Below are 49499 nucleotides of genomic sequence, written 5' to 3'. Positions count from 1 at the left end.
CCTGCCCGTCGCTGAACGTGGTCGACTTGATGGTGTTCTGCCTGCGCTTGCCGGACACGAAGGCCCGGCGTCCGGGGCGTGACGCCTGCGGGCGCCGTACTTGGGTCTCGGCGCCGTCGAGCCTCAGCTCGACGCCCTCGGCTTCGGCGTAGGCGAACACGTCCTCCAGTGTCTTCAGCCGCACCCCGGGCCGGTCGGGCACGGCGAAGCCACGGGCTGCAAGCAATGGCCGTACTTGCCGAACGGCCTGGGAGACAGTGGAGCGGTCCACCTCGAACAACTCGGCGAGGACCTCGTGCGGCAGTTGGTGGCGCAGGATCACCAGGGTGATCAGCAGCCGGTCGAGGAAGACCAGCTTCGGCTTGCGTCCGGCCCCGGCCGCCCGTCGGCGTTGGCCACCGCGTGCCGTCCACAGTGCGGACTGCCGTGCGGCCTCCCACGGGCCGGCGAGCTCGGCAAACAACTCGCCGAAGTGTGCGCGGCAGACCCCGGACAGGGCAGGATGGGAGCAGGCCGTGCGGGCCCAGGTCAGCTTCACAACTCACCTAACCCGCACGGCCCTTCCCATGTCACGGCCGACCACCCCAGCCCGTATTTCCCCCGAGCTCGTTAGCGAGCGCGGCCTGGAAGGCGAACGCCGTCTCGTCATCGGCGGCAGCCACCTCCACCACGACCAGCCCCGGCTCTGCCACATGCGCGTCATTGATCGGCTCCATGCCAGGCAGTACGTACCAGCGCCCGCAGGGTTCTGCGATCGCGGGCGGGTTCACCCGACCGAGTTGACAGACCCGGGCCAAGTGAGGTGGGGGTGAGGCGACGGGCGCTCCACCGCTGTGCGCAGCTGACCCCGGCTGGCCCGGCCACCGCAACCCCGGTGCAGGAGCAGCCGGCTGCCGCGCAGGAGGGCTGGACGATGCGCCTGGCGGCCGAATGGGAGTGCGCGGTGCTGCTACCGGACCGCGACGGCGACTGGACCGCCGCGGTCGAGCACAGCCAGGCCGGGTCCGTCACCACGGGGGGAGTGACAGACCCGGCCTGCAACTACGCTGCCACACCTCTGGAATGCCACGCAGTGTCTTCTTGAAGGAGCCCTGGACGGCAGCAGTTTCGCCCTGGGCTGGTCAGGCAGGACCAGACCCCAACAGCTTGCCGACCAGTGCTCGCTCGCGGCAGTCGGCCCGGGTCAGGAGCAGACAGTGCGCTCTTCTCCGTGCCGGTGGTGTTCAAGCGAAGGTGTACTTCACGTGGGTGTAGTCCTTGGCGTAGGTGCGCCAGAACGCGGTATTCGAGGGCTTCCAGGCGTCGGGGCCGGAGTCGCCTTTGCTGCTGTTGGAGGACGAGGAGGCGATGACGAGCTGAGGGTCTTTGAGGTCGTTACCGAAGGCTTTGCGCCGGGTGGCAGTCCAGGTGTCGGCTCCGGAACGCCAGGCGTTGGCCAGAGGGACGACGTGGTCGATCGTCGCCTGGGAGACGACGGTGACGTTGGTGTTGTGTAGGCCGAGTACCAGCGGCCCGAGGTGGGCTGGCAGCCGAAGTCTCGTCCTACGTCGGGTTCGTGACGAGCTTGAGGAGGAGGGCAGTGTCGGTCAGGTCGTCGAGGACGACATCGGCGCCCGCCTCACGCAACTCGGCTGCGGAGGTCCGGCCAGTCGCGACAGCGATGACGCGTACGCCGTTCTCGCGCCCGCCTTCGACGTCCGCAGCAGTGTCACCGATCAGCACCGTCTGAGCCGCCACATGTGATGAGCGGGTGAGGGCGAGGTCGACGAGGGCGGGGCGGAGGTCCGCCTCCTCTCCGTATGCACCGGCGTTCCAGTCGATGTGCGTGTCGAGGCCGAAGACGTTGAGTTTGATCTCAGCGACCTTGCGGACGTTGCCCGTCACTACGGTCTGTCGCACGCCTGCTGTGGCGAGGGCGTCTAGGGCCACTGCCGCGCCGGGGAGCGCGGACCCGCGTTCCCTCAGCTCCCGAGCGTGTTGGACGTGCTGCTCGGCGAGGGCCTGGGCGAATCGCCCGAAGTCGGCTCGGCTCGTCGTGAGGCCGTGGAGCTTCGCGGTCTCCCGGAAGATGACGGCCTCTGTGATGCCATCGATCTTCGCTTGATCCCGCATGCGCTGACCAGTCACCTGCTCGAAGGCCGCCGCGGATAGTTCGCGCCCGACGCCGCGCGACTCGATGAGTGTGTGGTCGATGTCCCACAGAACCAGACGAGGCATACGTGCCGTCCCTCCCCGGGGTTTGATCACAACGTGTCCCCCGATAGTGGCGGAAGGTCCCGGCGGCGGGGCGGTTTCCCCTACGCTCGCGATACAGGAGGGCGCATGGTGGAACCGAAGCTGCCCATCGGGGCACGAATCAGGCACTACCGGAAGAAGCACGGTAACCGATCTCTGGCGGCCGTCGCGGGCTTGTGTGAGGTTTCCGAGCGGTACTTCTCGATGATCGAGAACGGGAAGCGCACGCCCTCACCCAAGCTCCTGACACGGATCGCCGCCGAGCTTGACGTCCCAGTTGGGGCGCTTTTATCCGACGAACCGCCCAGGAAGGCTCCGCCCTCGCTGACAACCGCACCGAAGGTCACTCGGGCGCTCATGGGGTACGGCTCGACTCGCAAAGACGCGGCTGCGGGCCCGACGGAGCTCCGGGAGCGCGTTGAAGCGGCGTGGCGAACCTGGCAGACCAGCGAGGAGCGGTTCACCGAAATCGAGACCGTGCTCCCGGCCCTCATCGAGGACGTAGAGCACTCCATCCGAGCGCACCGCACATCGAGCGACGCAACGGCACGGCGCGATGTCCTCCGTGCAGCGGCCGACCTGTACGGCCTGCTGCGCTCCTACTGCCGCCGATCGGGCCGCCTCGACCTCTCCCTCATGGTCGCCGACCGGGCCCGCCGCGCGGCGGAGGAGGCGGACGATCCGATCCGGCTCGCTGCGGCGCACTGGAACATAGGGCACTGCCTCCTCTCTCAGGACGACGGCGCGCAGGAAGCAGCGGAGGTCGCCCGCACCGCGATCGACGAACTCGGCACCGTGCCGGCGAGTACAGACACTGCGGCAATGCAAGGGGCGCTGGAACTCGTCCGCGTCGTAGCGGAAGCGCAGAACAAGAAGTGGTGGGAGGCCCGCGAGCGCCTCCTCCAGAAGGCAACTCCGCTCGGCAAGCGAGCTGGCGACTCCAACGTCATGTGGACCGTCTTCGGCCCGGTCAACATCCACCTGCACGCCCTCAGCATCGAAATGCTCGCCGGTCAGAGCGCAGAAGGGCTACGCCTGGCCGACGAGGTCGATATCTCCCGACTCCCCAGCCGTGAACGGCAGTTCACATTCACGCTCAACCTCGCACGCTGCTACGACCTCCGGCGAGACGACGCGGCTCTCCTCGTGCACCTCCTGGACCTGGAGAAGCTGAGTCTCGAGGACATGACACGCAGTTCCCTCGCGCTCGACATGGTGACGGGTCTCCTCCACCGTGTACGCCCGACCTACCGGCGGCAGGCGTCCAACCTCGCTGAACGCCTCGGCATCACGTGAACCCGAACTAGGAGTTCCCCCGAACTCTCAGTTCGGGTCGTTGGTCTGAATGCGGCATAGCTTCCTGCTCACCGCAGTCACCGACGAGATGAGACTCAGGTGTTGACAGAGCCGCTGCCCGTCTTCGCACGCTCGAAAGACGCCATAGCGCGCCAGGGGGGGGAGGCAATCAGGGTCGGCAGGTACTACGGCCTCCAGGCGCTCACTCAGCTGAATCCGCCTGGAACCGTCGCCGTGGATCCGGAAGGGCCCACACGCGCCGTCTACTTCTTTGTCGAGACGGGTGCGACCGCCGGCTGGCCCCCGATCCCGGCCGATGGACCGCTGGTTGTCACGAGGGACCTCAACCTTCCGCCCGCGAACCGTCGCAGGCCGCCTGGCGCGTACTGGCTTGTGCCTCCGCGGCGGGGAACGATCCAGCTCACGGACGCAGACACACTGCACCAGGCGCTGGCTGCCCTCCTCCCCGAGTGGACAAGAGGGCTGGAATGACCAAGACGCCCCTGCCAAGGACAGTGCACGGGTCCGCGGTGACGACCAGGCTCGAACGGCAGATGGCCTCCGGGCACTGGCTGTTGTCGTCGGCGCCATCGCTCCCGCAGGCGAAGACAGAGTGGGAAGAGAGAGGGGCGGCCTGGCTGCGGCCCGGCGTCCTGTTCTCCGCCGCAGCGATCCCGGCCGGCATCCTCCACGCGGCCGTGGGCCTCGACACTCCCCAGGAGTGCGCCGGCCCGCTCGCCGAAGCGCTGGAGTTCGGGCCACTGTTCTACAGCCCCTACGGCTTCAAGCACCAGGGCTCGTACACCGCGCTGCTCCCGGCCCGCGTTGCCCGACTGAGCAAGCCTCTGCCGTGGGTCGCGACGCTCCATCGGCGCGCCCTGTTCCTGGTCCCTTCGCCGGACATCACCGCACCCGTCGATGACGGCGGGCCATGGTGGGTGTCGCCACTCGACGGCCCCGGCCTCCTGTGCCCGCCGGAGCGTGTCGTCGCTCTGGCGGCCCTCGGCCGAGATGTCCTCGCCCGCTCGAAGGGTCGCCAGGATGCGTGAGACCACCGTCCGTATCCCGGCCGCCGCCCCGGTGCCGGCTCCCTCGGGGGCGGCTGAACGAAGCCCGATTGGTTCGCTCTTCATGGTCGAGACCGGAACGGGCACGCTGCCCGCTTACACCGAGACGCTGCCGAGAGTCCCGGAGTCCGCGCGCCATGCCCGGCGCCTGGTGGGCCTGGCGTTGGACGTCTGGGGCATGAGTGGTGTCCGGGACGTCGCCGAGGTCCTCGTCAGCGAGCTGCTGACGAATGCGGTGAAGCACGCGCGGCGCGACTCGGTCCGGGTGACCGTGACGCGACTGAGCCGCGAGCGGGTCCGGGTCGCCGTGGTGGACCTGTCGCGGAGACACCCGCGGCCCCGGGCCGCCAGCGCAAACGAGGAGTCCGGGCGGGGCCTGGAGATCGTGAAGGCGCTTAGCCGCGGGTGGTGGGGAGTCGACACTCTTTCGTTCGGGAAGCGCGTGTGGGCCGACGTGGCTCCCGAGGAGGAGACGGCCGGTGACTGAGCGCACCCGCCAAATCCTCTACGTGGTGACCCTCGCCGCGCTGCTCTGCGTCCTGGTCCTCGGCATCAGCAACGGATAGGGCGACGCCCCCGTTCTACTGCAGCCAGCCGTGCATCTGGCGTCTCAAAGCGCTGGTGAAAGCACACAACCGCCGTGGCGTCACCTCGGCCTGACGAACCCCGCTACACCCCTTCCCTTGATCCGGAAAGGATCGCCATGGACGCCCCCCAGCAGAGCAGCCCGCCCGTCCAGTACGTGTCCGTATCCCTGCGTGCCTTCGGGCTGCGCGCGCAGGCCGACGGACGTACCGGGCTGGCCGCCTGGCGGATCATCCGCAAGCGGCACCCGCTGCTCACGTGGCTGGCCGGGGCGTACGACGTGCTCCTCGTGGGCCTGGCCGTCGCCCTGGTGGTCCACCTCGTGCCCTGATCTATCCAGGTCCCTGTCTCCGGCCGGTCGTGGCACGACTGGCTCCCCGCTCACCGCCCGACGCTGCAACCTGGCGCAGCGTCCCGGCCGGAGGCAGGTAACACTTCCCGGGCAGTCCGTCGTGGGGGCCGATGGCCGCCCGGGACTCGAGGGCCCCGGCCCACCCCATGCTGCCGCCTGCCGGGGCCCTCGCCCCTCTCCCCGCTCGCAACGCCCCCACCGGGAGACTCCCTTGACTTCTCGACTGCTCAGCGTGGCCGTACGGCGACGCGTCAGTGTGCCCGTGGAAGTACGCCCGGCCGACTGGCGCGACGAGTGGGAAGCGTCCTGGCACCGGGCGCGGCTGGCCGCTCCAACGCTCATCACCGCCGGGCCCGTGGTCGTCGTGGACAGCATCGGCTACCTGGCCGTGCCGGTCGGCGGCCAGCGGCGCGGCGGGTACATCAGCGCCGACAACCGGACCACCACGCACCTCGTGCGTAACGCGCTCGCCGGACACCCCGGCTTCCCACGGGTCCGGGTGCACTGGTCGACACACCGCAGCGCGTGCCACGTCATCGAGTGGGGCGAGGACGTCCCGCCCGGTGACGACGACACGGTCCGGGGCCAGTTCTACGGCTACACCGCAGAGGCGATCGCCCGCTTCGCGGAGGAGATGGCCGCCCGGTGCCACCGGACGGCCCAAGACCCCTTCCAGCTCACATCACGCGCCGCCCTGGGCCGTACTGACGGCCGACACGCGGCGCTCCGACACAGTGGAGGAACGTTGACCGCCCGCACCCTCATCACGTCCGACCAGGCCACCTCGTGTTACTTCCGCACCTCCGTCGACCACCCGCACCGCAAGGCCCTCGTGCAGATCTGTGAACCCTGCAACGAGAGCTGCAAGCACTGCTTCGTCTCCGCGACGAAGCGCGGGGACTACATGCCCCTCGACCAGGTGCGGGAGCGGCTGGTGCCCCAGATGGCGGAAGCCCGCGTCAACCGCGTCACGCTCACCGGCGGCGAGCCGTTCATGCACGAGGACCTGGTCGAGGTAGCCGCCGCCTTCCATGACGCCGGCATGGGCGTCGGCATCTGCACGAACGCCACGATGGTCACGGACGAGCAGATCGCCGCCTTCGCCGCGATGGGCGCCCACATGAACGGGCGGCCGGCGGCGCCGCTCACCGTGACCGCCCCCGACCGGGCCGCCGATCTGGCGCCGGCACTGTTTTGACGATCGAGGAGGACCCTCATGGGAGACCGCACCTGGGAGCAGGTTGGCCGCCTGCGGAAGTGGCTGGACGACGAGGCCGAGCAGGCGGGGTCGGCCGATGTGCGGCTGCTTCGCGTGCTGAAGATTGGGGAGGAGTTCGGGGAGGTTGCCGAGGCCGTACATGGGGCGATGGGAGCCAACCCGAGGAAAGGTCACTCGCACGACTGGGCAGACGTACAGAAGGAGCTGTGCGACGTCATCGTGACCGCCATGGTCGCCCTGGACACCATCGCGCCGGACGCCCGTCGCGCCCTGGAAGAACGCCTCGATGCCCTGGTCGTTCGCGTGCTTCCCGAGCCGCAGGGGACCTGATCACGTCACGGACGGTGGTGGAGCATCGCGGCCACGCCCTCGCCGCTCGCCGTGTAGGCGATGCCGCGTAGGACGGCGACCGGAGCGCCACGGCCGCGCTGCCCGAGGATGATCCCGGCCGCCGCGGCGATCAGGTCGGTGAAGGTCTCCTCCTGCCGCTTGCCGCCGTGCTCGGTGGTCCGCAGCGGGGAGATTCCGGCGGCTCCCATAGAGATGACGGTGGCTCCGCGCCGGTCGGCGCGGCCGTCGGAATCTGCAATGACCACGGCCACGGTTGCGCCGGTGCAGGCGATCAGCGCGTCACGCAGCGCGCGGGCGGAGGCATCCGGGTCCTCCGGGAGGAGCCACGCACCCTCGCTGCCAGCGCGGTCGATCCCGGCGGAGGTGAACTGGTAGCCCAGGGTGTGCCGGGCGATGATCGGGCCGCGCTCCGTCGCCAGGAAGTGCGAGGTGGAATTGTCCAAGATGAGCTGCACGATCTCGGCGGGCTTGCCCGTCTTGGCGGACAGCTCCACGGCCTCGGGGCCAGGGGCGACGCTGGTCAGATCGACGTGCCGCTTCTCCGCATTGGAAACCACATCGAGGCGGCCACCACGACGTCGCCGTCCTTCAGCTCGAGGCCGGTACGAGTGAGGACGCTGGCGATGGTGCCTGCCAGGTCGTCGCCCATCTTCAGCTCAGGGAATGGTTCCAGAGCGAAAGCGGAGAAGCCGGAGGTCGGGGCAGCGGTCATTAGCGGGCTCCTGTGGAGGTGAGGACGGCGGTGTGCGCGGCGGCGAGCTGATCGGCTCGCTGTCCGCTGGGGAGCCAGGCTCGTTCTGGTAGCGGCCTCTGGGCGGATGAGAGGGAACGGGCATGCTGGAAGACGGTGTCGAGTCGTTGTACGGTCCCTGGAACGCTACGCTCGCCCCGGAGTCGACGCCGTCGCCCGACACGTTGCTGAGCACGACCCCGCCGCCCGCCGTCGGGGTTGATCACAGCGGCCTACGGCACGTTTCCGGCGTATTCCGGCTGTCCTCCTAGAAATCGTCAGATGTGGGGTCGAGCTAGCCTCTACCCTGATGCAGTGAGCGAGTATTCGATGTCAGCCAAGGATGTAGTCGTGCTTGTGGAGCGGCTCGACGCCCACGGCGTAGATGCGTGTGTTGGCGGCGGGTGGGGCGTGGATGCGCTGCTCGGGGAGCAGACGCGACCACATTCCGACCTCGATGTATGGGCGCCGGCCGCACATCTTGAGCGGTTGTTCCGCGCGTTCGCAGAGGTTGGTGTCGACCGGATCTTCCCGTGGCCGAACGACAGGCCGTGGAATTTCGTCCTGCACGACGGCAATCGGTTGCGAGTGGACTTGCACCTATATGAGCCCCTCGCCGACGGATCACTGCACTACGGATCCGTAGTGGATGGTGGCCCTTTCCCGGCTGAAGCACTTGCCGGACATGGATCGATCGCCGGCACGGCGGTGCGGTGCGAGTCGGCTGAGTGGGCTGTGCGTTGGCACACAGGATACGAGGCTCGTGATGTCGATCGCCACGATGTGCCCCGTCTGTGCCAGCGGTTCGGGATCCCGCTGCCTGAGGGCTTCGAGCCGCTCGAAGAGCCTCTACCGAGCGGTCCAAAGGCGTAGCTACGAGGCGACCTGTCGGTGTCTCCTCATATTCGACGCGGGATGCTCAGCCTCCTGAGCATCCCGCAGCAGCGGGTGGCATCACACCTCGTGCAGCGCGTCGAGGAAGGGCAGCCAGGTACAGGTCGCGCACCGTTGCCGGACCAGCGCAGGGGCTGCCCATCCAGCAGGCCCGCACTCCGAGTCCGGGGGTGGTTCCACCGGCGGACCGGCGTGTTCAGTCCGCGCGGTGAACATCAGCGCGTACGACACCGGGAACGGGTAGGGGTAGCTGGCAGGTGGCCTTTCGCGCAGCGTGAAGCGCTGCCACCCGAGCAGCATCAGTGCCTCGGCCGGTACGAGGAACCCGGTCTCTTCTGCGATCTCCCTCGCCGCGGCCTGCCGGGCGTCCTCGCCCGGGTCGGTGTGTCCACCAGGCACGTCCCAGCAGCGTCCGGGCAGGTTGACGTGCGTCAGCAACAGGTGGCCTCGGGCATCGGACACGAGGCCGAACGCCGCGGTGGTCAGGTACTCCGGCGGGTAGGAGTCCGCGCGAACCAGCTCCATCAGATGCGGCACCGGGATCCACGGGGCGCTGCCGGTGGCGATAACGGTCTCGGTCATTGGGACGCTCGCAGGGCGTCGACCAGTCCGGTCGTGGAGTACGACGTGATCCGGTCGATCGCGTGCACGTGTGCCGCGACCTCTTCGGAGGCCGCCACTTCGCTCGGGTACGCGGAGAGGCTTGCGCGCGCGGTGGCGAAGACCTGCGGACGCAGGAAGCGGATCTGACGGTCGGCGGTGGGCTCGTCGTAGAGGAACACCCGGTCGACGCACTTCAGAGCGCCCACGAGGGCGGCACGTTCGCGTTCGCCGACGAAGGGCCTGCTCGGGCCCTTGAGGCCCCGTACCGACAGGTCGCTGTTCACGCCGACGACCAGGAGGTCACCCAGTCGTCTCGCCTGCTCCAGGAAGGACAGGTGCCCCGCGTGCAGGAGGTCGAAGCAGCCGGTGGCGAGCACGGATCGGGCGGTGGGCCTGCAGCTGAGCCAGTCCCGGATTTCCTCGAGTGTCGCCGGGGCGGCGCTGTCGCCGGTCGGTGTCGTCATCGTCCGGCGCCCATGAGCAGGTCCCGTGCCGGCGTCAGGTCGACCCACCGGCCGTCGTCGGCCGCGGAGGCGTAGGCCGCATCGATCACCAGGGAGGTGGTCAGTGTCTCGGCCAGCAGCGCAGCCGCCTGCTCCGGATGCCGTGTCTTGATCAGGAAGTCGGCGAACATCGCGGCGAACCAATCGCTGTGCCGCGGGTCGTCGAAGTTGGACGGCAGGGCCGTACGGTGCGGCTTGCCGTTCAGGCTGTACTGGACGTCATCGTTCTCCACGGTGGCCCAGCCGCCGCTGCCGATGATCGAGTAGTAGCTGTTGCGGTAGCCGGCCGACCATGTCACATCCAGTTCGATCTGGACGTCGCCGTCGCACCGGATCATCAGCTTCGCGGTGTCCTCCGTGCCGGTGTGCCCGTCGTGGCGCATGGAACCGATCAGGCAGGACACGGCCAGCGGCGTGCGTCCGGTCAGGTGGGTCGCCAGGTACACGCTGTGCGGGCCGTGGTCGCGGAGAATCCCGCCGCCGGCGATGACCGGATCGCGCCGCCAGTGCGGGTTCCACTCGGGGACGCCGATGGCGTGGCCGCGGCGCAGGGTGCGGAAGCGGGCGCTCAGGACGTCGCCGAAGCCGGGGCTCTGCACGACCCGTTCCATCTCCGTCAAGATGGGCGCGAACTTGTAGTTGTGGCAGGGGTAGAAGACCTTGTCCGAGGCCGCGATCTGGTCGAGCACGCGGTCGTAGCGACCCTCGTGCGGCATCAGCACCGGCTTTTCGCACAGCACGTGCAGACCGTCGCGCAGCCCGAGTTCGATGTACTGGGCGTGGCTGGCGGGCGGTGTGCAGATGTCGACGAAGTCGACAGTCTCGTGGTCGATCATCTCCGCGTAGGTGGCGTATGCGCGCAGTCCGGCGCTGCGGGCGGCCTCTGCGCGGGCCGGGGTGGGGTCGACGACGGCGATCACGTCGATGCCCGCGGTGTTGCGGTATCCGATGGCGTGGCCGGTCGCGATGGTGCCGTAGCCGATGAGGGCGCCCCTCATGATGTACCTCCGTCAGAGAGCAGGTGCAGAAGCTGGTCGCGGTGTGCGGTGAGCTGGACGTCCGAGCGCACGCGGTAGGTGGGGCAGGTGTTGACGGCCGTGTGTAGCTGCGCGCGCATCCGTCCGTACTGCGCGGCGAAGGCGCGGTAGTCGCCGCCGCACAGGTCCAGCAGGTCCTCTTCGAGCCGGTAGACGTTGAGCCCGAAGGCGAACTGTTCGGCGACGCTGACCGCCTCGTCGGGGGTCAGCTGTTGCACGTCATGTTCGCCAGGGGCGCGGAAGTCGGCGATCCACACGGCGCGCAGCGGCACCGCGGCGCCCGCGTGGCGGGGGAAGGCGTCGTACGGGTCGACGAGGCGCTCGCTCGGGTCGAGGGCCGCAGCACTCGCCGTGCCGACCTGGTCCAGCCAGGGGCCGGGCCGCATCCGCATGGTGCTCGCGACTCCCTGGACGGCGCCGCCTGCGAGGATCACGTGTGAGTTGGTGATGAACGTCGCGTCGCCGTTTTGGCACAGCCCGGAGACCAGGACGGACTTGCCGGCGCCACCGCGGCCGACGATCAGCGTCGCCCCGTCGCCGACGGCGAGGGCGGCTGCTTTGAGGAAGAGTCCACCGGCGGTGACGGTGTGCCGCAGGAGCAGGTACTTCACGACGTACGGCCAGACCAGCCGCTCCAGGTGGTCGCCCACGAGCACGATCCGGTTGCCTGAGCTGGACATGTGCACCGGTGGACCGAAATGGTCGGTCACGTAGTAGCAGGAGGCGAAGTTGCGTGCGCGTGCCGTGGTATCGGCGGGCAGCCCGGGAACGGCGTCCGACAGGCACCACAGTTCCACGTCCGGCGCGGTGCCGTCGGGCATCCGGGCGGCTCGGCTGAAGTAGTGCAACGCAGGGAAGTCCGGCCGGTCACTGGCGATCCGCAGGGTGAGCGGGCCGATGCGGACGACCTGATCCGTGCAGACGGACACGGATGCAGGCAAGAGAGGTTGCGTCATCGGCCTGCCTTTCGCAGAGTCGTGCAGGTTGATCGGAAGCGGCCGGGATCCTGCCGGGCGGTGTCGAGGACGTCGATGCGATCCACCAGCGCGCGGATCGCCGCGTGCGGCGCGGTCACGGGCCCGGTGTCGTTGCCTGCGAGGAGCTCGGCGACCTCGGCGACGACGAATTGCCGTTCCGCCTCGTCCACCGCGTCGGCGAGGGCCTGGACCGCATCGTCGAAGCAGCCGTACCGGCGCCCTGAGATCAGGATCTCGGTGGTCTTGCGGTCGTAGTCGTCCGCGTCGCTGCGACCGGCACAGCTCAGGTAGTGCTCGACGCGGAAGTTGACCAGGCCCGGATAGCGGGGCTGCCCGGTGGTGGGGTCAAGGTCTGGCGATCGGACCTCCCAGATCTGCTGGTCGGCTCGGTTGTAGGTACCGAGGTCCGGGGCGGTGATGCCACGTCCGGCGAGAACCGCCGTCACCTCCGGGCGCGGCGGGAACGGCACCGGGCCGGGCGCGTCGACGTCCCATGTGTCGGGGTCCAGGTAGCCGTGCAGGCACGCGCGGACCTGCGCTTCCTCGCACAGGACCCCGAGTTCCTCGACTCCGACCTGACCGCGGCAGTAGGCGCCCCGATCCGCGTGCGGAACGGGGATGTCCTCGTTGGGGAGCTGTGTCTTCTCGAAGTCGACGAGATGGTGCACCCGGCCGTGCACGAGGACGTTGCGGGGACTCAGGTCGCCCCAGAGGATGCCGCGGTCGAGCAGGGCGTCCATCAAATCCCGGTAGTCGCGCAGCAGCGACGTGTGCTCGCCCGGCGCCAGCAGCATCGACTCGGCGGTCTCACCCGGAACCCACTGCCAGACGGCGTAGATATGCCCGGATGCGCCGTCCCGGACGGTCGCGAGCAGGGGCGCGAGCCGAAGGCGCCGGGCCCGGCCAAAGGTGATTGGGCCGGCGAGCCGGGAAGCGATGGCGCGGTAGGCGAACTGTTCCTGGGCGAACCGGCCAGGCTTGGCCGGGTTGGCACGTTTACTGACCACACGGGTGCCGTCGGGCAGACACCACGACTTGACGATGCCCTGACGCAGGCGCGCGTTCGGTCCGGGCACCTCGTGCTGGCTCTCCACGAAATCCGAGAAACCCGCGCCGAAGTCGTCCAGCAGGGCACCGACCATGCCCCGACGCTCGGGATCAGGTACGTAGGCCCGGGTGCGGTGGTCGGCCGCCGTCAGCACCTGCTCCAGGTCGCCCGTCAGGCTGACCTCCGCCGTGCCGGGGCGGGCGAACCGGCACCGCCCGATCTCGTGTTGCAGCCGGCCGCGCTCCTGACCGTTCTCAGTGGACGCCAGGCGTTCACACAGCCGGACGACGGCATCGGGCGAGTCCGGCCGCAGGTAGACCGCGACGAGGCGGCAGTCCCCAGTGACCTCGCGCAGCCGCGCTGCCACCGTGGCGGCGCCCGGCGGCAGCGCCGCCAGCCGCTCACCGATCAGGGCTTGGACGCCGGCCTCCACCCGGCCGGTCGGGTCCCAGGAGTATCCGGGAAGCTGAGTCGCGCTGATCATCGGCCACCCACCGGATCCGCCGACCGCCAGGTAGCGGGACGCAGCACGGCCGACAGCAGCGCTCCAGAGGCGTCCTGCTCGGCCACGCCGACCAGCACCTTGCCCCCCGCACGGGCGACGCGGTAGCGCAGCCGGACGCGCCGCCCGGAGAGCAGCTCACACGTGTCATGGCCGCCGACAGCGCTCAACTGCCCGTCGGACAGGACCCACTCCGTCCCGCTCGCTCCGAAGTCGACCCGCCCGCGCTCGGCCGCCGCACCGGTGCGCTCCGGCAGGCCGACCGTGACCGTCACCCGGTCGCCGTCGCAGCGGACCTCGACCGTCCAGGGCGGCGCCGGGCGGCCGGTGTCCAGCTCGATCCGGCTCCCGAGCACGGGGGCCACGGCGGCAAGGTCGAACCAGCCGGGCAGGAGCAGCGCCTCCTCATCGACCGGAAGCCGCGCCCAGAAGTCCCACCACAGGCAGCGGGGAAACGGGCCGGTGCCAGCCGGCACCGGCAGCGGATTCCTCCCGAGGAGCACGGTCGACGCCCAGCCCGCCCAGCGCACCGCGTCCCACGCGTCCAGGTCTGCGACCAGCGCGAGGAACCGCTGCGTATCGAAGGCCTCGTGCCGGACCAGGGCGCGAAGGTCGGCCAGCTCGGCCAGCTTCACGTAGGGCTTGGCGCGATGCGACAGCGACCACATGTTGGTGAAGTTCAAGAACGCGTGGGCGCACAGCACGATCGCCAGCAGGCAGGGGTCGGGCACCGCCACCCGACCCACCGTGACGGTGCCGCCCTCCACCAGCCGGCGGTGCCGGATCGCGTGCATCGAGGGAACACGGCGCGGCCGGTACCAGGGCGTCGCGTGCTCTGGGGGCGTGAGGTCCGCGTCGCGCACCGCGCCGTACCCAGGTACCGGCAGGTAGGCGTGCACGTCGATCTCGACGCCCTCACGGGTGAACTCGCCGAGTTCGTGGAGGAATGGTGCCCGGGTCCGCTCGTAGCCGAGCCGGGTCAACGTCTCGATCAGCGGCCCGCCGTCGGCACAGACCAGGTCGATGTCCCCGCAGCGCAGCAGATGCTTGTCACCGGTGAGCAGCCCGGTCGCGATCCCCTTCACCACAACCGGCGGCGGCTGCTCGCCGAGCGCTGCCACGATGCGGGCGACCGCACGCATGTGAGCCTCGGCAAGCGCCACGGTGTCGGCATGCATCACCACGACGGGCCCACCGAGTCGACGGCGTAGCCATTCCGGCCCCGTGGAAAGGCGACGCTCCAGACGGCCGCTGAGCGCGTGCTGCCCGACCAGATCGAGCAGCACACGATCGTCGAAGTCCTCGTCCTCCGGGATGGTGTCCGCACCGGCAGCCCACCGCAGGACCTGCGTGACGGCGCCCATCACAGCACCACGAACGCGGGGTACGGCGACTGAGGAAACCGCTGGACGCGGTGGCCGGCGAGGTCGACGGCGCCCTTCAGCGCGACGGTCTCACCGGGGAAGTCCGGGTGCGTCAGCTCGTCGAAGGCCAGGACACTGCCCGCAGGCATGTGCGGGCGCAGCAGCTCCAGGCACGCGCGCGTCGGATCGTGCAGGTCCATGTCGAAGTAGGCGAGCGCCACGATCGTCTGCGGGTTGCGCTCCAGGTAGGCGGCCAGTTGCTCCGGAGCGTCGCCCTTGCACAACTCGAACCGCTGGATGTGCGCCATCGGCGCCTCGGCCTCGTGCAGGCGCAAGACCTGCTCCAGGTAACTCTCGTAGCCGGGCGTCACGGCCATGCTCCCCGGGAAGACCCGGTCCGAGTCGCCGTCCTGGGGGGCCGGGTCGAGGAAACCGGTGAAGGTGTCGAACCCGACGATCTTCCTGAACATGTTGGTCGGCTCGTGGCGGGCCCGCAGCGCGCTGAACACGGACAGGTGGCGGCCCCAGCGGACACTGAACTCGACGATGATCCCGTGGACGCCGAGGATGTGCTGATAGAGCTGTTCGAGGGTGAGGATCTCGTTGATCCGCTGCGGCCGCATGAAGACTTCGAGGTGGTCGAGCAGCGCGTCATCGGGGATCGGTCGCTCGGCGAACAGCTCCATGAGCCGCTTTCTGGTCGCCTGCTCCGTGTCCGAGGGCGCGATCAGTCGGGGTGTCGTCACTCGTGGTCTCCTCAATGCTTCGGCCGATCTCGTCGGCGAGCTGGGAAGGGATCTGAGCCGCCGCCGACGGGCAACCGCCGGTGGGCAGGCGCGCGCCACGACGATGGCGCCGTGGCGCGAGCCCCAAGGGGAGGGGCCTGGCGTGTGGATCAGGCGGCTTGCGTCGCGAGCACGGCCAGCGCCTGGTCGCAGCCGTGCAGTGCGAACTCGATGTCCTCGCGGGTGTGTGCGGCGGACAGGAACCACTGGTGGCCCGGATGCAGCAGCACCCCGTGCTGCGCCGCCTCGGCGGCGAACGCCGTGCTCATCCCCTCGCGAACGACCGGATCGGGGTGGGTGAACTGCAAGAACGGCATCGGCGCGTACCCGACCACCCGAGCCGGCACACCATGCCGGTCGACGAGCGCCGACAGACCGGCCTGGAAGGCGGAACCGGCCTCCCAGATCCGCTCGGACGCGGAGGTCTCCCGCAGGATCCGGATCGTGGCGAGCGCCGCGGCCATCGGTGCCGGGTCCGCGTAGAACGTCGACGAGATCCGGGTCCGCGCCAGGCAGGACAGCACGTCGGCCCGCCCGACGACGGCGGAGATCGGATGCCCGTTCGCCATGGCCTTGCTGAACGTGCTGACGTCCGCCTGGACACCCAGGAGCCCCTGAGCACCGGACAGACCCAGCCGGAACCCTGAGCGCATCTCGTCGAGGACGAACAGCGCCCCGTGCTCGTGCGCGATGTCGCGGATCGTCTGCAAGTGGCCCTCGGGAGCCGTCTCGTCGCCGAACGGCATCATCAGCACACACGCCACCTGCCCGGGGTTACGGGCGAACGTCTCACGCAGCGAACTGAGATCGCTGTAGTCGAACATCAGCGTGTCGGCGCGGGTCGCCTCCGGAATGCCCGCCGGGATACCCGCCGCCCAGTCGTGCCAGCCGTTGTATCCCCAGCGGATCACCTTGTCGCGCCCGGTGAAGATCCGGGACAGCCGCACCGCCGTACTCGTCGCGTCGGACCCGGTCTTGAGCAGGTACGCCATCTCCGCGCCGGGCACCACCGAGGTCAGCAGGTCAGTGAGCTCGCCCTGGCGGCGGCTCCACAGCGGAGCGATGCAGTGGCCATTGCGCAGTTCAGCGAGCACCGCCTCGGTCACCCGCTCATCGGCGTGCCCGAGGACGACGGGCCCGTACCCGAGGTTGAAGTCGACGTACCGCCGCCCGTCCAGATCCCACAGGTAAGGCCCGGCAGCGCGACTGAAGTAGCGCGGGTAACGGGTCCGTCCGCTCGCGCACGGTCCGACCACGTCACCTCTGGTGGCCGCCCGCGCATCCGTACGAACACTCAGCGCGTGCCACCGAGCGTCGAGCACCAAGCCCCCGCCCGTGGCGGTCAACCTCCGCCCAGATCCGGGAGGGGAACCGTCCATCGGCGGGGTCTGCGCCGGGGGTGAAGAGGCCACGGCCTCGTAGGCGGCAGTCATCTCGTTTCCTCTCGGGGTGAAGCGCCGGGTCAGCGATGCCGCTGACCCGGCCAGATCGGCGGTACAGAACAGGGCGCGGGCAGGCTCATGGCGTGAGCGCCGGTGCCGGTATGGCGGGGGCTCCAGGAAGAGGTCGAGCGCAGCAGCGCACGCTGTCAGAGCACTCGGCGAGGTCTGAACGAACAACGTGATGTCGCGGGACGACGTGAGGAGTAGCTCGCTCTAAGTGCAGAGCGAGGCGCCGGATTTGCAGCCCGGCGGCGAGCGCCTCCCAGGACGCGTACAAGGGCGGGCCGGGTGGGGAGAGAGACACGCAAGTTGACCCCTTTCAAGCGCGTCACGGCTGCGGGCCGCGCAGAACGACGCACGTCACACTCCCGTCGTGGCAAAGCCGGTAGCGGTTCACGGCGCGGAAGCCGTCACCGAGGCGGTCCACGACGCCTTCGGGTAGCCCGCGAAACCTGGTGGACGGGGGCGTCTTCTCCCGCACTCGGGTCGTGATGTGCAGGACGCCTTCGGGCTTGAGCCAGCGGCGCACATCGACGAGGAAGAGTTCGCGGTCGAGGAACTCCAGCGTCAGCCTGCATGCCACCAGGTCCACGGAGCCGGGCTGAAGCGCCGGGTGAGTCGCAGAGTTGAAGTCGTGCTCGACGAACGCCAGGTGCTCCAGCCCACCGTGGAAGCGCCTGGCGTCCGCGATCGCGACGGGGGAAAGGTCGAAGCCGGTGACGTCCAGGCCCCAGACCGACATGTAGGCGGCCAGAGTGCCTCGGCCGCATCCATCGACCGCCCGCCAGCCGCACTTGGGGCTGACGAATGCGCGGAACATCTGTCGTTCGAACGGCGTCACCTCATCGAAGGCGCGTTTGTGCCGGTGCTCCGCGTCCCAGAACTCCGGGGTGCTGGTCTCGTACAGTGCCCTGGTCACCTGCGTTCCTTTCAGGGGGCTGATCCGTAGATCAGGAGCGAGACGACGAAGGCGCTCACGCACACGACGTAGAGGATCTGGGCGGTGATCTGCCGCCAGCCGATCTGCCGTTCGTCGAGCCATCGCAGTGGTGTTCTCACGTGGTGGCTTCGTGTCGGGCGAGGAGCAGCAGCGCGGGACGATGGCCGATCCAGTGGACCTGGTCCTCGTACTCGCTGTCGCAGGCGCTGATCGCGTCGCGGCTGATCACGGCGATGCCGTCGGCGAAGCCGGCCTGTAGCAGGCGCCGCGCTTCACGCCAGCCAAGCCGGTCCTTGAGAGCGTGCGGGCCCTGGCTGTCGCGCAGTTCGTGCCCGACGCAATGGCCGTGCCGTTTGACCATGCGGCTCACGAGGTCCAGTTCCTCGTCTACGTCGATGCCGGGCCGGGCCGACGCGTACGCGATGATGCGCCGCTGCCGCTCGTCTTTCGTCGGCGTGGCCAGAACGGCACGGTTGTACTCGTCGCGTAGCCGCTTCAGCCACTGCCCGGGATGGGGTTGCCGGCGCACCGTGTCCGGATCCAGCCGGAAGGACCGCGCATTGTCGGCGTCCATCCACGCTGTTCTGCGGTCCCAGTCGTTCACCGGGCTTCACCGCCCTGCGCGAGCGGGCCCGCAGTGAAGCAGACCCGTACACCGCGGTTCTTGAGCCACTGGAGCTCGTGGCGCCGCAACTCGGGGACGGTGTCCGGCGAGAGGTCTTCCGGCCCTCGCATGATCACCGTGCAGGCCAGTTCCTCCAGCACCAGTTGGCGGACCTGGCGCCAGCATCCACGGACGAGCGGCTCCGGATGCGAGGACGAGTCGACGATGGTCTCCAGGAGCAGCAGGCCCCACGTTTCCGCGAAGGCCCGCCCCTCCTTCTCTGCGTCCTGAGGAGGCTCTTGCGGCTGTGGCCGCACGTAGAGAATCGCGGCGGTGGCCGACTGTGCGGGCTTGATGCGCCGCCGGAGGGCCATCCACCCCTCGCCCCCACCCTCGGGGGAGAGTTCGTACATGGCGGTGCCCGTGTCCTCCGGTAACGCGATCACAACCCCGGGGAGTTGGCGACCGACGTCGAAGGCGAGATCACCGCGCCTGGGCGACCACGTGCGCACTTCCGTCATGTCACAGACGGTAGGGAGGCGACTACCGTCGAATATGAATCAGGCGAATAGCTCCTGGTCATCGAGGTGAAAACGACCGGACATGGCGCGCAACTTCTCCCGCACTGCCGCCCGTTCGGCATACACGATCTGGCGGAGCGTGGAGCGGCCGATGGGGTGGTTGCGTACCAGCTGGGGCGCCAGCTTCTCTGCTTCCCGGAGTTCGTTGAGTGCCTTGTCCCGATTGCCGTCCCACAGGTAGGCGCGCGCGAGGTCCATGCGGTGGTGTCCCTGACGGGAGTTGGGCAGGGAGGTGATCTGCTCCCGGTTGACCTGCTCGTTCAGCTGGAGCGCCTTCGTCTGGAGGCTCATCTCCAGGGCGACGCTGATGCCGTGGATGGTGACGTTGCCGGGGGAGAACGTCAGGGAGTGCCGGTCCTCGACCGGCTCGCCGTCCTCTGTCTCGGTGCGGTCGGATGCCTGGCGGGCGAGCGCGATCCGGTGCTCGGTCTCGGCCTCGTTGCCCGCGCGGGCGGCAGAGACAGCGGCGCGCAGCTGCAGGCTGCCCCACGCGCGCACGGCGAGGGGATCGCCGCTCTCGTACAGCGCCTCGATGCTGTGAAGTGCCTTGTCAGACAGGGCGATCGCATCGTCCCAGCCGGCGGTCGCCCACATGTCCCACACGCGCATCCAGTCCGCAACCGCGGGCAGGACCGGGTCTCCGGACAGGCAGGCCGCCCACGACGCCCGCTCGCAGGCAGTAGCGATCAGCTCGGGGTGTCCGAGGGTGTGAGCGGCGGTGTGGGCGAACTTGCAGCACACCGCGTAGAGCCCGAACGCCTCCTCCTGCTCGTGGCCCGTCGAACGGTCCGCGAGAGCGTGAACCTCGCGCAGTAGGTCGGGCAGGCTGCGCACGATCGCCGTGTTCGCCGCCGCGTCTCGCAGCCGGTGCAGCCGCTTCATGTCCTCCCACAGCTCTGTCGAGGACCGCGGTGTGCCATCGAATACGGGCGTGAGGTCGTAGCGGCGCAGCTCCCGCAGGATCGACGCGGCAGCCGCCTGCCACTGATTGTCCGGGGCAGCACCCACGTAGGGGCGGCCGATCAGGTCGTTGGGGTGGCAGTGCAGCGCGCCAGCGATGCTGTTGATCAGTGCGGCGCGGTCTAGCTCGATGCGGCCTTTCTCGACCCTCGACACCCAGCCCTGGGTTTTGTGGACAGCGGCTGCCAGATCCGCCTGTGTCATTCCGAGGCTGAGGCGACGTCGCTTGATCCGGCGTCCGATGGCCTCTTGTTCATCCAGCTCGTGCGGCATACTCGGTACGTCCTGTTCCGTGGAATTGAGCCTCCATCGGAACGGTACCCACGGCGTCCGTGCCGCGAGAGTGCAACGGCCTGCAAATGCACAGGCGCAGGCCGTTGCACTCTCGGCGTGAAGGGGGCGTCAGGTAGCGGCGAGGCATGCTGGCTGGCCCGCCTGATCCAGACGCTCGTGCCGTTCGGACGGCCCTGACGGGTGGGAGGGGCCCCTGCCGTGCCCGCCCGGCATAGGGGAGCCGGAGGAGGGGCAGCTTTCCGCCAACATGGCGGCTGATACGAGATCCTGGACTCTGGGGGCGGGTTTCCGCAGGCAGGAGCGGCAATGCGGTGGCGTTCCCTCGCGGTGTTCCCACGGGAACACGGAGGCGGGCCGAGAAGGCTTGAGGCGGGCTGAACCGGGCTGAGACGGTCCGAACCGGCGGGAGTCCGTGCAGGTCGGAGAGAAACCGCAGGTCGGAGCGCTGCGTGAAACGGTGTCGCGACCATATCCCGGCTATGCCGTGTGCATGCATGATGACCTGGGGAAGTCTTCAATCTGTGGCTGATTCACGCGAGTTAGTACTGCAACGAAACTCCGTGACTCGATGTGGTCGCCGTCGTTGATCGTTTCGTGGTGGACGAGATAGCTGATGGTTGGTCAGGTCTGTTCGGTGACTTCGTGGCGCGGTTCGCGGGACGGTTCGGGCGGGTGGAGCCGAGGCGGCGGATGGTGTCCTACCTGCGGGGACTACTCAGCGAGGCGGAACGGAAGAACGGCTGGACCCTGGCCGAGGCCGCTGGCGACGACGGCCCCCAGGGGATGCAGCGGCTGCTGAACCACTACCGGTGGGACGCCGATGCCCTGCGGGACGATGTCCGCGACGCGGTCGTGGAGCAGATTGGCGATCCCGACCGGGGAATTCTGATCCTCGACGAGACGGGTTTCCTGAAGAAGGGCATCAAGTCGGCGGGGGTGGCCCGGCAGTACTCAGGGACGGCCGGCCGGGTCGAGAATTCTCAGATCGGAGTGTTCCTGGCCTACGGATCCGACCGGGGGCGGGCGCTGATCGACCGTGAGCTGTATCTCCCGAAGGGCTGGGTGTCGGACCGCGAACGGTGCCGGGCTGCCGGCATCGGCGACGATATCGAGTTCGCCACCAAGCCGGACATGGGCCTGCGCATGCTGAAACGCGCCGTGGAATCGGGGATCCCGTTTGGGTGGGTGACCGCCGATGAGGTCTACAGCCAGACGAGCCGGATCCGGCTGTGGCTGGAAGAACACGACATCCCCCATGTCCTCGCGGTCCCGAAATCGCAGGTGTCGTTGCAGTACTAAGTGGCCGTCGCTGCCAGGAACGCGTGGGCGGGTATGGTGAGGGCGATGTGTGTGTATAGCGGCGGACCTTGTACTGGTCCAAGTCGCACTCATTCTTCGCTCTGGCTCCGGCTGTTACAGCGTGGGCAGTGGACTGGGCTGGTCGTTGATGCCGAGGAGGAGTACGTGGTGGCCGACGGTCTCTGTGGTGCCGTCGGTGACTTTCTCGATGTCGAGGCGTAGCCGGATGCGTCCGATGCCTTCGCCGTTGGCCGCGAGGTCGTGTTCCAGCTGGTCGTCGATTGCGTCGAGGGCGGCTTCGGCCGCGGCGTAGTCGGGCAGGTCGGCCGTGAGGAGCTGGCGGGTGGTGGTGTCGCGGACCTGGTAGCTGGGCATCGGGTTGGTCCTTCGGCTGGTGGGGTGGTCAGCTGGTGGGGTCGGTGAGCCGGGTGCGTGCTGCGTTGACCGCGCGGGACCAGACGTCGGGGCTGCCTGCGTGTTCGCGGGCGAGCATGGCGGCGAGGCCGCGGATGTCGCCGTGCTCGCGCAGGGCGGCTAGTGCGATGTCTGTGCGCTGTTGGGCGGCTTGTGAGCGGGGCGGTGTGGGTGCGGGGTGGTTGTTGCGGGCGTTGCGTACGGCGTACTCCCAGGACCTTTGCGGCCCGCCGTACTGGATGCTGAGCTGTGCGGCCAGGCCCGGGTGGTAGCCGTCGCGGTCGATCGCCTTGGCGGCGTACTGCTCGGCGAGCTGCGTGGCCGTGAGCGGCTCATCGCCGGCGTGGGCGCTCAGCTCGGCCGCGAGGGCCTCCTCGAGGGCGGAGGGCCGGCCGACGGCCGCGTCGGCCTGGGGCCCAGGACGGCGGCCGGCCTTGCCGAGCTTGTCCCCGGTGCGCTTGCGGTCGAAGTCCTGCAGGTCGCCGACGCGGAAACCAGGGATCATGCGGCCGGTCGGGCCCTCGACCGGCTCAGCGAGAGGCTTCGGGAAGTAGTCGGGGTTGTCCTTCAGGTACTTGCGGATGGCCGAGGACCCGTTGAAACCCAGCCACTTGGCGGCCGTGTTGATGGAGACGACGTTCTCCGGGTCGGTCTGGTACAGCTCGGGGTCGGCCTTGAGGACCTTGCTCGCCTTGTCCTGCTGGAACCAGGTGTAGAAGTCGCGGAACTGCTGCTCGTCGTAGAAGTCGGTCCCGTCGATGCGCTCCTTCTCTGGATGACGGTGCTCCTCCGGCTGCTCGAGGCGCACCTTGTACCAGCGGGCCGCGGTGCCGACGCTGGCGCCGGTGAACTCGCGGATCCAGTCGCGGTTGACCACGGCGCGGTCGCCGACGACGCGACGCTGCGGGTTCAGGGCCTTGGACATTGCACTCTCCGGTTCGGATCGCGGCCCTATACTGAGGGCCTGCTCCTCTTTGTTCCTCCGGCGCTCACGCGCTGGCGGGCGAGTCGAGTTGGTGAAGGTGGTCGGCGGGACGTTCGGTCGGGGTTGCCGCCCTGGGTCGACACCCTCGTGAGAGGGTGCCTTCCGCCGCCCACCGCTTTTGCCGCTAGGTTCGCGTAATCAATATGACGCTCTTGGTGGGTGGCTGTCAATCTCGCCGGCACCCAGAGCACGTCAGGGCCGGCTGCAGCGATGCGCGGCCCACTCCCGTTCGAAGTGCGGCACCTTCTTGTCCCGGACCTGGAACGGGGCGGTGACCATCAGCTCTTCCACGGTCGGAAGGGCCGGCCCGCGCTGTTGGACCCACGCCCGCACCCGCCCGTAGCGCTCGTCGACGTCGACTGGGACGCTGTGCCGCTCCGAGACGCTCTGCAGCCTCCGGCCGAGAGCGGATGCCCGACCCACGTCGACCCGCTCCACCGAGCGCATCGCCCGCCCGCGCCGAGTCGGGTCCGCCTTCGCGACGGGCAGGATCCGCCGCACGTGGTACAGCGCCCATGGGCAGGCGAGCTCCTCCTCGAACGCGGCGAGCACGGGCCGGTCGACGGCCCGGCCAGGGTCGAACTGCTCCAGCAGACTGCGCCGGCCGAACAGCCTCGCCTGCGGGTTGAGGCTGACCGAGGTGTACTCCAGGCGCAGCACCCGTCCCGCGATGTCCGGATGGGCGCGCATCCGGTCCAGGTTCGCGTCCATGGCCCCCATCGACACCGGGAAACAACAGAAGCTGCAGTAACTCTTCTCCCACCGCACCCCGAACCGCTCGTACAGGAACGCTTCGCACCGCTCGCGCCCCCACCCCCAGACGATCAATGGATACACGCCCTGACGCAGCGGGTTCTTGCTTGCGGCCGCGTCCCGGCGACTGCGGCTGACCTCGTCGGCGTTGAACCCCATCACCTGCCTAAGCGGCCGGTCGCCGATCTCCTGGGCGATCAGCGCGTCACCGACCTCGCCTTTGGCATGCAAGCTGCAGAGCCGAATACCGCCCTGCTGGGGAACGGTGCCGTTGGACTCGTACTCGTCCGACAGCGCCCAGGGCCCGCGCTCGATGATCCGCTCGGGCTGGCGGGAGTCGTCCATGACCGCGATCTCCAACGAGCGGCTGGCCCGGGCGACTTGAACGATCCGGACCCGGTGCTCGCGCAGGAGCGGCAGCACGTAATGAGAGGCGTGGGCGCGGGTGGCCGGCCACTCGTCCCCGGTGAGCTCGTGCAGCACCATGGTGCGGGCCAGATCGACTCCGTGGGCGGACAGGTCCTCCAGCACCTTCACCAAGTACGCGGTCGAGTCGACGCCCAGGCCTCTGTCACCTATTCGGCACTGTTGCATCGACACCGTCCGCTGCCCCGGGCAGGGTGCCAAGACGTCAGAGTCGACGTGATGGTCCGCCCTCGGGGTTGTCAGCATGCTGGCAGGATGGAGCTTGGTCGCGTATGACGTGGATGAGGGGCGTGGATGGCAGCGGAGAGCATCACCGAGACCGTCCTGGCGATCATGGGCGACAAGCCGCGCGAGCGGACTGCATTCTCGGCGCTCATCACGGCCTTGCGCGATGAGGGACACCAAGCCGACCTGCTGGGCAGTCCCGAGCGTCAAAGCGATCTCTACCCGTTCGTTCCACCGATTCCGGTCGATGCGGAGATAGCCATCGCCGGTGTCGCTGGCTTTGTTGATCACACAGTGCTCCCGGCACCACAGGAGAACAAGCAGCGGGTGGCGACGCAGGATGCGGTGGCGCATGGCCTCATTGAGCGGTTGACGGGTCTCGCGGCCAGAGCGCCCGGCGGCGGTCTCATCGTGTCTGTCGGCGCTGGCCCATGGATGGGCGCGAAGCCGAAAGAGCGCGACCGGCTGTATGCCCGAGTAGTGGCCATGGCCACCAAGGCAGTAGAGCGGGGGAAGCCGTTCGTCGATATGCGACAGCTGCCGCGTGGGCCGTTCCCCGTTCCCACGATCGGCTTCTGGGACTGTCCCGACGAGCGCCGCGTGATCGTTTCCTTTGACGACATCACCGTTGGTTGGTCCGGACACTGGGCACCAGATGGCCGGTGGCGTGTGACGCTCCGTGAGATGCGAGGCAGTGTGGGACGCGCGATCGAGGGGAAACTTACGAAGCAGCTCGCGGGTGTGCGTGCAGTGGCGCAGAGCAAGCCGATTGGGTTGCTCATCGACAGCAGGCCGATGCTCAGTCCTGGGAAAGGGAAACCGGAGCCTGTAATGGACTTCCCACCAGACGTCGTCCGCGCACTGGTGAGTGAGATCGCGGCGGACTGGCCAGGGGTGCTGACGAAGGCGTGGCTCCTTTCGCCAACCTATGGTGTGGTCGCTGTTTATGGTGATGGGGTCGGCTGCGGCTGGTGAGCTGCTAGGGCAGTCTTCGGACGTTCGAGGGCAGCGACCGCGAGCCGCGAAGGTCGGCGAGCTCGGTCGTGAGAGCGTGGATGACTTGGGCATAGATCTCATTTCGCTTTGGTGAGTTCGTTGACTTGCTGGCGTAGCCGTTGGTTGGCGGATTCGAGTTCGTCGGCTCTGGCCTGGGTGCTTTGGAATGCAGCGGGAATTCCGTTCACGGCTTCCCGTGCGTCTTCGAATTCCTTGCGGAGGTCAGGGTGTTTGTGGGTGAGGACCCAGCGTTTGACTCCGGCCTCGGCGGCGAGCTGGACGACGGTGAGGGCTCCGGTGGAGCGGGTTGGTGTGCCGGCGAGGAGACGCCGTGCTGCTGTTCGGATGGCGTCGCGTTCGGCTGTGCGGTCGGTGCTCACGGTCGGTGCTCCTGGTGGTTGGCGATGATCCGCTGGAGTCGGGTGAGTTCGTGTTGTTCGCGTGCGTGGCGCATGGGCGGGGCGAGCGGGTCGTCGACGAGGGCCTGCAGGTCATTGGCGTGCGTGCGGAGGAACTCGATGTCGCGGTCGGTGCGCGCGATGTTCACGCACGAGGGTTTGCAGTCGTCGAGGTCGGGGGTGCGGCGGTTGCTGCGTTCGTCGGTGCCCAGCCGGCAGGCAGCGCGGGCTGGGTCGAGGACACAGGTCATGCCCTTGGCGGGGAAGATCTGCAGGTCGGGGTTGGTGAGCAGGGTGTGGGCCTCGCGGGTGGTGCGCAGGATGCGGCCGGCGAACTTGGCGGAGGCGGCGACGCGGTGACGGTAGGTGTCGGCGGCGGGGCCGCTGACGTGTTCGCCGTCCTGGAGGCGTTCGTGGGCGTCGGCGAGGTCTTCGAGGCGGGCGAGCCATTCCTCGAAGGCCAGGTCGTCGGGGAAACCGGAGGCGTAGTTGCCTAATGGTGGAGTCGGGTATTGGAACCCTCGGAATGCCCCGGTCACGATCTTCCTCTCCGGCTGACTGCTCTGCACTTCACCCGGAAGAGTTGTGCGAGCCGGTGTGAAGGCCGGTGCTGGGCGAAAAGAAGGTGCACTGGACAAGGCGGTGTCGGCAGGATGCCTGGCGTGACTGAGCTGCCGAGCAACGCCGTTCCCGCCCCAGCCGTCCTCGATGCCTTCGGTGTGAAGGGCACTCCTGTCCCACTGGTTGGCGGGCAAGGACGAAGCGTTCTCGTCGGTGGGTTTGTGTTCAAGCCTGCGGAGGGACCTGCGGATGAGGTCGAGTGGGCTGCTTCCCTGTTCGAGACGCTGGCGCCGAGCAGTGGCTTCCGCGTTCCGCTGCCGCTCCGGGCTGCCGATGGACGGAGCGTCGTGGACGGCTGGACGGCCAGCGAGTTCCTGACCGGTGAGCCTGGTCCGCAAGGGCACTGGACTGGTGTGCTCGGTGCTGGCCGTGCCTTCCATGCTGCCCTGCGACAGCTCCCCCGGCCTGACTTCCTTGATCAGCGTACCCATCCCTGGGCTGTGGGCGACCGGGTCGCGTGGGGCGAAGAGGACATCGACGTGGTCCAGGACCTCGCCGCGCCGTTCTCGGCTCTGCTGGAGCTGAGGCGCCCGGTGAAGCAGGACGGGGCTCAGCTCATTCACGGCGATCTCACCGGCAATGTGCTCTTTGCTGCGGACGAAGCACCTGCTGTGATCGACTTTTCGCCGTTTTGGCGGCCTCCGGTGTTCGCCGAGGCCATCGTGGTCGCAGATGGTCTGCTGTGGTTCGATCTTCCGTCCGACCTGCTGACGAGTGGCAGCGATCATCCTGACTGGCAGCAGATGCTGATTCGTGCACTGATCTTCAGGCTCGTCGCACACAGCGAGAGCGCAGGACCGTTGGGGCGGGCTCAGTCTGGTGAGCCAGAGCGGTATGTAAGGGCAACCGACGTTGTGGTAAAGAAGTTGACATCGCTTCAGAGTTAGTCCTCTCGGGGTGGTTTCCAGCTGAACGAGCTCGGAGGATCGGAACCCTCGGAAGGCCTCGGTCATGGTCTTCGTCTCTGGCTGACGTCGGCGGCGTAGGCGGCCCAGTCGCCGCCGGATGCCTTCTGCCATTGGACGGCGACTTGGATGTGGACGCCGAGCATCCGGGCGAGGATGGCGGCGGGCAGTTCGGCGGCGAGGGTGAACAGGGCGGTGGATCGGTCTTGTTGGGGTCGAATGCCGATCTTGTGCAGCCGTAGACCGACCTGGCTGTCGCTAAGTGGACGCCCTGGTTGTCCTCCGGGGAAGAGCCACGGGACGTCGTTCGGAGTACCGATCTTGGCTTTGCCGCGTCGGGTCGCGATGAGCTCTCGGACCAGGGCGCCCAGCGGCATCGGGAGGATGACAGGTGAGGTTCCGAAGGTGATCGCGACGGTCTCGCCGGTGATGTCGACTTCCTCGACGGTGAGTTGGCTGATGGTGGAGATCTTCTGCGCATAGAGGATCAACAGCAGTCCAGCGACTCGGTCCGCGGTGGGTAGCGTTTCGTCGTTGAGAAGGCGGCGTGCGTCGGCCCAGCGTTTCTCGCTGTCGATGGTGCCCTGCGGGCCCGTCCAGCGGACGGCGCCGCAGGTGAGGCCGTGCGCATGGCGATGCTGTACGGACCAGCGGACGAAGTGGCCTGTCTCGTCGCGGTAGCGGAAGGCGCGATCGGTCATCCAGCGTTCCAGGTCGGCTTGTGTGCAGGCGCCCAGGGTGAGACCTTCGCCGGCGAGCCAGGTGAGGAAGTTGTACGCCGCGGTGACGTGGCAGCGCACGTTCATGTCCTGCAGTTGAGTGGTGTGCTGTTCGCCGACTCGGCGGCGGAGTCGGCGCAGGTGGTGCCAGACTGCGTAACCGTGCAGGATCCGGCGCTCGGCGAGGTCCGTGCGCGCCTGGACGGTGGTGTTGATCCATTTCTCCAGAGCGACGAGCCGTTCGTCGCGCGGCGGCAGGGCGCCCGTCGCGACGAGGACGCTGCGAAGGTGGGCCAGCACTTTGCCTGGCGGAAGTTCGTCGAGGAGGTCGTGGGTGACGGGACGCTCGTCGCGGCCTATGCGTTTCAGCAGGTCCCGGGCCTTTGCTCGGGAGATCCAGGCCAGTGCGACGTCCGGGCGCTCGGCGTCCGTCAATGCCGAGTGGAAGGCAGCAAGTTCGGGTGCGACAGCCCCGGCGTTGTCACCGATGAGGTCGCGGATCTTCTGGTCCAGGACGCATCGCTGGCAGGGGCGAGGGCTTAGTACTCCAGTGCGGTTTCGAGCGGTTGCGTCGGATGAGCAGGTGCTGATGGCTGCCGGTGCCGATGTGGATCCAGGCCCAGTCGTAATACCGCGGGCCTTTCGCGCCGTTGCCGGCACTCTGATGGTGCCAGGCCGTGGCGGGCAGGCGGCCTGCGACGGTATTGGCGCGGACGGGAGTACGGCCGTGGTTGATCCTCACCCGGATCGAGCAGGCGACGGCCAGGACGTAGCCGATGCCGCGTGCCTCGAGGGCGGCGCGGAGGGGGTCCTGGTCGTATGGCCCGCTCCGCTGTGTGTCCAAGAACCGATCGGTTGCCGAACGCCGCCCGCACGACTCTCGAGGTGCTGCTGCGGGTGTCCAGGAAGGGTGTCCAGTGGGTGGCGGACTGGTCAGGCCGGTCCGTGAGGGCCAAGTGACCGGGCCCACTGTGATGGCCGGCAGCGGATCGACGGTCGTCGTCCGCAGCGAGGGCGTGACCAACATGGCCGTTGATCACGCCCTGCCCGGTGTGCGGGATCTCCTACGGAGTGGGCAGTCCCGACTGAGAGGGCGGCACCGGTGTCGGCGTGGGTGCCGACGGGACCACTGTCTGCGGCATGGCGGCGGACGGGTCCCTGTCCATGAGGAGGAAGAAGACAGTGACCACGGTGAGGCCGACCACTATGGCCGCCCCCAGCTTTTGGTCTCGGTAGGCCGCGTAGACCGCGGCTCCGCCGAGCGCAAGGCCGATGATGAGCATCTGCATCATCGGGCACCGCCGAAGGGCGGCTTGGCAAAGGGCATCGTGCAGGGGAAAGGGCGAAATGGGGTCCCCCAGTGTGACTTCAGGGCGCACAGCCCCTTAGTCTCGGTTCCAGCGCTGATGGCTTCGATCCAATCTTGATGTCGGCTTCTGGCAGGAGCACGAGTCGGGTGGCGGACTGTCGGACTACGTGAGCGGCCCCCCGTTGGCGCGGGGGGTCGTTTTTTTGCCTCCAGATGTCGAGTGCGGGCATCGGACTACGTAGTGACCCACAACGTCCCGTTGGCGCGGGGGGCGACTCAAACAACCAGGGCCCATGTCGATCTCCGCCCGGATGTCCTTGTTTCACCGTGCTGTTGGTCAGAGCAGAAGGGTACGCAGTGGGGACTTGACGGTTGTAACGCCACCCGCGCTGGATGCACCCGCCGACAGACGGCTGGGGGGTGCACAATGCTCGGTTGAGGGGCGTCACTCGGTCGGGTCTCCTCACAGCAGGACGGGTCGCTCGACACAACGAGAGGGACATCCACTCGGCCGGCGCGCGAATGGGGCCCCTTCGTCATGCCGAAGGGATTTCGGTGAGGAAAACCCTACTCAGCACGCTGACAACCAGCGGGCACCCGGAAGTGCGTTCGAGTGCCTGACGGTTCGTCAGGCACTGAGCGGAGGGAACGTCTTTCCGGTGGTTGTGTAGCGTGGTTGTTGTGCTCCGTCCTGAGCGCCGCTGGTGGGTATTCGTGCAGCTCAGAGCTATGCCGGTCGTTCGTCGAGATGACATCTGGGGCGACGTCGCACCTTCCGGGGCGTGACGGAAGTCACCACACGAAGTAGGTCTTGTCCGTGTCGGCCTTGAGCGGAGAACTGCTCTTCTGCGCCGACCACGTTCGCGCCCCTGCTGACTGACGAACCGTCTTCTTCACAGGCGAGAGCCCTTCTCGGCGACCTCTGTCGAGCCTCTTAACCTTGTCCTTGGGCTCCAGGAGGAAGACCTTCTAGAAGGTGTTGCCCTCGGACAACAAGCGCTTCATCTGCCTGATGAACCCGACGACCTTCTCCACGGAGTCGTTGATGAACGAGGTCATCGAGACGGTACTGAACACGTGCCTTTCGGCACAGCGGACGACGGTGCGCTCCATCGAGTCGCCGAACTTGGCGTCGGCGTGGAGGATGGTCGCCCTTCGCCGCACGAGTGTCAGGAACTTCGGCACGTACATGGACGCCACCGGATGTCCTTGCCGGGCGGCTACCGCTTCCCCAACACGCCGCCCCAGAGCATCACGCCGACTCCGTCTCGTGCCCCCTTGGCGAAGACGGCGTCGACCTCGACCTTGTCGTCGAACTCGTTGTCCACGTTCTCCACTACCGCTTGCGCAGCGTGGGGGGCCTGTTGCCGGGGTTGGCGAGCATCCGCCGCACGGTCTCTGGATGCCATCGATCACCCCGCTTCGGTCGGATGCCTTCGGCATTGAGAGCGGCGGCGATCTCGCGGTACGACAGCTCGTCCTCATCGCCGAGCTGGCGTGCGCGAGCGCGGCCGGCCTGCTCCATCTCCTCCTCGGTCAGCTCGTTCTTGTGGGCCTGCCATCCGTACGGCGGGGCGCCGTAGGCGTACTGGCCCTTTTCTCCCTTGATGCGGCGGCCGCGGCGCAGCTTGGCCACGGTCATCCCCCGATCCAACTGGGCGAAGACGCCCATCATCTGGCGCATGGCGGTGCGCATCGGGTCTTCGGGGTCGTCGGGCAGGATCTCGCCCTGGTCTGCCATGAACGCCCGGCCGCCGTGCTTCCACGTCTGAGCGAGAGCGGCCTCCTGCACGACGAGCTCGCGCGCGAGCCGGTCAAGGTTCGGCGCCACGATCCCATCGACCTTCCTGTCCTCGATCCACGAGAGGGCGGCGCCCAACTCCGGCCGCTCGTCGCCGGCGACGGTGCCCGGCACGGCCTTCTCGACAAACAGCTTCACGAGGCGGTGTCCGTGCTGGCGGATCCACCAGCGGACGATCTGCTCCTGGTCCTCCAGCCCGAACCCGTCGAGCTGTCCGCCGGTGGACACCCTGATGTAGCCCGCCAACCGCACCCTGATCGCCTCCAACGCGCTGACCTGCACTGTCACAAAATGCTGTGACACCGCAGCGCTCTATCGAGCCCTCAGCGGCTCGTACTGAGGACGTGTCAGGTGGGGGCGGTGGGGCGGTTCCTCGTCGGCGCGGCCGCCGGCTCCGAGGGTCCGCCGCGGGGAGGGGGATGTCGCCGGGAGGGAGCCGAGCACGCCCCGGTCTCGTAGCTCGTCAACGTCGGGGAGGCGGACTCCGGGGAGCGCGTCGAGTAGGTCGGCCTGGGCGGCGCGGATGCCGTGCGCGGCCTGGGGGCCCGGGTGTGAGTAGTTGGCGTACAGGAAATCCTGGTGAGAACGATCTTGCTGGGCTTTGCCTACCTCGTACGAGCTTCGAGCTGCCGGGGGACGGCGCCGGCGCGCAGGTCGCGCAGGTCGGGGATGTGGTTGTAGAGGGTGCCTGGGGAGACGCCGAGGAGCTTCGCGATCGAGGTGATGGAGCGGTCAGGGTCGGGCAGCAGGTCGCGGGCGGCCTTGATGACTTCCTCCGTGGCGACGGTGGGGCGTCCGCCGACCCGGCCGCGGGCGCGGGCGGCGGCCAGGCCCTCCCGGGTGCCTTGCACGATGAGTTCGCGGATGAACTCGGCGAGGGCGGCGAAGACGTGGAAGACGAGCCGTCCGCCGGGGGTGGTGGTGTCGAGGTTCTCGTGCAGCGAGGTGAAGCCGATGCCGCGGTCGCGGAGTTCGGCGACCATGTTGATGAGGTTTTGGAGGCTGCGGCCGTAGCGGTCGAGCGAGGGGACAACGAGGGTGTCGCCGGCGTCGAGGAAGGCGTGGCACGCCTTAAGCTCCGGGCGGAGCGCACTCTTGCCGGACTTCTTGTCCGCGAAGATCTTCCGGCATCCGGCAGTGGTGAGGGCATCGATCTGCCGGTCGAGCTTTTGCCCGTCGCTCGACACCCGCGCGTACCCGATCTTGATCTCGGTGCGGACGAGCGGCTCGGCGACGAGGAGTTCGGGATAACCGGACGGCTCCGGGAGGTCACTCATGGCCCCGGATCATGTCAGAAAAGGGTGGTCTGAGGTTGTTGAACAGCCCAGGTTTTTGAAGGGGTTCTTGAAGTCTCTGCGGGGTCCGGGCGACCCCTCAGGGCGATCTTCAGAAAACATGGTTTTTTGAAGGAGCGAGGGGCGGTCAGGCGGCGGCCGGACGCGTGTGAACTCGCGCGGCGAAGGTTCAGTGGCTGGTGGGTGTGGGGGCCCGCCCGGCGGATCATGTGACTACTAAGCTGCGACGATGAAGTCCGCGGATCGGAACCAGGCCAACGACTACGACAGCTTCGCAGAGATGTTCTCCGCGGAGTCCGACAACAGCCTCGTGAACGCGTACTACGAGAGGCCAGCGATGCTGGCCCTCGCAGGGGACGTGACCGGCCGTCGGATCCTGGACGCCGGCTGCGGCTCGGGCCCGCTGGCCGCCGCGCTGCGCGAGCGCGGCGCCGTCGTCACCGGCATCGACTCCAGCGCCGGGATGCTGGCGCTAGCGAGGCGGCGACTCGGCGACGACGTGGCCCTGCATGTGGTCGACCTGTGCGACCCGCTGCCGTTCGATGACGGTGTGTTCGACGACGTGGTCGCGTCACTGGTCCTGCACTACCTGGAGGACTGGGGGCCGACGCTCGCCGAGTTCCGGCGGGTGCTGCGGCCCGGCGGCCGGCTGATCGCGTCGGTGGGCCACCCCTTCGCGGCCTACGCGCACCGGGATCCCCGGCCCGACTACCACGCGACCACCAGCTACACCTTCGACTGGACACTCAACGGGCAGTCCGTCCCGATGGAGTTCTGGCGCAGGCCGTTGCACGCGATGACCGATGCCCTCACCACCGCCGGCTTCCGTCTTTGCATCCTCAGTGAGCCGCAGCCCGACCCGGCCGCCCGTGAGCTGTTCCCAGACAGCTTCCAGGGCCTTTCGACCAGTCCCAACCTCCTGTTCTTCGTCGTCGAGGTGCCTCCGTCGGCCACCGGTTCGGGCGGCTGACCGGTCGCGGATCACCAGCGGATCCTGCACCGGCGCACCGGTACTGTGGCGACGCATGAGCGACGTCGAGATCGAGATCACCGCGGACCTGGTCCGTGACCTGCTGCGGGAGCAGCATCCTGACCTCGCGGGACTGGCCATCCGCGAGGTGGTTGGTGGGTGGGGCAACCAAATGTGGCTCCTTGGCGACGGGTTGGCCGTGCGCATGCCGCGTACAGAAGGTGCCCCGGACCTCCTGCGCAAGGAGTGCCGGTGGCTGCCCGTCCTGGCCCCGCGCCTGCCGCTCCCGGTCCCCAACCCCGTACGGATCGGCGAACCGTCCGCGCGCTTCCCGAAGCCCTGGACCATCATGACGTGGGTTCCCGGCGAGCCACTGGACTGCACCTCCATCAGCCGCGGCGACCACGCGGCCGACACATTGGCGGCCTTCCTCACCGCGCTCCACGTGGAGGCGCCTGAAGACGCGCCAATCAGTGAGGACCGCGGCGATCACCCAAAGAAGTGCACGGACGGTTTCGACCACTTCTTCCATGCCGTCGTCCCCGACGACCTCGCCGCCGAGGTCCGGGCCGTCTGGGACGACGCCGTCGTGGCGCCCGAGTGGGAGGGCCCGCCGCTGTGGGTGCACGGCGACCTGCATCCTGCGAACGTCGTCGTCTCGGACGGGACGCTCTCGGGCGTGATCGACTTCGATGCCATGTTCGCCGGTGATCCGGCGTGGGACCTCGCCGCCGCATGGGTCATCCTTCCCGCGGGCGCCACCTCACGCTTCTTCGACGCATACGCGCAGGCAGACGAGGGGACGATCCGGCGGGCCCGCGGGCTGGCCGCCCTGAAGAGCCTGTTCCTCATGCTGATGGGCCAGAACGGAGACCAGGGCCTTCCTGGCGGCAAGCCGGCATGGGGACCTGTAGGCCGGGCAGCACTCGATCGTGTTCTGAGAGGCGGTCTGATGTAGGCAGGCAGCGATGATCCTCATCGATACTCGCTGCCGGAACTGCCGCGACGTCGCTCTCGCGTCGCTCGCGATGCCTTCCTCGTGGAGGCGAACAGACGAACCTCCTAACGTGGCCTGGTACTCCCGCAGCTTCGGGAGTACCAGGCCACGGTGGGCTGTTGCCAGGCTTATGTGTGGGCGAGTTCCTGCAGCAGCGCGTCAAGGAACTCCGGGTCGCCGTCCTCGTGGAGACCAATCCGTGCGCAGGTCATGCCGGCGGCGTGCAGGCGGTCGCGGGTGGTGGCGTGTCCGGGGTGAAGGCGTTGGAGGTGTTGTGCGTGCGGGATGGCTTCCTCGGTGCGGTCGAGGAGCGCGGCGAGCTGACGGGTGGTGAGGTGGGTGTGACCGGTGGTGGCGAGGGCGCGTTGCACGGCTCGGTCGTAGGCGTTCATGGGCGTCTACCGTAGCTGCGAGCGGCCCGATCCGGGTGACAAAGGGAGCGGTACCTAGAGCCTCACTCCCAGCTACTTGTCACTTCGCCGCAGCTTCGGGAGTACAGGGCCAACGGGTCGGGTGCGCGGGATCAATCCTCGTCCTCGTCGTCCTTGATAGCGTCCGGGTCCCGAAAGGGACGCAGGCCCTGGCCGGGGCCGCTTGCCTTGATGTTGAACAGGTAGCGGCCCAGGAAGTTGATATGCCGGTCCTTGAGCGGGGAGAGCCGGGCGACGTCCTCGTCCTTGATGTCGTGGCCTTCGGCGCGGAGCTGGGCGACGGCGGCGTCGAGGTAGCGGGTGTTCCACAGGACCACGGCGTTGAGGACGAGTCCCAGACTGGCCAACTGGTCCTCCTGCCCGTCGCGGTACGCCTGGCGGATCTGGCCCCGGCTTCCGTGGCAGATCGCGCGGGCGAGGCGGTGGCGGGACTCCTGCACGGTCAGCTGCCGGTTCATCAGCCGCCGGTAGGTGTCGTCGACCGGGTCGACCAGGGCGAGCAGGTGCATGGTCTTGTCGATCCGGCTGTACTCGGCGAACGCCTGGCCCAGCGAGGCGGGGTGGCCCTCACGGCCGAACATCCGCAGCAGGTCGTAAGCGCGGACCTGGTTGGTGATCAGCGATCCGGCGACCCGGAGCATGTCCGGCCAGTGCGTCTCGATGCGCTTCAGGTTGACCTTGTTGCGGGCGATGGCCTCCAGCGGCCCGTATCCGGCGGCCGGCGCCTCCTCGTCGGCAGGTCGGCCCGCCAGAACCGCTGGTCGGCAAGGTCGCGGAAACGCGAGGCGAAGCGGAAGCCGAGCATCTTGTAGAGGCCGAACGCCATGTCGGAATACGAGGCGTTGTCGGTCGCCACCATCTCCGGCTTCACCCCGCCGTCGAGGTTGAGGAGGGTGTCCAGCGTGTACAGGCTGTCGCGTGGGGTGCCGCGCACGACCATCGCGCCGATCCCCGCGACCTGGTCATTGACTGCGTTTAGCCAGGTCAGGCCCCGTTTATAGCCGTAATATTTTGGCGAGGGAGCGGTGTTGATGCTCTTCACGGGGACGACGAAGCGCAGACCGTCGACGGAGGCGAGCAGCCCGCCGCCCCACATCTGGGCCAGCTCGATGCTTGCCTGGGCCGTGATGAGCGCCGCGTTCGCCGCAGCGATAGTGTCCGCGCGCAGGTAGTTCTGGTCGACGTGGGACAGCCGTGAGCGGGTCAGCGCCTTGTTCTCCGGGTCGATGACCGGGGTCAGGCCGATGTTGCAGCTCTCCGAGACCAGCAGCGCCACCAGGGAGACGAGCAGCCCCTCCATACGGGTGAGCCGGTCGGAGACGTGCTTGAAAGCATCGAGGAACCCGGTCCAGGAGTGGACCTCGAACAGCAGGTCCGGCAGGTCGATCCTGGGGAGCATCGCCTCCGTGGTGGTCCTCAGCCAGGTCAGCGACTCCGGCTCGCCCACCGCACCCAACTTGTCCACCGACAACTTGGCCCGGCCGCCACCCTCCGGGACGACGATCTCCACCTTCGCCTCGTCCCCGGCCTCGGCGAGCCGGTCCGCCATCTGCCGCCACGCGGCATCCAGCCCCCGGGTGAGCTGGGCCAGGTGCTCGCCGACGTCGTCGGACAGGCTCAGGCCCGCGAGCACGTCCGCCTTCATGGCCTCCCACCGCGGCCCGTCCAGCAGCCGGGCCCGCGGGTCCGCCCACCGGTTGGACGGGGCGGCGAACACGTCGCGCCGGTTCAGGGCGCGGTGCAACTGCTCCAGCACGCACACCACGTACGCGTCGCGGTCGACCGCGCCCTGCGGCAACTTCGAGTTGGAGAACACCGCCCCCTTCCACATCGCCGGCACTAGCTCGGCATCGACCTCGCGGGGCAGCAATGACCTGTCCTTCACCCGGCGGCGCGAGAGCGCGGGCAGACGGCGTACCGCCTTGAGGATGCGCCGCCCGGCTGGGGCTAGCGTCTAGCGCGTCCGACTCGCCCAGCAGGGAGAGGAACGGGCGCACGGTGTTGTAGCGCAGGGCCAGCTTCTCCCGCATCGCCGCCTCCGCGGACCCGTCGTCCTGCGGCACCAGGGCCTCGACGGTCGCCACCGCCCCGGCCACCGCCGTACGCGGCACGGCATCCTCCACCGCCGCCCACAGCGCGGCGACGTCCAGGTCCGTGCCCGCCTCGGCGACCAGGTCCAGCTCCTCCGTCAGGATCTTCGACGCCTTCGCCAGGACGCGGGCCGCCTTCTCCAGCTGAGGCAGCATCGCGAGGCGATCCCGGTCCGACGCCCGGCGGGCGGGGCTGATCAGCCGGGTCGCCATCAGCAGCGCGAACAGGTCCAACGCGTCGTCGACCGCATGCGCCTCCAGCTGACGCACCACCGCCGTCAGCAGGGCGGTCCGGCGCGGCTCCGGTGCCCGCATGATCGTCTGCGCCTTGCTCAGCTGCCCGTACCGGGCCAGCGTCGACAGCCGGTTCACCGGCACCCGGGAGAGGTTTACCCGCCCCAGGCCGAAGGCGGAGATCTCCTCCACCCGCTCCATGGCCCGCACCATCGCCGTGCCCGTCGTCTTCACCGGCGGGGTGCGCAGCCGCTCCAGCTCCGAGACCCGCTTGCCCTCCGGCACATCCAGCAGCACTGCCAGCGCCGGCGCGAGCGCGGGATCGGCCCGGTCCGCGGCCCGCGCCACCGCCTCGTACAGGCGCCGCTCCGCCGCCGTACGGGCCTCCGACACCTGCCGGGCCAGCACCGAGACACCCGGCAGCAGCACCCGGTGCCGGCGCAGGTACGTCACCGCGTGGTTGAACAGCGCCACCGGCCCCTTCCGCGAACCCCAGCGGCACCCGGCTCGGTGTGCTAGCCGCTCATGATCAATCTCACCGGGATTTCCTGTACCTCAACTACTCGCACCCGGTGAACGGCCTCCAACGTCTCCACCGGCCGTGCGGACGCGCACGCCTCCCGGCCATGCTGCACCAGTCCGACCGCGGCTTCGCGGCCCAACAGAATTCCGCAGTCGAAGCCCTCCGCTCCATGGAATGAGGGCAAGGGGACCACCGCCGCGTTCTCCGAGGCCACGAAGTACCGTTCCATCGCCTGCAGCGGCTCGACGACCCGGATGTGCAGGGTCTTGACCCCGTTGCGGCGCTCGGCCGGATCCCGAAGTTCCAGAAGCCGCACCAGGTCCTCGGACAGCGCCAGATGGCGCGGCGGCCCGTACAGAATCCGGTAGTGCACGAGATCCGGGCGTTGGGCCACTGCCGTCTCGATCGCGCCGAGGTAGGCCTTCTCTCTACTGCGTGAGCCGGTGACGACCAGCTGTTCCTGTGCTCCGGCGACCACCTCGACCATGGCCTCGACGAGGTCCGTGTACCGGGTGAGCACCCGCACGACCACGTCGGTGCCGACGGCCTCCAGGTCGCTCGCACTGTCGGTCCCGTCCTGATGGGCGAAGAGGATCTCGGCGCGCTCGCGGTAGACCTGGCTCAGGCCCCGGCGGTTCCGTGCGCCCGTGCGCTTGCGCCCCGCCTCCCAGGTGCTGATCGCACTGCCGTCCGTTGATCCGCCGGTGATCGCATTGAGTTCATCGGCAGCTTCATCCTGCGTCAGGTTCCGTGCCAGGCGGGCGCGTTTGAGTGGCGAGTCCCCGCTCGTGGATCCGGTCACCGCTACCCCCAGGAAGGTGTTGGGGCCATCAGCGCCTCGCGACCGCGCCGATCCGCAATCTGGTTGTTCCCCTGACACACCAGTTTCAGCGGCGCGATCCGCAGAGTCGACGAGTTGTTGAGACATGTGCCTTACATGACAGCCTGGGCTACGAGCCCGTGACCTGCTGAGCTACTTGACAGGTGTAGATAAGGCCACACGAGCCGACAGGCCCGTCTTGGCGATCATGTCGGGCTCGCACATCCAGTCCTGCGGACCCACATCAGCCCCGCGCACGCCATGTCCGGGTAGCGGTTGCCCAGACGAGCCAACCGATCCCGTCGCGGAACTGGCGCAGCTCGCGGACGTAGGCGTACGGACTGACCGTCCAGCTGCCGTGGTTGTCGAGTTCGGAGAAGGCGCCCGAGTCGTACAGCCATGCCTCGGCGGCACGCGGCAGGGTTGCGCGGCGGGTCAGCGTGGAACGCGAGACGCACATCGGCACGCCCCACGTGGAGAGCCGCTTGGCGTGGTGCCCGCCGATCCAGAACATCGGCCGTCGGCCGGCGATTCGCTCGGGTGGAAGCCGAGACCGTATTCGCAGCGGCAGACGCAACTGCCGATGGTGCAGAACCCGCAGTCCAGGCACTGGTCGTGGTAGCAGTGGCCGCAGGCGTAGCGGACGGCGGGCGTGCAGGTGCACGCTTCGGGACTCGGGGTGTCCGCCGGCGGCGTCCGGCACCGGGTGGGCTGGGGTGGTGAGTACGGCGTTCACGGGGGAGTCTCTTTGGTGGCTGTACTCGGGCGGGTTGGTGGGAGGCCGGTCCGGGGTTGCCGCCCCGGACCGGCGGTGGGGCAAAACGGCGAGTGGGTGTGGCTGTCGCGGTCGGTGAACTGCGTCAGGTGTCCGCGCTGGGCGGGTCGCCGCGGTTCCAGGGAGCGAGGACGGCCCGCGGCTCGCTCGCCCCTCGTCGGCGTTCGCGTCGTGCGGCCAGCAGCAGATCGAGGATCCGCCGGCCTTTGACCTCCGCCTGGTGACGCAGGGCTGTGGGCATCTGGGCGGGGAGTATCACCCGCTTCGCCCGTAGGTCGATCTCCAGCGTGACGGTGCGCACCAGGGTGGAGCCCCGCTCCTGGCCGACGTACAGGTGCAGCCGCGCCTCGACCCGGTGGTCGACAGGGGTGAGCTGTACGTACTCGTTGGCCCAGGAGAAGTTCTCGACGTCGGGGGAGAGTTGCACCCGTGCGGGAACGGTGCGCCCGGTGGGCACGTCGCGGTCATGGAGCGGGGCGGTGGGGTCCTTCTCCCGGCGCGTCACGTGCTCGTGGAAGGGGTACCAGCCGGGCCCGTAGAAGACGGCTCGGGGTTCCAAGGCGTACGCCCAGTCGCCGAGTTCCAGCTTCACGCCGAACGAGTGGCGCTCGTTCTTCGGGGCGACGTGGAGGTCCAGGGACGGGACTTCGTGTGGAGGTGGGGCCGGAGCGAAGTCGGGAGGCGCGGGCAGGTCGGCAGGGGTGAACGTCGTGCGGGTGTTGCCCACCTCGTCCGGGACGAAGCCATCGAGCATCACCACCTTGCGGACCATGCGGGGGACGGCGCGCTCGCGCAGGGTGACGCGCAGGGCCACGGCCGAGCCCTCGGCGGCGATCAGGTCCTGGAAGTCCCAGTCCGGCTGTGCCGAGCGCAGGTCGTGTTGCACCGTGCGCAGTGCCCGGGAGATGCGGCGGCCGAGCGGGTCTTCTGGGTCCGGGCGGCGGGTTGCGGGCAGGATGAGGGCGGCGTCGGGGTGCCACTGGTCGGACAGGACCTGCCACGGTCCGGGCTTCAGCAGCGCGGCGACGTGGCCGGCGAGCTGTGCGGCCTCTGTCAGCTCGCGCAGGACGGCGGCGGTGAGGCGGGCGGTGGACGGCGCGTCCCACGGGCCGCCCAGGACCAGGCTGAGTCCGCTGCCGGGGCTGCCCAGGGTGACGCTGAGCCGCCTGCCTTCCAGCCAGGCTTCCGCATGCCCGAACTGGACGAACAGCCCGGGCTCGTCGGGCCGTTGGAACGGGGCGCCGGTGGTGAGCAGGTGGGCAACGGCCTGCAGGGGCGGGCGGGCGTCGCGGGCGGCGGGCAGGGCCGGGGCGTAGCGGGTGACCGCGTCGAGAATGCGCGATGTGACAGGCGTCGGGGTGTGTGCGCTGATGCGCGCGGTGCAGATCCGGGCGGGGCCGGTGGGCGACGGCGCGGCCAGAGTGGCCTCAAGCTGGCCGTGGCGCTCGCGGGTGCGCAGGGTCAGCCGGTAGCCGCCGGGCAGGTCGGCGTGGGTGCGGTCACGTCCGCGCAGGTGGTGTTCGACGATGGTGTCGGAGATGGCATAGGTCGGAGAGGCGGGCTCGAACTCGTACTTGGCGCAGGCCTCCACAGGCGGCAGTAGCGCAGGTGTGCGGGGCGGTCAGCGGGTGATGCGGGCCCGGGCGCGGTCGGCCTGGACGTGGACGGCATCGGCGTGCGCGGCGGCGCGGACCTTGTCGGCCCACTCGGCGGCGCGCTGGGCCAGTCCGGCGAGGCGCACGAAGTAGGCGTCCTGGTGCTGGCGGGCGCGGTCCATCAGCGCCGCGTGCTCGGCGGTCAGCTCCTGGGCGGTGTACGCGGCGATCGCTTCCACGCCGTGGCGGCGGGTGACGCGTCCGAAGGGGCAGGCTCCTTCCTCCTGCTCGATGACGGCGACGTCGGCGGCAGGCCAGCCGGTGGCCTCGTCGCGCGGGCCGAGCTGGATGTCGAGCACGCACACCGCGTCCGCATCGTGCAGGCCGTCAGCCTGATAGCGGATGTGCGGCCGGGGCACCGGGCCCGTCTGGCGCTCGGTGTGCGCGCGCCACAGTTCGGGGGAGGGGTCCTCCTCGTCCTGGTGGAGGCGGTGAAGGTAGGAGAGAAGGGCGGGCAGCTGCCAGGCGGGGGAGCCGAACGGCGCGGCCGGCATGGCGAGCCCGGCCCGGGCGATCAGGCCCGTGTGGTTGCTGACGGCGGCCTGGGCGACGAACAGCGAGGCGTTCAGGCGGAGTTCGGAGCGGAGCATGGCGAGGCCTTCCGGGCGGGCGGCGCGCAGAGAGGGAAGGGGGAGGGGGCCCGGGCCGGACTGTCAGGTCCGACCCGGGCAGCAGGTCAGGACGCGTCCTCGGAGTCCTCGACGCTCACGGCGTCCGGGTTGTCCGGGGTGTCCTCGTCGGCCTGTCCGTCGGCGTCGGCCGCGTCCGACTGGCCCTCCTGGTAGGGCTCGTCGTCGACGATGGCCTGTTCGACGCTGGAAAGCGGGTGGCCGATCTCGGCGAGGAACTTAAGCCACGTGCGGGCGTCCTCGCGGATCTCCCGCAGCTCGTACACGGCCGAGCGGGCGGTGCTGTCGGTGCGCCAGGTGCGGACCTCACCCATCCGCTTCTCGAACGTCGCGGCCAGCACCGCGAAGTTCAGCAGGGTGAGCTTGGCTGGGGTCGCCGACTTGGCGCGCTCGGCCGGGTTGTCGTAGCCGGTCAGCTCCTTGACCAGGTCGCGGCGGCCCGCGTCGCCCACCCACTGAGCCACCGGCTTGGGGCAGGCAAGGAGCAGCTCGGTGATGAACGCCGCGAGCGGCTTCGGCGCGGTCTTGCGGCCGATGAGATCCTTTAGCCACGCCTGCCGAGCCTTCTCGGCGGCGCGGTAGGCCTTGTTGCCCGCCTTGACGTACTCGCGGGACGGCTCCGACGGCTTGGCCGCACCCTTCGCCTGCGGCTGCTCCTCGTCCTGGCCGCCGTCCGTCTCGGGGGCGTCCTCCTGGGGCGGGTAGTGGCCGAAGCGCTCCGGATCGGTGCAGAAGTACTCCACCTCGCCGGGCTCGCGGGGGTTCTCGGCCCAGGTCGCCACGTGTCCGGGGCACTCGGCGTGCGCCTCGACGCTCATGGGCTCGCCGTCCGGGCCGTCCAGCTCGCTGAGCGGCTCGACGGTGGCCGGAAGCGTGTCGCCGTCCTCGGCCAGTCGCACCCCCGCCGCCGTCAGCTGCGGGCGGACCTCGGCGCGGGCGCGCTGCTCCTCGCGGTCGTCGCGCTCCCACTGCACCTGGAACTCGAAGCGGCCCTTGGCGTAGGCCTCCAGGAGCCGGTTGACGGCATCGGCGTCGTCATCGAACTCGCCCAGCACACCGAGGACTTCGAGGTCGAGGTCGTACGTACCGGCTTCGGCGAGTGCCGAACGGGTCCGCGCGCCGACCGACTTGGCGGTCTTCACCGCCTGGGACACGTCCCTGCGGGAGCGGCCGGTGAGCTCAGCGACCCTGGCCTGCTTCATGCCCGCGCCGACCGCGCCGAACAGGGCGTCGGCCTGCTCCAGCTCGGTCAGGCCCCGGCGGTAGTCGTCGTCGTTCTCGATGAGCTGGTCGATGAAGTCCTCGCCCGCCTCGCGCAGGGAGGGGTCGAGCACGTACGCGGGGATCTCGATCGCGTCCTGCTCCGCCTCGGTCTCCTTGGTGGCCCGCGCGGCGAAGTAGCGCCGGTGGCCCATCTTTAGCTCGTAGGTGTCCTCGCCGAGCGGGAGGACCACGACGGGGACCTTCACGCCGTTGGCCGCGACGGACTTGAGGAACTTCTCGTCCAGGTTGAGGTCCTGGCGGACGTTGTTCTCGTTGACGCGGATCTGGCCGAGTTGCAGCGTGACCCGCTGCATCGGTGTGGTCGTTGCGGTGTCGCTCACGGATTGCTCCTCGTGCGGCCGGTTGGTGTTGAGCAAGTTGCCGCTTGCTCGTAAAATCAATTATACGCCATTCGGTGAGGGGCAACACCCTAGATGTCCGCCGCATCGGCCCCCTCCTCCGCTTCCACGATGTCCCCGGGCAGGGTGAGCGCGCGCAGCGCCGCCGGAGAGTGCCCCATGACCCGTGCGGCGCACTCGGCGCAGCGCGGAGCACAGCCGGGCACGTCCCACAGCAGCACCCCGAACCCGCCACACGTGTTTGCCGCCGCGCAGTCACCGAGCCCGGCAGGCTTCGCCCAGTCGATCGGCATAACCGCCACAGCCGCCGCGACGGGGCCGGGGTGTCGACGCCCGGCACCGTGCCGCCCTCTGCATCCCACACGTCCGCCCCGGACGGGTCGGACACCACGTCAGCCTCCCGCGCGGACGCCTCGTCACGGGTTGCCGGCGGGGGGAGCTCTCTGCCATCATCCCGCGCGAGCGCTCCGCCCTCGCCCTCCCATCCGTCCATGCCGCCGGGGTCGCTCACACCCTCGGGGGCAGGCGCTGAGCTGCTCAGCGAGACCCGTGCGAGCGTGCCCGGCTCCGCCGCATGCTGCACCGTCGACAACATCGACGGTTCTTGGTGCTTGCCCGACCGGCCCACCCGGACCGGCGCCGACCACAACGGTGTGCGCTTGCGCGTCACCCGCCGACCGGTAACCCACACCGCCGACCGGTCCTCACGGAACATCCCGCCGTCCCACACCGCGAGCAACTCATAGGCGAGCGGTTCACCGTTTTTGACCGCGACACCGGCGACGCGCACCGCGACCATGCCCCCGTCAGTGCTGCGCTGCATGGCCACCGTCCAGCCGTTGGCCATGGCCGTTTCCGCAAACGACACGGCGGCCATGGGCAGCCACACCCCGGGGGCCGCCTCAGTCTCCGCCACGACGTCCCCCACTGTGTCCCACGTGGCGAGCGTCTCGATATCCAGCGGCGAGCCCCCCGACGGAACCCTCGGAGCCTTCCAGGGCTTGACGTCCAGGCCCTTGACGGAGGCGGACGCCTGGCCCTTCTCGACACCGGCCGTACGTCCGTGCGTCTTCTTCGACGGGAGGTCACGGCCGATCAGCGCGCGGCCTTCATCCCGCGCGGCCACGGCATCGGCCAACAGGTCAACGAATGCCCGACGCTGCTCGTTCGCTTCCCCGTGCCTCACGTCCGGGTTCACGTCGATGTCTGCGGGAAGCTCGAACATCACCGCCGTACCGCCGTCGGCGGACACCCACGCCCCGCGGCCGGCCGGAACATCCCCAGACACGGCACGCGCCAGGAACGCACGCGCGGACTTTGACCGGCGCCCCGGTTCCGCCGCCTCCGCCTCCAGGCCGGACAGCTCACGTTCACACCGCCGGACCGCATCCCGCGCATGCATCCGCCGCATGTCCGCCGCCAACGAGGCCTCACGGGGACGCTCCCACCACCCGCCGGACGTCTCGTAATGCACCACCACCCGCTCACCCAGCACACCAGCCGACTGGCGTACTTCCTGGTGAAGGTCGTACGCATCCCGCCGCCACGCCGCGCACGTCTCCGCGTCCTCCGCCGCCGCCGTCAGCCGCTTACGCGCCACGGTCAGCTCACGGCGCGCACGCTCCGTCAGCCACGCCCGCGACACCCGCACCGTGCCCTCATACGGGCCACGGAACGCCACCGGGAACACCCCACCCCCGTTGCCGTGGCAGATCACCGGCAGCACCTCAACCGCGCCCCCGTCGGTCTCCCACCCGTCCACCCCGCCGGGGTCCGACACGACGTCGGGCAACACCGCCGGAACGTCCGGTGTCACGCCGCTACCGGCCGGAGCGTCGCCGGCCGGAACCTCGATCTTCTCGGCCGGCCCCTCCCACCCCGGGCGGATGATGCGCAGCAGGAACGCCGACGCGTGGGGCCGCACCCGCCCAGCAACCGCGCGCGGTTCCGGCGCACGCTCCGCGCACTCCTGAGCCGACGGCATGTCAAGCCCGAACCAGCGCACGACGGCGAGAGCGTCACGCGCTTCCCAACGGGCCGTCTCGACGTCGCCCCGCCCGTACGCGGACTCTGCCCCCTCTGCGCACTCTTCGGCCTCACGGACCGCACTCCGGGCGCTGTCGTACTGCTCGTCCGTCAACCCGTCCCAATCGATGCGCTGAGCGAACGCACGGACCGTGTCCAGGGCAGCGTGCGCCATGCCGACCGACACGGCCGTCTGCGCGTTCTCCTGCGCCCGCTCCGCCGCCTTCTCCGCATGGATGCCGTACACGCGCGCCGTCTCGGCCGTCGCGCGCAGCACCGCCGCCGGACGCTCCGCGATCACGTACGCGATAGCGGCCCCCGTGACCTCACCCCATGTACCGCGCACGTCCCCCGTCGGAAGGGTCACGGTGTGTCCGCCGCCCGACTTGAAACGGAAGCGGAACGGGAACCGCTCACCGCACACGGACAGTTCCGACAGCAGGTCGGAGCGCCGGAACTTCCCCTCGTAACGGTCGCCCAGCGACCGCGCTTCCATCGCTTCCGGCCACTCCTCCGCCGCCCTACGCGCGCGCTCCACTTCCGCCACGGACGGCGCCTTACGGGCACGCTTCCGGGGGGCCGAAGTCTCCGCCGCGGTCTCGGCCGGACCGGGCGCCGGAGCGTCCGCCCGGTCCGGCACGGTCGGCTGTGTGCGGGCGGTGGGCGCCTCGGCGGCCACCAGGTCCGCGACGGCGCGCCATGCGATGCCCTGGGCGGCCGTCTGGCCGTAGCGGGTGAGGGTGGCGCCGTCCCAGCGGTGTCCCCGGGCGGTGAGTCGCCACACGCAGCGCAGGACGGTTTCCCCGACCTCCTGGCGGGCGGTGAGCAGCAGCGCGCAGCGTCCGGGCTGCGTCTGGACGGTGGCCGTCCATCCGGCCTCCTCGGCCTGGGCGGTGAGGCGGGCCAGGTTGCGAGGGAGGGCCAGCCCTCGGGCGTCCGCCGTGTGGGGCTGCTCGGCGGGCGGGGCGGTGGGCGCCGGCACTTCGGCAGGGGCCGGCGCCTGGGCGGGGGCGCTCGTGCTGCTGGCGGGGCGCGTGGTCGCGGTCATGTCGGCTCACTCCTGGTCGGGTTGGTGCCGGGTGAGTTGCCGCTCACACCGGGAGGCAGGGCAGGGCGAGGCAGGGGCGTTCCCGCCGGGGCCGGTCGGGTGACCGACCCCGGCGGGTGGTGCTCAGTGGCGGCGGTTCGGGGGCCGGTTGTCCCGGGGCGCGGTGTGGCTGGCGCTCGCGCCGTGCGTCGGGGCCTGGTCCGGGCGGGGCACCCGCTCGGCCTGCCGGTACTCCACGCCCGGTTCCGGGGCCACCGGCTCGCCGGTCTCCGGGATGACGGTGTACGCCTCCCGGATCTCGTGCGCGGTGAGCGGCCGAAGCCAGAAGTTCCGGACCTTCCAGCCGCGTACGAACTCCGACCCGTTGGGGCCGAAGGTGCGCACGACCAGTCCGCCGGTTCCGCACCCGACCATGCCTGCCGCGATCACGGCGCAGACGCGCATGGATGCGGCCTCGTTGATGATCAGGGCGTCACCGATGACGGTGAGTTCCTGGCCTTCGGTGAGGTCGCCGTGCGGCGTGCTGGCGCTTGCCACCATGTGGTGCGTCCCGTCGCCGAGAACGGCGTTCAGGAGGGATAGGTACGCGTCGGCGGCGCGGTCGAGCAACGCGTGCGCCGTGTCGGCGGCGGTCTGCGTCGCCTCGTCCTCGCTGACGGGGTCGGGCGTCCACCGCATCGCGTCAATGCCGAGATCCTCGCCCGGGTCGACGTTCTGCCCTTCGAGGCTCTGCCGTACGTGGTCCTGGTACTCGCTCATCGTTCCCCTGCCTTGGGTGGTTGAGTTGGCGGCGGGTGAGTTGCCGCTCATCCGCAGAATCAATAATACACTCTCGCTGGGGGTGATCGTCAACCCTCAATCGCCCCCCGGACCTGGTGAGTTACGGCGACTCCACCGGCGTCACGCTCGTACGAAAGAACGGGTTGCGGCTGAGGCTGAACGTGACGCGCTTCGTCTCGCCGGTGCTCTCGCGCTTGCCGTAGATCTCGACGCCGGTCAACTCGTCTTCGTCGTACGCCACTTGCAACACGGTGCCTTCCCATACCTCGGGCCACGGGGCGGGCCGGGTCGCGGTCCTCGGGCGGGCGTGGGCGACCAGACTCCGTGTCGGGTTGCGCTCGATGCGTACCCGCTGCCCCCGGCTGATCGGTCCTGTGGCGGTCATGCTGTCCCCTCTCTGGTGGCTGTGGCTGTGGCTGCGGGAGGGGGGCGACCAGTGGTCGCCCCCCTGGGCGGTTCACTTCGTCCGGGCTGCCCGCTGGTCCTCAGCGGCCGTCAACAGCTCGTTGGCCCCGTGGCGGGCGTGGTCGGCCCGTACGCGCGCGGCCACGTCGTCGGCGGACGGCAGTCCGAACCCTCCGTCGCTGGCGAACATGTCGTACGCCTCGCGCCACCCGCGCACCTGGCACTCGACAGCCGCGCGGGACGCGCACGCGATCGTCAGGCCTCCGACGGTGACGGACAGTGCGCCGATTCCGTCGGGGCTCACTGCCGCGCTGCGGGCCCGGATCTTGGCGCGTCGGGGCGCGTTGTCCAGAATTACAAACGAATTGATGCTCAATTCGGGTTCGAGCAATTCTCCTGCGTCGACCTGCTCGGGAAAGATCCTGTCGAGCATTGCGGCGGCCTCGCACCAGCCTTCCCACCAAACGCGCGCGCCGGTAGGGTGCCGGAATTCGATGATGGCCGTGGGAATCTTCAGAAGGGGGATGAGCGTCAGACCAATAGATGCGTCGGTCTCGTGCTCCCCAGCAATGTGGATCGTGAGTCGGCTTACCGCGTCAACGGTTTCCGCTTCCGTGTTCAAAGGTGCTCCTTGTGTTGGTGATTGAGACTGAGCCAGGTTGCCGCCCGACTTCAAAATCAATAATACACTCCTTGCCCTCGGAAGGCACCCGAAACGCCGAACCTTGCGACATCTCTTGCACCTTCTCTTGCGGCTACTCCTGCGACATCTCTTGCGACATCTCTTGCGCGAGCCCCTCCGGGAGGGTCGGCGTATCCGCAGGTCAACCAAAGTTCCCGCACATGGTCGGGCGTCTGACATCCCCTCTGCTGCCACTTTTCCCGCGCCGGTTGAAGGATGAGTGAGGAATGGGGGGTGGGGTGGCTGGCTTCGGGGATCGGGGCGGCCTGCTGGTGTCTGCTGCGCGTCGGCCGCGCCGCCGCGCCATCGCGTGGGTGTGGGGGCGTTGTCCGGACGGAGGGCAGGGGGGAGGGACAGGACCCCGGGGCCCGCCCCTCGCCTCTCCAGCTCCCTGCCCTCCCCGTCCGTCTCTCCTCCACCCCCCGGCACCCGCTCTCCCGGAGGGAGCCCAACCCCCTCACCCCCGAACGGGCATACGGGCCCCTCCGGGGCCCGTATGCCCACCCCCGTATTCCGTGGAGAGAGTAACTACGGAATACAATTCAAGTCCCGTCGTTTTCAAGAGAATCAGACATTCCTCAAGACCCGCCCATACAACAAGGCTTGAAGGAATCGGCGACTCCCTCGGAACCCCACTCTCCACAACGAATATGACAAACCCTCAACTAATAAAAATCCTGCAAAAAAACCAGCCGTATTTCGTGCCGGAGGCGGGCAATTCGCGCGAGGACGCGCGAAGCGAGCGCAGCGATCATTCGGTACGTGGCACCTCCGAAACGCCGGGATTCAGGATTCGACATATTTTCAAAAGGTTCATCGGTCAAGGTGGCGGGGGGTGTCCTGTGTTTTCGCCAACGGTACATGCTGCATCAGGTTGATGCAGCCGCTACGCTGGAACCCGGCACGAACGAGCACCCCCCTCCCCACGTAGCCAGCTTGAGTCCGCGTCAGCGGACTCTTGTCCTGGAGGCGAAGCCGGAAGGACTCTCGGGCGGGGGAAGTGCAGCGGACCCCGCCCGAGAGGGCTGGATTGAAACGGAATCCCGGGAGCGGGGACGCAGCCCCCGCCGCTCCGGGAGCGCAGCGGACGGAGCGTCAATCCCGGTGCGCAGCACCGGGATTGCGCGGGAAGCGCAGCGTCCCGCTGGCGCTCACGCGGAGCGGGAGCGCAACACCCGTGCGCAGCACGGGTGTTCGCTTGCACGCGAACGGCGGCCATCTGCTGGTCGACGGAGTCTCCGACCCCGACTGGCACGCCGGGGTGCTGACCCGGCTCGCCGACGAGTGCGCGGCGCTGG

At 69.0% G+C, this 49499-nt stretch carries 51 protein-coding genes and 5 pseudogenes; 14 read left to right on the top strand and 42 right to left on the bottom strand.

The features are described from left to right. Together ACWDEX_RS32015 and ACWDEX_RS32010 are read right to left on the bottom strand one after the other, a co-directional pair. The coding region (locus ACWDEX_RS32015; RefSeq protein WP_450467966.1) for a helix-turn-helix domain-containing protein at positions 1 to 538 on the bottom strand (538 nt) is incomplete at its 3' end. 73 nt (positions 539 to 611) lie between these two features. Then, a pseudogene (locus ACWDEX_RS32010) lies at positions 612 to 716 on the bottom strand (DUF6207 family protein); the annotation flags it as partial. Between the two features lie 158 nt (positions 717 to 874). Here ACWDEX_RS32010 and ACWDEX_RS32005 point away from each other — a divergent pair. Further along, complete coding sequence (locus tag ACWDEX_RS32005) at positions 875 to 1084, top strand: hypothetical protein (RefSeq protein ID WP_450467965.1); 210 nt, start codon at positions 875 to 877, stop codon at positions 1082 to 1084. Between the two features lie 289 nt (positions 1085 to 1373). Here the strand turns inward: ACWDEX_RS32005 and ACWDEX_RS32000 are convergent. Both ACWDEX_RS32000 and ACWDEX_RS31995 read right to left on the bottom strand, forming a co-directional pair. Continuing rightward, positions 1374 to 1439 (bottom strand): annotated as a pseudogene (locus tag ACWDEX_RS32000) (HNH endonuclease); the annotation flags it as partial. Between the two features lie 103 nt (positions 1440 to 1542). Then, on the bottom strand, positions 1543 to 2217 hold the full coding sequence (locus tag ACWDEX_RS31995) for an HAD family hydrolase (RefSeq protein WP_450467964.1): 675 nt from the start codon (positions 2215 to 2217) through the stop codon (positions 1543 to 1545). 105 nt (positions 2218 to 2322) lie between these two features. On the opposite strand from ACWDEX_RS31995, the gene ACWDEX_RS31990 reads away from it, so the two are divergent. From ACWDEX_RS31990 to ACWDEX_RS31960, 7 genes are all read left to right on the top strand, one after another. Then, positions 2323 to 3531: a helix-turn-helix domain-containing protein gene (locus ACWDEX_RS31990; RefSeq protein ID WP_450467963.1), complete on the top strand. Its 1209-nt coding sequence runs from the start codon at positions 2323 to 2325 to the stop codon at positions 3529 to 3531. Between the two features lie 102 nt (positions 3532 to 3633). Then, the gene (locus tag ACWDEX_RS31985) at positions 3634 to 4023 is read left to right on the top strand and encodes a hypothetical protein (protein ID WP_450467962.1); all 390 of its coding nucleotides are present in this window, start codon (positions 3634 to 3636) and stop codon (positions 4021 to 4023) included. Beyond that, entirely contained in the window at positions 4020 to 4580 is a 561-nt protein-coding gene (locus tag ACWDEX_RS31980) for a hypothetical protein (protein WP_450467961.1), read from the top strand. The genes ACWDEX_RS31985 and ACWDEX_RS31980 overlap by 4 nt, the downstream gene beginning before the upstream one ends. Next, positions 4573 to 5085, top strand: a complete 513-nt coding sequence (locus tag ACWDEX_RS31975) for an ATP-binding protein (RefSeq protein ID WP_450467960.1) — start codon at positions 4573 to 4575, stop codon at positions 5083 to 5085. Before ACWDEX_RS31980 ends, ACWDEX_RS31975 begins: the two co-directional genes overlap by 8 nt. Positions 5086 to 5301: 216 nt before the next feature. Beyond that, positions 5302 to 5514: a hypothetical protein gene (locus ACWDEX_RS31970; RefSeq protein ID WP_450467959.1), complete on the top strand. Its 213-nt coding sequence runs from the start codon at positions 5302 to 5304 to the stop codon at positions 5512 to 5514. Between the two features lie 232 nt (positions 5515 to 5746). Continuing rightward, a complete protein-coding gene (locus tag ACWDEX_RS31965) occupies positions 5747 to 6733 on the top strand; it encodes a DUF6302 family protein (protein WP_450467958.1) in 987 nt (328 codons plus the stop codon). 18 nt (positions 6734 to 6751) lie between these two features. Further along, a complete protein-coding gene (locus ACWDEX_RS31960) occupies positions 6752 to 7084 on the top strand; it encodes a MazG-like family protein (protein WP_450467957.1) in 333 nt (110 codons plus the stop codon). Between the two features lie 5 nt (positions 7085 to 7089). Here the strand turns inward: ACWDEX_RS31960 and ACWDEX_RS31955 are convergent, their stop codons facing one another. Further along, on the bottom strand, positions 7090 to 7662 hold the full coding sequence (locus ACWDEX_RS31955) for a coenzyme F420-0:L-glutamate ligase (RefSeq protein WP_450467956.1): 573 nt from the start codon (positions 7660 to 7662) through the stop codon (positions 7090 to 7092). Further along, entirely contained in the window at positions 7626 to 7817 is a 192-nt protein-coding gene (locus ACWDEX_RS31950) for a hypothetical protein (protein WP_450467955.1), read from the bottom strand. The genes ACWDEX_RS31955 and ACWDEX_RS31950 overlap by 37 nt, the downstream gene beginning before the upstream one ends. A 300-nt stretch (positions 7818 to 8117) precedes the next feature. Between ACWDEX_RS31950 and ACWDEX_RS31945 the strand changes: the two genes are divergently transcribed. Then, positions 8118 to 8708 carry a nucleotidyltransferase domain-containing protein gene (locus ACWDEX_RS31945; protein WP_450467954.1) on the top strand — a complete coding sequence of 197 codons (591 nt, stop codon included), beginning with the start codon at positions 8118 to 8120 and terminating at the stop codon, positions 8706 to 8708. 81 nt (positions 8709 to 8789) lie between these two features. Here ACWDEX_RS31945 and ACWDEX_RS31940 read toward each other — a convergent pair whose 3' ends face one another. From ACWDEX_RS31940 to ACWDEX_RS31880, 13 genes are all read right to left on the bottom strand, one after another. Continuing rightward, a complete protein-coding gene (locus ACWDEX_RS31940; protein WP_450467953.1) occupies positions 8790 to 9311 on the bottom strand; it encodes an NUDIX hydrolase in 522 nt (173 codons plus the stop codon). Then, entirely contained in the window at positions 9308 to 9796 is a 489-nt protein-coding gene (locus tag ACWDEX_RS31935; protein WP_450467952.1) for an adenylyltransferase/cytidyltransferase family protein, read from the bottom strand. The genes ACWDEX_RS31940 and ACWDEX_RS31935 overlap by 4 nt, the downstream gene beginning before the upstream one ends. Then, a complete protein-coding gene (locus ACWDEX_RS31930; protein ID WP_450467951.1) occupies positions 9793 to 10833 on the bottom strand; it encodes a Gfo/Idh/MocA family protein in 1041 nt (346 codons plus the stop codon). The genes ACWDEX_RS31935 and ACWDEX_RS31930 overlap by 4 nt, the downstream gene beginning before the upstream one ends. Then, positions 10830 to 11801, bottom strand: a complete 972-nt coding sequence (locus ACWDEX_RS31925) for a hypothetical protein (protein ID WP_450467950.1) — start codon at positions 11799 to 11801, stop codon at positions 10830 to 10832. Before ACWDEX_RS31925 ends, ACWDEX_RS31930 begins: the two co-directional genes overlap by 4 nt. 23 nt (positions 11802 to 11824) lie before the next feature. Beyond that, on the bottom strand, positions 11825 to 13381 hold the full coding sequence (locus ACWDEX_RS31920; protein ID WP_450467949.1) for a hypothetical protein: 1557 nt from the start codon (positions 13379 to 13381) through the stop codon (positions 11825 to 11827). Then, entirely contained in the window at positions 13378 to 14763 is a 1386-nt protein-coding gene (locus tag ACWDEX_RS31915) for a nucleotidyltransferase family protein (protein ID WP_450467948.1), read from the bottom strand. Before ACWDEX_RS31915 ends, ACWDEX_RS31920 begins: the two co-directional genes overlap by 4 nt. Next, on the bottom strand, positions 14763 to 15509 hold the full coding sequence (locus ACWDEX_RS31910; protein ID WP_450467947.1) for a class I SAM-dependent methyltransferase: 747 nt from the start codon (positions 15507 to 15509) through the stop codon (positions 14763 to 14765). The genes ACWDEX_RS31915 and ACWDEX_RS31910 overlap by 1 nt, the downstream gene beginning before the upstream one ends. Before the next feature lie 149 nt (positions 15510 to 15658). Next, on the bottom strand, positions 15659 to 16804 hold the full coding sequence (locus ACWDEX_RS31905) for an aspartate aminotransferase family protein (RefSeq protein ID WP_450467946.1): 1146 nt from the start codon (positions 16802 to 16804) through the stop codon (positions 15659 to 15661). A gap of 514 nt (positions 16805 to 17318) precedes the next feature. Beyond that, entirely contained in the window at positions 17319 to 17909 is a 591-nt protein-coding gene (locus ACWDEX_RS31900) for a class I SAM-dependent methyltransferase (protein ID WP_450467945.1), read from the bottom strand. Between the two features lie 11 nt (positions 17910 to 17920). Beyond that, on the bottom strand, positions 17921 to 18049 hold the full coding sequence (locus tag ACWDEX_RS31895) for a hypothetical protein (RefSeq protein ID WP_450467944.1): 129 nt from the start codon (positions 18047 to 18049) through the stop codon (positions 17921 to 17923). Beyond that, a complete protein-coding gene (locus tag ACWDEX_RS31890) occupies positions 18046 to 18504 on the bottom strand; it encodes a hypothetical protein (RefSeq protein WP_450467943.1) in 459 nt (152 codons plus the stop codon). The genes ACWDEX_RS31895 and ACWDEX_RS31890 overlap by 4 nt, the downstream gene beginning before the upstream one ends. Positions 18505 to 18530: 26 nt before the next feature. Further along, positions 18531 to 19055 (bottom strand): hypothetical protein, encoded by a 525-nt coding sequence (locus ACWDEX_RS31885; RefSeq protein WP_450467942.1) that lies wholly within the window; start codon positions 19053 to 19055, stop codon positions 18531 to 18533. 39 nt (positions 19056 to 19094) lie between these two features. Next, complete coding sequence (locus tag ACWDEX_RS31880; RefSeq protein WP_450467941.1) at positions 19095 to 20348, bottom strand: helix-turn-helix domain-containing protein; 1254 nt, start codon at positions 20346 to 20348, stop codon at positions 19095 to 19097. Positions 20349 to 20975: 627 nt separating this feature from the next. Here ACWDEX_RS31880 and ACWDEX_RS31875 point away from each other — a divergent pair. Then, positions 20976 to 21647 (top strand): annotated as a pseudogene (locus tag ACWDEX_RS31875) (IS701 family transposase); the annotation flags it as partial. Between the two features lie 135 nt (positions 21648 to 21782). On the opposite strand, the gene ACWDEX_RS31870 reads toward ACWDEX_RS31875, so the two are convergent. From ACWDEX_RS31870 to ACWDEX_RS31860, 3 genes are all read right to left on the bottom strand, one after another. After that, entirely contained in the window at positions 21783 to 22043 is a 261-nt protein-coding gene (locus ACWDEX_RS31870) for a hypothetical protein (protein ID WP_450467940.1), read from the bottom strand. A 28-nt stretch (positions 22044 to 22071) separates the two neighbouring features. Next, complete coding sequence (locus ACWDEX_RS31865; protein WP_450467939.1) at positions 22072 to 23007, bottom strand: hypothetical protein; 936 nt, start codon at positions 23005 to 23007, stop codon at positions 22072 to 22074. A gap of 252 nt (positions 23008 to 23259) precedes the next feature. Further along, positions 23260 to 24414, bottom strand: coding sequence for a hypothetical protein (locus ACWDEX_RS31860; RefSeq protein WP_450467968.1), 1155 nt, complete (start codon positions 24412 to 24414; stop codon positions 23260 to 23262). A 126-nt stretch (positions 24415 to 24540) separates the two neighbouring features. On the opposite strand from ACWDEX_RS31860, the gene ACWDEX_RS31855 reads away from it, so the two are divergent. Further along, positions 24541 to 25446: a hypothetical protein gene (locus tag ACWDEX_RS31855; RefSeq protein WP_450467938.1), complete on the top strand. Its 906-nt coding sequence runs from the start codon at positions 24541 to 24543 to the stop codon at positions 25444 to 25446. Positions 25447 to 25544: 98 nt separating this feature from the next. On the opposite strand, the gene ACWDEX_RS31850 is transcribed toward ACWDEX_RS31855, so the two are convergent. Both ACWDEX_RS31850 and ACWDEX_RS31845 read right to left on the bottom strand, forming a co-directional pair. After that, on the bottom strand, positions 25545 to 25847 hold the full coding sequence (locus tag ACWDEX_RS31850) for a hypothetical protein (RefSeq protein ID WP_450467937.1): 303 nt from the start codon (positions 25845 to 25847) through the stop codon (positions 25545 to 25547). Next, entirely contained in the window at positions 25844 to 26404 is a 561-nt protein-coding gene (locus ACWDEX_RS31845; protein WP_450467936.1) for a hypothetical protein, read from the bottom strand. Before ACWDEX_RS31845 ends, ACWDEX_RS31850 begins: the two co-directional genes overlap by 4 nt. A 123-nt stretch (positions 26405 to 26527) precedes the next feature. On the opposite strand from ACWDEX_RS31845, the gene ACWDEX_RS31840 reads away from it, so the two are divergent. Continuing rightward, on the top strand, positions 26528 to 27373 hold the full coding sequence (locus ACWDEX_RS31840) for an aminoglycoside phosphotransferase (RefSeq protein ID WP_450467935.1): 846 nt from the start codon (positions 26528 to 26530) through the stop codon (positions 27371 to 27373). Positions 27374 to 27435: 62 nt separating this feature from the next. Here the strand turns inward: ACWDEX_RS31840 and ACWDEX_RS31835 are convergent, their stop codons facing one another. The 6 genes and pseudogenes from ACWDEX_RS31835 to ACWDEX_RS31810 form a co-directional block, all read right to left on the bottom strand. Beyond that, positions 27436 to 28545 carry a hypothetical protein gene (locus ACWDEX_RS31835; RefSeq protein ID WP_450467934.1) on the bottom strand — a complete coding sequence of 370 codons (1110 nt, stop codon included), beginning with the start codon at positions 28543 to 28545 and terminating at the stop codon, positions 27436 to 27438. Between the two features lie 91 nt (positions 28546 to 28636). Then, positions 28637 to 28930: pseudogene (locus ACWDEX_RS31830) on the bottom strand (IS701 family transposase); the annotation flags it as partial. Between the two features lie 244 nt (positions 28931 to 29174). Further along, a complete protein-coding gene (locus ACWDEX_RS31825; protein ID WP_450467933.1) occupies positions 29175 to 29402 on the bottom strand; it encodes a hypothetical protein in 228 nt (75 codons plus the stop codon). A gap of 986 nt (positions 29403 to 30388) precedes the next feature. Continuing rightward, on the bottom strand, positions 30389 to 30619 hold the full coding sequence (locus ACWDEX_RS31820; protein WP_450467932.1) for a hypothetical protein: 231 nt from the start codon (positions 30617 to 30619) through the stop codon (positions 30389 to 30391). A gap of 136 nt (positions 30620 to 30755) precedes the next feature. Then, positions 30756 to 31523 carry a recombinase family protein gene (locus ACWDEX_RS31815; RefSeq protein WP_450467931.1) on the bottom strand — a complete coding sequence of 256 codons (768 nt, stop codon included), beginning with the start codon at positions 31521 to 31523 and terminating at the stop codon, positions 30756 to 30758. Between the two features lie 302 nt (positions 31524 to 31825). After that, a complete protein-coding gene (locus ACWDEX_RS31810; protein WP_450467930.1) occupies positions 31826 to 32497 on the bottom strand; it encodes a recombinase family protein in 672 nt (223 codons plus the stop codon). A gap of 247 nt (positions 32498 to 32744) precedes the next feature. Between ACWDEX_RS31810 and ACWDEX_RS31805 the strand changes: the two genes are divergently transcribed. Both ACWDEX_RS31805 and ACWDEX_RS31800 read left to right on the top strand, forming a co-directional pair. Next, entirely contained in the window at positions 32745 to 33485 is a 741-nt protein-coding gene (locus ACWDEX_RS31805; protein ID WP_450467929.1) for a class I SAM-dependent methyltransferase, read from the top strand. Positions 33486 to 33540: 55 nt separating this feature from the next. Continuing rightward, positions 33541 to 34443 carry an aminoglycoside phosphotransferase family protein gene (locus ACWDEX_RS31800; RefSeq protein WP_450467928.1) on the top strand — a complete coding sequence of 301 codons (903 nt, stop codon included), beginning with the start codon at positions 33541 to 33543 and terminating at the stop codon, positions 34441 to 34443. A gap of 167 nt (positions 34444 to 34610) precedes the next feature. On the opposite strand, the gene ACWDEX_RS31795 is transcribed toward ACWDEX_RS31800, so the two are convergent. The 12 genes and pseudogenes from ACWDEX_RS31795 to ACWDEX_RS31740 form a co-directional block, all read right to left on the bottom strand. Next, positions 34611 to 34874 (bottom strand): hypothetical protein, encoded by a 264-nt coding sequence (locus tag ACWDEX_RS31795; protein ID WP_319696500.1) that lies wholly within the window; start codon positions 34872 to 34874, stop codon positions 34611 to 34613. 131 nt (positions 34875 to 35005) lie between these two features. Beyond that, positions 35006 to 37720, bottom strand: a pseudogene (locus tag ACWDEX_RS31790) (Tn3 family transposase); the annotation flags it as partial. A gap of 32 nt (positions 37721 to 37752) precedes the next feature. Then, the gene (locus tag ACWDEX_RS31785; protein ID WP_450467927.1) at positions 37753 to 38562 is read right to left on the bottom strand and encodes an XRE family transcriptional regulator; all 810 of its coding nucleotides are present in this window, start codon (positions 38560 to 38562) and stop codon (positions 37753 to 37755) included. 171 nt (positions 38563 to 38733) lie between these two features. Beyond that, the gene (locus ACWDEX_RS31780) at positions 38734 to 38805 is read right to left on the bottom strand and encodes a hypothetical protein (RefSeq protein WP_450467967.1); all 72 of its coding nucleotides are present in this window, start codon (positions 38803 to 38805) and stop codon (positions 38734 to 38736) included. A gap of 19 nt (positions 38806 to 38824) precedes the next feature. Next, positions 38825 to 39316: a deazapurine DNA modification protein DpdA family protein gene (locus ACWDEX_RS31775; protein WP_450467926.1), complete on the bottom strand. Its 492-nt coding sequence runs from the start codon at positions 39314 to 39316 to the stop codon at positions 38825 to 38827. 124 nt (positions 39317 to 39440) lie between these two features. Continuing rightward, positions 39441 to 40946 (bottom strand): hypothetical protein, encoded by a 1506-nt coding sequence (locus tag ACWDEX_RS31770; protein WP_450467925.1) that lies wholly within the window; start codon positions 40944 to 40946, stop codon positions 39441 to 39443. A 30-nt stretch (positions 40947 to 40976) separates the two neighbouring features. Beyond that, positions 40977 to 41600 carry a hypothetical protein gene (locus ACWDEX_RS31765; RefSeq protein WP_200702456.1) on the bottom strand — a complete coding sequence of 208 codons (624 nt, stop codon included), beginning with the start codon at positions 41598 to 41600 and terminating at the stop codon, positions 40977 to 40979. An 86-nt stretch (positions 41601 to 41686) separates the two neighbouring features. Beyond that, positions 41687 to 43243 (bottom strand): ParB/RepB/Spo0J family partition protein, encoded by a 1557-nt coding sequence (locus ACWDEX_RS31760; RefSeq protein ID WP_450467924.1) that lies wholly within the window; start codon positions 43241 to 43243, stop codon positions 41687 to 41689. An 89-nt stretch (positions 43244 to 43332) separates the two neighbouring features. Beyond that, positions 43333 to 43554 carry a hypothetical protein gene (locus tag ACWDEX_RS31755; protein WP_450467923.1) on the bottom strand — a complete coding sequence of 74 codons (222 nt, stop codon included), beginning with the start codon at positions 43552 to 43554 and terminating at the stop codon, positions 43333 to 43335. Positions 43555 to 46457: 2903 nt separating this feature from the next. Beyond that, complete coding sequence (locus ACWDEX_RS31750; RefSeq protein WP_450467922.1) at positions 46458 to 47093, bottom strand: hypothetical protein; 636 nt, start codon at positions 47091 to 47093, stop codon at positions 46458 to 46460. A 121-nt stretch (positions 47094 to 47214) separates the two neighbouring features. Beyond that, positions 47215 to 47499: a hypothetical protein gene (locus ACWDEX_RS31745; protein ID WP_450467921.1), complete on the bottom strand. Its 285-nt coding sequence runs from the start codon at positions 47497 to 47499 to the stop codon at positions 47215 to 47217. 72 nt (positions 47500 to 47571) lie between these two features. Continuing rightward, positions 47572 to 48201, bottom strand: a complete 630-nt coding sequence (locus ACWDEX_RS31740) for a hypothetical protein (RefSeq protein WP_450467920.1) — start codon at positions 48199 to 48201, stop codon at positions 47572 to 47574. Positions 48202 to 49499 lie beyond the last annotated feature (1298 nt).

The organism is Streptomyces sp. NPDC001020, from assembly GCF_053599115.1.
The sequence above is the reverse complement of the archived record's forward strand: the minus strand, read 5'-3'. Positions and strand labels throughout refer to the sequence as shown.

Coding starts and splice junctions, on each gene's coding strand:
- ACWDEX_RS31995 (WP_450467964.1), bottom strand. CDS start 2,217: ATGCCTCGTCTGGTTCTGTGGGACATCGACCACACACTCATCGAGTCG.
- ACWDEX_RS31990 (WP_450467963.1), top strand. CDS start 2,323: ATGGTGGAACCGAAGCTGCCCATCGGGGCACGAATCAGGCACTACCGG.
- ACWDEX_RS31980 (WP_450467961.1), top strand. CDS start 4,020: ATGACCAAGACGCCCCTGCCAAGGACAGTGCACGGGTCCGCGGTGACG.
- ACWDEX_RS31975 (WP_450467960.1), top strand. CDS start 4,573: ATGCGTGAGACCACCGTCCGTATCCCGGCCGCCGCCCCGGTGCCGGCT.
- ACWDEX_RS31970 (WP_450467959.1), top strand. CDS start 5,302: ATGGACGCCCCCCAGCAGAGCAGCCCGCCCGTCCAGTACGTGTCCGTA.
- ACWDEX_RS31960 (WP_450467957.1), top strand. CDS start 6,752: ATGGGAGACCGCACCTGGGAGCAGGTTGGCCGCCTGCGGAAGTGGCTG.
- ACWDEX_RS31950 (WP_450467955.1), bottom strand. CDS start 7,817: ATGACCGCTGCCCCGACCTCCGGCTTCTCCGCTTTCGCTCTGGAACCA.
- ACWDEX_RS31945 (WP_450467954.1), top strand. CDS start 8,118: ATGTGGGGTCGAGCTAGCCTCTACCCTGATGCAGTGAGCGAGTATTCG.
- ACWDEX_RS31940 (WP_450467953.1), bottom strand. CDS start 9,311: ATGACCGAGACCGTTATCGCCACCGGCAGCGCCCCGTGGATCCCGGTG.
- ACWDEX_RS31935 (WP_450467952.1), bottom strand. CDS start 9,796: ATGACGACACCGACCGGCGACAGCGCCGCCCCGGCGACACTCGAGGAA.
- ACWDEX_RS31930 (WP_450467951.1), bottom strand. CDS start 10,833: ATGAGGGGCGCCCTCATCGGCTACGGCACCATCGCGACCGGCCACGCC.
- ACWDEX_RS31920 (WP_450467949.1), bottom strand. CDS start 13,381: ATGATCAGCGCGACTCAGCTTCCCGGATACTCCTGGGACCCGACCGGC.
- ACWDEX_RS31915 (WP_450467948.1), bottom strand. CDS start 14,763: ATGGGCGCCGTCACGCAGGTCCTGCGGTGGGCTGCCGGTGCGGACACC.
- ACWDEX_RS31890 (WP_450467943.1), bottom strand. CDS start 18,504: ATGGACGCCGACAATGCGCGGTCCTTCCGGCTGGATCCGGACACGGTG.
- ACWDEX_RS31885 (WP_450467942.1), bottom strand. CDS start 19,055: ATGACGGAAGTGCGCACGTGGTCGCCCAGGCGCGGTGATCTCGCCTTC.
- ACWDEX_RS31880 (WP_450467941.1), bottom strand. CDS start 20,348: ATGCCGCACGAGCTGGATGAACAAGAGGCCATCGGACGCCGGATCAAG.
- ACWDEX_RS31870 (WP_450467940.1), bottom strand. CDS start 22,043: ATGCCCAGCTACCAGGTCCGCGACACCACCACCCGCCAGCTCCTCACG.
- ACWDEX_RS31865 (WP_450467939.1), bottom strand. CDS start 23,007: ATGTCCAAGGCCCTGAACCCGCAGCGTCGCGTCGTCGGCGACCGCGCC.
- ACWDEX_RS31860 (WP_450467968.1), bottom strand. CDS start 24,414: ATGCAACAGTGCCGAATAGGTGACAGAGGCCTGGGCGTCGACTCGACC.
- ACWDEX_RS31855 (WP_450467938.1), top strand. CDS start 24,541: ATGGCAGCGGAGAGCATCACCGAGACCGTCCTGGCGATCATGGGCGAC.
- ACWDEX_RS31825 (WP_450467933.1), bottom strand. CDS start 29,402: ATGATGCAGATGCTCATCATCGGCCTTGCGCTCGGCGGAGCCGCGGTC.
- ACWDEX_RS31810 (WP_450467930.1), bottom strand. CDS start 32,497: ATGAGTGACCTCCCGGAGCCGTCCGGTTATCCCGAACTCCTCGTCGCC.
- ACWDEX_RS31805 (WP_450467929.1), top strand. CDS start 32,745: ATGAAGTCCGCGGATCGGAACCAGGCCAACGACTACGACAGCTTCGCA.
- ACWDEX_RS31800 (WP_450467928.1), top strand. CDS start 33,541: ATGAGCGACGTCGAGATCGAGATCACCGCGGACCTGGTCCGTGACCTG.
- ACWDEX_RS31795 (WP_319696500.1), bottom strand. CDS start 34,874: ATGAACGCCTACGACCGAGCCGTGCAACGCGCCCTCGCCACCACCGGT.
- ACWDEX_RS31765 (WP_200702456.1), bottom strand. CDS start 41,600: ATGCTCCGCTCCGAACTCCGCCTGAACGCCTCGCTGTTCGTCGCCCAG.
- ACWDEX_RS31755 (WP_450467923.1), bottom strand. CDS start 43,554: ATGCCGATCGACTGGGCGAAGCCTGCCGGGCTCGGTGACTGCGCGGCG.
- ACWDEX_RS31750 (WP_450467922.1), bottom strand. CDS start 47,093: ATGAGCGAGTACCAGGACCACGTACGGCAGAGCCTCGAAGGGCAGAAC.
- ACWDEX_RS31745 (WP_450467921.1), bottom strand. CDS start 47,499: ATGACCGCCACAGGACCGATCAGCCGGGGGCAGCGGGTACGCATCGAG.